This window comes from Ruegeria sp. CK3 (assembly GCF_056536565.1).
In genome coordinates this window covers 1-57671 of record NZ_JBQFPV010000016.1, presented here as the reverse complement: position 1 = coordinate 57671, position 57671 = coordinate 1, and the positions used below count along the sequence as shown (strand labels likewise).

General features: G+C 55.2%; 39 protein-coding genes (1 of these 39 running past the window's edge). 22 read left to right on the top strand and 17 right to left on the bottom strand.

Going from position 1 to position 57671, the window contains the following annotated elements; all coding sequences use genetic code 11:
• The 11 genes from ACR0C3_RS21395 to ACR0C3_RS21345 all read left to right on the top strand — a co-directional run.
• Positions 1–619 carry the 3' portion of a glycosyltransferase family 2 protein gene (locus tag ACR0C3_RS21395; RefSeq protein ID WP_480760434.1) on the top strand. The gene continues 224 nt to the left of window position 1, outside the view, so 619 of the gene's 843 nt are visible here — the last part of the coding sequence; its start codon lies off the left edge, out of view; it ends in the stop codon at positions 617–619.
• Between the two features lie 515 nt (positions 620–1134).
• Entirely contained in the window at positions 1135–1704 is a 570-nt protein-coding gene (gene rfbC / locus ACR0C3_RS21390) for a dTDP-4-dehydrorhamnose 3,5-epimerase (RefSeq protein ID WP_170380754.1), read from the top strand.
• Complete coding sequence (gene rfbB, locus ACR0C3_RS21385; protein WP_480760433.1) at positions 1701–2741, top strand: dTDP-glucose 4,6-dehydratase; 1041 nt, start codon at positions 1701–1703, stop codon at positions 2739–2741. The genes rfbC and rfbB overlap by 4 nt, the downstream gene beginning before the upstream one ends.
• Positions 2738–3607 carry a dTDP-4-dehydrorhamnose reductase gene (gene rfbD / locus ACR0C3_RS21380; RefSeq protein WP_480760432.1) on the top strand — a complete coding sequence of 290 codons (870 nt, stop codon included), beginning with the start codon at positions 2738–2740 and terminating at the stop codon, positions 3605–3607. Before rfbB ends, rfbD begins: the two co-directional genes overlap by 4 nt.
• An 11-nt stretch (positions 3608–3618) precedes the next feature.
• The gene (rfbA, locus tag ACR0C3_RS21375) at positions 3619–4488 is read left to right on the top strand and encodes a glucose-1-phosphate thymidylyltransferase RfbA (protein WP_480760430.1); all 870 of its coding nucleotides are present in this window, start codon (positions 3619–3621) and stop codon (positions 4486–4488) included.
• A 469-nt stretch (positions 4489–4957) separates the two neighbouring features.
• On the top strand, positions 4958–5650 hold the full coding sequence (locus ACR0C3_RS21370; protein WP_480760429.1) for a sugar transferase: 693 nt from the start codon (positions 4958–4960) through the stop codon (positions 5648–5650).
• Between the two features lie 295 nt (positions 5651–5945).
• Complete coding sequence (locus tag ACR0C3_RS21365) at positions 5946–12389, top strand: type I polyketide synthase (protein WP_480760428.1); 6444 nt, start codon at positions 5946–5948, stop codon at positions 12387–12389.
• A gap of 2 nt (positions 12390–12391) precedes the next feature.
• Positions 12392–13402, top strand: coding sequence for a glycosyltransferase family 2 protein (locus tag ACR0C3_RS21360; protein ID WP_480760427.1), 1011 nt, complete (start codon positions 12392–12394; stop codon positions 13400–13402).
• A gap of 2 nt (positions 13403–13404) precedes the next feature.
• On the top strand, positions 13405–18051 hold the full coding sequence (locus ACR0C3_RS21355; RefSeq protein ID WP_480760426.1) for a MupA/Atu3671 family FMN-dependent luciferase-like monooxygenase: 4647 nt from the start codon (positions 13405–13407) through the stop codon (positions 18049–18051).
• Positions 18052–18132: 81 nt separating this feature from the next.
• The gene (locus ACR0C3_RS21350) at positions 18133–19065 is read left to right on the top strand and encodes a hypothetical protein (protein ID WP_480760424.1); all 933 of its coding nucleotides are present in this window, start codon (positions 18133–18135) and stop codon (positions 19063–19065) included.
• Positions 19066–19209: 144 nt separating this feature from the next.
• Positions 19210–20679 (top strand): O-antigen ligase family protein, encoded by a 1470-nt coding sequence (locus tag ACR0C3_RS21345; RefSeq protein ID WP_480760423.1) that lies wholly within the window; start codon positions 19210–19212, stop codon positions 20677–20679.
• On the opposite strand, the gene ACR0C3_RS21340 is transcribed toward ACR0C3_RS21345, so the two are convergent.
• Both ACR0C3_RS21340 and ACR0C3_RS21335 read right to left on the bottom strand, forming a co-directional pair.
• Positions 20676–21194: an LbetaH domain-containing protein gene (locus tag ACR0C3_RS21340; RefSeq protein ID WP_170692496.1), complete on the bottom strand. Its 519-nt coding sequence runs from the start codon at positions 21192–21194 to the stop codon at positions 20676–20678. The genes ACR0C3_RS21345 and ACR0C3_RS21340 overlap by 4 nt on opposite strands.
• 61 nt (positions 21195–21255) lie before the next feature.
• On the bottom strand, positions 21256–22095 hold the full coding sequence (locus ACR0C3_RS21335; protein WP_170380734.1) for a 2OG-Fe(II) oxygenase: 840 nt from the start codon (positions 22093–22095) through the stop codon (positions 21256–21258).
• A gap of 393 nt (positions 22096–22488) precedes the next feature.
• Between ACR0C3_RS21335 and ACR0C3_RS21330 the strand changes: the two genes are divergently transcribed.
• From ACR0C3_RS21330 to ACR0C3_RS21310, 5 genes are read left to right on the top strand one after another with little or no spacing between them, the layout of a single operon-like run.
• On the top strand, positions 22489–23625 hold the full coding sequence (locus tag ACR0C3_RS21330) for a Gfo/Idh/MocA family protein (protein WP_425084694.1): 1137 nt from the start codon (positions 22489–22491) through the stop codon (positions 23623–23625).
• Positions 23626–23628: 3 nt separating this feature from the next.
• Positions 23629–24453 (top strand): glycosyltransferase family 2 protein, encoded by an 825-nt coding sequence (locus tag ACR0C3_RS21325; protein WP_425084695.1) that lies wholly within the window; start codon positions 23629–23631, stop codon positions 24451–24453.
• Positions 24450–26045 carry a GMC oxidoreductase gene (locus tag ACR0C3_RS21320; RefSeq protein ID WP_480760421.1) on the top strand — a complete coding sequence of 532 codons (1596 nt, stop codon included), beginning with the start codon at positions 24450–24452 and terminating at the stop codon, positions 26043–26045. The genes ACR0C3_RS21325 and ACR0C3_RS21320 overlap by 4 nt, the downstream gene beginning before the upstream one ends.
• The gene (locus ACR0C3_RS21315) at positions 26042–26815 is read left to right on the top strand and encodes an SDR family oxidoreductase (RefSeq protein WP_480760420.1); all 774 of its coding nucleotides are present in this window, start codon (positions 26042–26044) and stop codon (positions 26813–26815) included. Before ACR0C3_RS21320 ends, ACR0C3_RS21315 begins: the two co-directional genes overlap by 4 nt.
• A gap of 47 nt (positions 26816–26862) precedes the next feature.
• A complete protein-coding gene (locus ACR0C3_RS21310) occupies positions 26863–28053 on the top strand; it encodes a glycosyltransferase family 4 protein (RefSeq protein ID WP_480760419.1) in 1191 nt (396 codons plus the stop codon).
• Positions 28054–28060: 7 nt separating this feature from the next.
• Here ACR0C3_RS21310 and ACR0C3_RS21305 read toward each other — a convergent pair whose 3' ends face one another.
• From ACR0C3_RS21305 to ACR0C3_RS21285, 5 genes are read right to left on the bottom strand one after another with little or no spacing between them, the layout of a single operon-like run.
• Positions 28061–29461: an oligosaccharide flippase family protein gene (locus tag ACR0C3_RS21305; RefSeq protein WP_480760417.1), complete on the bottom strand. Its 1401-nt coding sequence runs from the start codon at positions 29459–29461 to the stop codon at positions 28061–28063.
• A gap of 18 nt (positions 29462–29479) precedes the next feature.
• On the bottom strand, positions 29480–31588 hold the full coding sequence (locus tag ACR0C3_RS21300) for an NAD-dependent epimerase/dehydratase family protein (protein ID WP_480760415.1): 2109 nt from the start codon (positions 31586–31588) through the stop codon (positions 29480–29482).
• Positions 31589–31609: 21 nt separating this feature from the next.
• The gene (locus ACR0C3_RS21295) at positions 31610–32593 is read right to left on the bottom strand and encodes a glycosyltransferase family 2 protein (protein WP_480760413.1); all 984 of its coding nucleotides are present in this window, start codon (positions 32591–32593) and stop codon (positions 31610–31612) included.
• Positions 32583–33824: a glycosyltransferase family 4 protein gene (locus tag ACR0C3_RS21290; RefSeq protein WP_480760412.1), complete on the bottom strand. Its 1242-nt coding sequence runs from the start codon at positions 33822–33824 to the stop codon at positions 32583–32585. The genes ACR0C3_RS21295 and ACR0C3_RS21290 overlap by 11 nt, the downstream gene beginning before the upstream one ends.
• Positions 33821–34825 carry an NAD-dependent epimerase/dehydratase family protein gene (locus tag ACR0C3_RS21285; RefSeq protein WP_480760410.1) on the bottom strand — a complete coding sequence of 335 codons (1005 nt, stop codon included), beginning with the start codon at positions 34823–34825 and terminating at the stop codon, positions 33821–33823. The genes ACR0C3_RS21290 and ACR0C3_RS21285 overlap by 4 nt, the downstream gene beginning before the upstream one ends.
• Before the next feature lie 1012 nt (positions 34826–35837).
• Between ACR0C3_RS21285 and ACR0C3_RS21280 the strand changes: the two genes are divergently transcribed.
• The 3 genes from ACR0C3_RS21280 (at position 35838) to ACR0C3_RS21270 (ending at position 38249) form a co-directional block, all read left to right on the top strand.
• Entirely contained in the window at positions 35838–36002 is a 165-nt protein-coding gene (locus ACR0C3_RS21280; RefSeq protein WP_480760409.1) for a hypothetical protein, read from the top strand.
• A 215-nt stretch (positions 36003–36217) separates the two neighbouring features.
• Complete coding sequence (locus tag ACR0C3_RS21275; RefSeq protein ID WP_480760408.1) at positions 36218–36817, top strand: polysaccharide biosynthesis/export family protein; 600 nt, start codon at positions 36218–36220, stop codon at positions 36815–36817.
• 112 nt (positions 36818–36929) lie between these two features.
• On the top strand, positions 36930–38249 hold the full coding sequence (locus ACR0C3_RS21270) for a hypothetical protein (RefSeq protein ID WP_480760407.1): 1320 nt from the start codon (positions 36930–36932) through the stop codon (positions 38247–38249).
• 426 nt (positions 38250–38675) lie between these two features.
• On the opposite strand, the gene ACR0C3_RS21265 is transcribed toward ACR0C3_RS21270, so the two are convergent.
• Complete coding sequence (locus ACR0C3_RS21265; RefSeq protein ID WP_480760405.1) at positions 38676–38831, bottom strand: ATP-binding protein; 156 nt, start codon at positions 38829–38831, stop codon at positions 38676–38678.
• Between the two features lie 637 nt (positions 38832–39468).
• Here ACR0C3_RS21265 and ACR0C3_RS21260 point away from each other — a divergent pair.
• Positions 39469–41328: an amidohydrolase family protein gene (locus tag ACR0C3_RS21260; protein ID WP_480760404.1), complete on the top strand. Its 1860-nt coding sequence runs from the start codon at positions 39469–39471 to the stop codon at positions 41326–41328.
• A gap of 232 nt (positions 41329–41560) precedes the next feature.
• Entirely contained in the window at positions 41561–43258 is a 1698-nt protein-coding gene (locus ACR0C3_RS21255) for a di-heme-cytochrome C peroxidase (RefSeq protein WP_480760402.1), read from the top strand.
• A 7-nt stretch (positions 43259–43265) separates the two neighbouring features.
• Here ACR0C3_RS21255 and ACR0C3_RS21250 read toward each other — a convergent pair whose 3' ends face one another.
• From ACR0C3_RS21250 to ACR0C3_RS21210, 9 genes are all read right to left on the bottom strand, one after another.
• On the bottom strand, positions 43266–44429 hold the full coding sequence (locus ACR0C3_RS21250) for a trypsin-like serine peptidase (RefSeq protein WP_480760400.1): 1164 nt from the start codon (positions 44427–44429) through the stop codon (positions 43266–43268).
• Positions 44426–46582, bottom strand: coding sequence for a S8 family peptidase (locus tag ACR0C3_RS21245; protein WP_480760398.1), 2157 nt, complete (start codon positions 46580–46582; stop codon positions 44426–44428). The genes ACR0C3_RS21250 and ACR0C3_RS21245 overlap by 4 nt, the downstream gene beginning before the upstream one ends.
• Positions 46583–46593: 11 nt before the next feature.
• Positions 46594–47823, bottom strand: coding sequence for a matrixin family metalloprotease (locus ACR0C3_RS21240; protein WP_480760397.1), 1230 nt, complete (start codon positions 47821–47823; stop codon positions 46594–46596).
• A 163-nt stretch (positions 47824–47986) separates the two neighbouring features.
• Positions 47987–48397, bottom strand: coding sequence for a hypothetical protein (locus ACR0C3_RS21235; protein ID WP_480760395.1), 411 nt, complete (start codon positions 48395–48397; stop codon positions 47987–47989).
• Between the two features lie 6 nt (positions 48398–48403).
• On the bottom strand, positions 48404–49873 hold the full coding sequence (locus ACR0C3_RS21230) for a tyrosinase family protein (protein WP_480760394.1): 1470 nt from the start codon (positions 49871–49873) through the stop codon (positions 48404–48406).
• A 560-nt stretch (positions 49874–50433) separates the two neighbouring features.
• Complete coding sequence (locus ACR0C3_RS21225) at positions 50434–50568, bottom strand: hypothetical protein (protein WP_480760392.1); 135 nt, start codon at positions 50566–50568, stop codon at positions 50434–50436.
• A gap of 136 nt (positions 50569–50704) precedes the next feature.
• Positions 50705–51775 carry a UDP-glucose 4-epimerase GalE gene (gene galE / locus ACR0C3_RS21220; protein WP_480760390.1) on the bottom strand — a complete coding sequence of 357 codons (1071 nt, stop codon included), beginning with the start codon at positions 51773–51775 and terminating at the stop codon, positions 50705–50707.
• A 754-nt stretch (positions 51776–52529) separates the two neighbouring features.
• Positions 52530–53597 carry a ParB/RepB/Spo0J family partition protein gene (locus ACR0C3_RS21215; protein WP_480760389.1) on the bottom strand — a complete coding sequence of 356 codons (1068 nt, stop codon included), beginning with the start codon at positions 53595–53597 and terminating at the stop codon, positions 52530–52532.
• On the bottom strand, positions 53590–54975 hold the full coding sequence (locus tag ACR0C3_RS21210) for an AAA family ATPase (RefSeq protein WP_170380699.1): 1386 nt from the start codon (positions 54973–54975) through the stop codon (positions 53590–53592). The genes ACR0C3_RS21215 and ACR0C3_RS21210 overlap by 8 nt, the downstream gene beginning before the upstream one ends.
• Before the next feature lie 582 nt (positions 54976–55557).
• Between ACR0C3_RS21210 and ACR0C3_RS21205 the strand changes: the two genes are divergently transcribed.
• A complete protein-coding gene (locus tag ACR0C3_RS21205) occupies positions 55558–56820 on the top strand; it encodes a replication initiation protein (RefSeq protein ID WP_480760463.1) in 1263 nt (420 codons plus the stop codon).
• Positions 56821–57671: the final 851 nt, after the last annotated feature.

Sequence of the window (57671 nt, the reverse complement as noted above, 5' to 3'; positions counted from 1 at the left end):
AGGCTCGACCGATGGCTCTTTAGAAGCCGATTTTCTAAGAGAGGTCGGCGTTCGTGCGCGTCTGACGAAAACAGGACCCGGAAAGCTCAGCGCGCAACTTCGAATGGCTTACGCCTGGGCATTGCGGCAAGGGTATGAAGGCATAGTCACTGTTGATGGCAACGGGAAGGATGGGATGGAGGCCATACCTCTGTTTTTGGAAAAATTGTCCAACGGTTACGACTACGTACAGGGCTCACGCTATCACACGGATGGTGCTCACGAAAACACACCGCTTGAGCGCACTATGGCCAACCGGATGATTCACGCGCCAGTTCTCAGCCTCGCGTCGGGCACAAAGCTGACTGATACTACAAACGGCTATCGCGGCTATTCCGCTCGATTTCTGATGAACCCTGCCGTGCAGCCTTTCCGAAACGTGTTCGACGCGTACGAACTCCTGTTCTACCTGAGTGTGCGAGCGGGCCAACTTGGCCTACGCGTCACAGAAGTGCCGGTATCGCGCAGCTATCCTCGGAGCGGTAAAACCCCGACCAAGATCGCGGGATTTTCCGGCAAGTTGAAGATCCTCAAACAAACACTTGCCGCTGCGCTGGGTTCGTTTTCACCTAAAGACTGACCAAACGATGCCTGAAACAAGACTGTATTGAATGGAAATGTCATAAGGTCCATCGTCGTCGCCCGTTACATACATCTCAACAATTCCTGTCTGTGGTCAAACGAATGTAAAATCTCGCCATATGTTTAGGCGGTGAGTATCGCCTAAAGATATTTCTTGGGCTCCGCTAGGTGTTCAGCCCAAGCGTCCGGTGAGCTGGGTTTAAGACGAAACGATCGTTCAATGATGTCCAGAATTTGCAGATATATTCAAAATGTGTGAGTCCGCTCGGCGTGTCCAATTTGCGAGCACAATCATAAGCATCCAGGCAGCCATCAAACGACCGAAGGCCAAATCTCGGATCGATGAAATCAATTGGGATTTTCTGCCGGAGCAAACTCTTAGTCTCTCGTCCTAGCTGACATCTGAACAGTCGGTTCATTTTTCGGTTCATTGACAAAGGCTTATGTGATACAAACAACTGTCTGAGCGCTGCCGAGTGATGAGCCGGCGCGCAAAAGGAGAGATTAAAATCCATGGACATAAAGCCTCTTGGTATTCCTGATATAAAGATGATCACACCTCGGCGATTTGGCGATGATCGCGGTTTTTTCGAAGAAACTTATAACTTGGAGAGCTTTGTCAGCCATGGGATCGAAACAGTTTTCGTACAGGACAACCATTCCCTGTCAGGAACTGTTGGAACTGTACGCGGACTACATTTTCAGGCGCCGCCAATGGCTCAGGCGAAACTTGTGCGCTGCGGGCGGGGCCGGTTGTTCGACGTGGCCGTAGATATCCGCAAAGGTTCCCCCACTTTTGGCAGATGGGTCGGCGCAGAACTCAGCTTTGACAATGGACAGATGCTATTGGTTCCCGAGGGCTTTGCCCATGGTTTCATGACATTGGAGCCTGACACCGAGATCGTATACAAGTGCTCAAATACCTACGCTCCGGAAACAGAGGGCGCCATACGGTGGGATGATCCTGATATTGGAATTAATTGGCCCCTCGACGTGGCGGAAATCAAAATATCCGATAAAGATATCAGAGCCCTGCTTTTGAGAGATTTTGATTCCCCGTTCAGGTTCGAGGATGTTTTATGAAGATTTTAGTCACGGGCGGCGCAGGCTTTATCGGCTCTGCTGTGATACGGCGTGCAATTGCTGACGGCCATTCCGTAGTGAATGTCGACGCTCTGACCTATGCGTCCTGCCTCGATAATGTGGCTGAAGTGGCTGACTCAGCAGACTACACTTTTGAACATGCTGATATTCGCGATTCAGAAGCTATGTCTGGCGTTTTGCGCAAGCATAATCCATGTGCGATAATGCACCTTGCGGCCGAAAGTCATGTGGACCGTTCTATCGACGGACCCGCCGCCTTTATCGAAACCAATGTGACTGGGACCTACGTGCTGCTTGAGGCGGCACGCGATTTTTGGGTGACTTCAGGCCGTCCCGAGAACTTCCGTTTTCACCACATCTCTACCGATGAGGTTTTTGGTTCCTTGGGTGAGACAGGTTTTTTCACCGAAGACAGCCCTTATCGGCCTAACTCACCTTATTCAGCTTCAAAGGCGAGCTCTGATCATCTTGTCCGAGCCTGGCACGAAACCTTTGGATTGCCCGTCGTGCTGACCAATTGCTCTAACAACTACGGCCCCTATCAGTTTCCGGAAAAACTGGTCCCCGTGGTAATCCTGAGCGCGCTGTCGGGAAAGCCCATTCCCATTTATGGCGCTGGCGATAACATTCGCGACTGGCTGCATGTCGAAGACCACGCCGAAGCGCTGTTATTGGTTCTGGAAAAAGGTGCGATTGGGCGCAGCTACAACATTGGCGGAGAGAATGAGATGACCAATCTCGACTTGGTAAAAATGCTCTGCGCTATTCTCGACCGATTGAAACCACACACAACTCCTTACGCTGACCAGATCAAATTTGTCGCAGACCGGCCGGGGCATGACCGTCGGTATGCCATTGATCCCACACGCATGCGAGAAGAGCTAAAATGGAGCCCGTCCTACACACCCGAAAAGGGCCTTGAACAAACCGTACGCTGGTACTTGGACAATAGCGCTTGGCTAAATGCATTGCAGGCCCGCGGCGGCGTGGGTGAACGGCTCGGTATTGCGCAATGAAAGCATTGGTCTTTGGCCATGGAGGTCAAGTAGCGACTGAACTCCGAAGGCACGCGCGCCGACAGGGCATTATCCTTGAAGCCTTGGATCGATCTCAGGTTGATTTGTACAATCCTGCAGCGTGCGCGGAAGCAGTCCGAGGCACAAATGCTGAGGTGATCATCAATGCTGCCGCTTATACTGCGGTGGATCAAGCCGAAGACGAACCGGAGCTGGCTCAGTTGGCCAATGGAGACGCGCCGGGTGCTATGGCGCAGGCGTCAGCCGAGTGCGGTCTGCCGTTTCTCCACCTCTCCACCGATTATGTTTTTGACGGATCCGGCGAGGCACCCAAGTCTGTGTCCGACCCCACCGGGCCACTTGGGGTGTATGGCCGCACCAAACTCGACGGAGAACGCCAAATTGCCGAAACCGGAGGTTGGTACGCTGTTCTGCGGACCAGTTGGGTGTTTTCGTCGCACGGAAAGAACTTCGTTAAAACTATCCTTCGGTTGGCCGAGACTCATGACAGCCTTACTGTCGTTGCGGACCAGATCGGAGGACCAACACCTGCCGCGGATATTGCCGAGGCTCTTCTTTTGATCGCCGCGAAAGCGCGCACGACCGAAGGCGGCATCTTACACTATTCCGGCGCCCCAAGCGTCAGCTGGGCAGATTTTGCGCGCGAAGTGGTTTCGCAGGCGGGATTGACCGCTCAGATCGAAGATATCCCGACCGTGGACTACCCCACCCCGGCCAAAAGACCATTGAATTCGCGCCTCGATTGTTCGCTGATCAAGGATATCTACGGCATTTCGCAGCCCAATTGGAAAACCGGCCTGGCCCAAGTTTTGGCCGACTTGGAAGTGGCAGGCGATAGGTTTTGAAAGGACGAACTATGCAACGCAAAGGCATTATCCTTGCCGGTGGATCGGGCACTCGGCTTTATCCAACCACCATTGCCGTTTCAAAGCAGCTTTTACCCATTTATGACAAGCCGATGATCTTCTATCCGCTCAGTGTTCTGATGTTGTCGAATATCCGAGAGATCGCGATCATCACGACTCCGCATGATCAAGAACAGTTTAAACGCCTTTTGGGCGATGGCAGCCAATACGGTCTTTCGCTGACATGGCTGACGCAGCCTTCGCCGGATGGCTTGGCGCAAGCCTACATCCTTGCCGAAGAGTTTCTGGCAGGTGCACCATCGGCAATGATCCTGGGAGATAACATTTTCTTTGGTCATGGTTTGCCCGACCTTTTGCGATCTGCTGACGCGCTAGAAGCAGGTGGCACCGTTTTCGCATATCGGGTGACCGACCCCGAGCGCTATGGCGTAGTCGATTTCGACGACAACAACAAAGCACGCGCCATCATCGAGAAGCCCAGCGTGCCGCCTTCGCATTATGCAGTTACCGGGCTTTATTTCCTCGATTCAGAAGCTCCTGCCCGCGCCCGCAAAGTGCAACCATCTGCTCGCGGCGAACTTGAAATTACGTCGCTGCTCGAAACTTACCTGGTCGAAGGGCGTTTGGATGTCCAAACGATGGGTCGCGGCTTTGCATGGTTGGACACTGGCACCCATGGGTCACTTTTGGATGCAGGTAATTTCGTACGCACCTTAACCGACCGGCAAGGTATGCAAACCGGGAGTCTGGACGAAATCGCTTGGGCGAATGGCTGGATCAGTGATGACGCTTTAGCCGATCGCGCGAAGCTCTTCGCAAAATCTACCTATGGCGCATATCTCGAACTGCTTTTGAGTTAGGAACGAAAGCAAAGACGACGGCGTCGTCGTTTCGGCTGGCATCAGCTCACTTCAGTTTTGCCAAAAAAGCATATGGTGTTCGCGTGCTTTCGATACACGACTAAAAAATGGGCGATTCGACCTCGAAATACGATCTCGTTTTTACATGGAAAACTGGAACACATTGGTCCGCCACGTATAGGCTCAGCGAAGACTTGAAGTTCAACTCAGAATTGATCCCGTTTCCGATAGAGAGAACAATGCCCGAGAATGTGCTTAATTGTGCGGCGAATGCGGCGAAAAAATGTCGAACAGGCCCGATTCACTCTTTGAGAAGTTATTTGTAGCTGTATAAACTAGTTCACGTACTAGAGGCACAGTTTCGTGTTAGGTCTTGTCTAGGGTAGCTCGTGTGTTGGGGAATTTTTTGGTCCCCTTGGGTTACCTCGTAAATGGTGAAGCCAGATTTGGCTTAAGGTTAAAGGTTGAAATGTCTATTCAGGATACGAACTTTCGCGCCGACACCGGTACATGCGGTTCAGTTGTTGAGGCCGGCAGAGCCTCGGTAAACGCCGCTCAACCCTACCGTAACACATTCAAACGCCTGATAGATTTGGCCCTTGTGTTGGTGGCTCTACCAATCGTGGCGTCGGTTGTACTGGTTCTCGCGCTTTTAGTTGCGCGAGACGGGTCAAACCCGTTCTACGCTCAATATCGTGTTGGTCGGGGTGGAAAAGTCTTCAAGATGTGGAAGCTGCGCTCAATGGTTCCTAACGCGCAGTCATTGCTAGAGGACTATTTGGCGGAGAACCCGGCTGCGCGGCGGGAATGGGACGAAACCCAAAAGCTGCAGAATGACCCCCGAATCACGCCGTTCGGCCATGCGCTTCGCAAAACTTCTCTGGATGAACTGCCACAGTTGTGGAACGTACTGATGGGTGAAATGAGCCTGGTCGGACCGCGCCCGATGCTTCCTGAACAGCAAGAGCTGTATCCGGGCGTAGCATATTTCTCCCTGCGTCCCGGCATGACCGGATCTTGGCAGGTGTCCAAGCGCAATTCCAGCTCCTTCGCAAGCCGCGCCGAGTTCGACACCTCATACGCCGACAATCTAAACTTCAAAACCGATCTGGGTATTCTGTATTCGACGGTTGGTGTAGTCGTCCGCGCCACGGGCATCTGAGCGAATACTCTCAACTGCAGCGGAGTTGAATCGCGTCAGTAAATGGCTTGCCGTGGCTGGCGCAATAATTCTTCTGGCTTCAGATTGTAGAGAATTCGGAAACCATCGAAGAGCGCTTTTCATTCACGGAAATCCACGGTCCAAAGCTCGCGTGTGGTGTTTTTTTTGGCATTATGAGGCCCCTACACCATAATGCTGGGGATTGCGGGCAGCACAGGCCGTAAAATTCAGCGCACACGCATCACTTTCGTTTGGCAATCCCTACAGCGGGACTTAAACTCAAATCGGTTTATTTATGGATGGTTCTACTGTGAGTATTTCTGCCAGGGACGGCGACATCGCAATCGTTGGCATGGCCGCGCATTTGCCCGGTGCGTCTTCGATTGCGGCATATTGGTCTAACCTGCGCGAGGGGGTGGAATCTATCCACCAGCTCAGCAGGGAACAGCTCATTGCGAACGGTGAGACTCCACATTTGCTTGAGCGGCCTGACTATGTGCCGTTTGCCGCGCCGCTGGATCGGTTCGAGGAATTTGACGCCGAGTTCTTTGGCCTGTCTCCCAAAGAAGCCGCCATCATGGACCCACAGCACCGTCAGTTCCTTGAGGTGGCCTGGGAAGCGCTGGAAAACGCTGGCCATCCGCCTGAAAGCTTTCCCGGCCCAATCGGCGTGTTCGCAGGCTGTGGCATGGGTAGTTACTTTTATTTCAATGTCTGCTCGAACCGGGATCTGGTAGACGACGTGGGAATGTTCTTGTTGCGCCATACCGGAAATGACAAGGATTTCCTGTCGACCCGGCTGAGCCATATCCTCGACCTCAAGGGGCCGAGTGTGAACGTACAGACGGCATGCTCGACCTCGCTGGTCGCAACGCATTATGCAACGCAAGCTTTGTTGACCGGTGAGTGCGATATGGCGATTGCTGGGGGGGTTACGATCGAACTCCCTCATAACAGAGGTTATGTTTACAAAGAGGGTGAGGTTCTCTCACCCGATGGCCATTGCCACGCCTTCGATCACCGCGCGCAAGGCACTGTTTTTGGCTCGGGCGCTGGCGCTGTCATTTTGCGGCGTCTGTCTGATGCGATTGAGGATGGCGACCATATCTGGGGCGTGATCCGCGGTACGGCGATCAACAATGATGGTGCGGCCAAAGCCGGGTACTTGGCGCCATCTGTGGATGGTCAGGCCGCCGCGATTTCCGAGGCCCATGTGATGGCCGATGTTCAGGCCGACACGGTGGATTACATTGAATGCCACGGCACCGGCACCTATCTGGGTGACCCGATCGAAGTGGCCGCGCTGACACAGGCGTTTTCGGAAACCACGCAGGAAACGGGCTTCTGCCGGCTGGGCTCGGTCAAAACCAATATCGGCCATCTGGATACAGCCGCCGGGGTGGCCAGCCTGATCAAAACCTCGCTGGCGCTGCATCACAAGCAAATCCCGCCTAGCTTGGGCTATGAAAAACCCAACCCGGCCATCGACTTCGAGAATAGTCCGTTCCGGGTGAATGACACTCTGACCGATTGGGTCTCGCACAAGGGTCCGCGCCGCGCCGGGGTGAATTCTCTGGGTGTTGGCGGCACGAATGCGCATGCCATTCTGGAAGAAGCGCCTGAGCGGTCCGCATCCGAGCCGTCGGATTGGCCGTTTCAAATCCTCACGGTTTCGGCGCGGGGCAAGAAAGCGCTGGATGCCAACAGCGCAGCACTGGCCGCGCATCTGCGGGCCAATCCGGAACAGGATCTGGCCGATATCGCCTGGACCCTGAAAAACGGAAGACGCGGGTTCGAAAAGCGGCGCGTCATCGTCGCTGAAACCCATGAAGAAGCCGCCACGATCCTTGAGGAAAATGATCCACGTCGGGTGTTCACCCATACGGTGATCTCGGACGCGCCGGAGCATGTCTTCATGTTCCCCGGAGGAGGCGCTCAATACGCCGGTATGGCGCGCGACCTCTATGAGACTGAGCCGGTCTTTGCCGACTGGATGGATCGGGGTCTGGATATCCTGCAAGCCAAGCTCGACTATGATATCCGCGCGATCTGGCTGCCTGAACTGGGCGAGGAAGAGGCTGCGGATGAACGGTTGAAGACGCCCTCGGTACAACTGCCGCTGATCATGATCACCGAATATGCGCTGGCGCAGCTTTGGATGGAATGGGGTGTTCAGCCCACCGCGCTGGTCGGCCATTCGATGGGCGAAAACACCGCCGCTTGCGTGGCCGGTGTGATGTCGTTTGAGGATTGCATCGGTCTGGTGCATCTGCGCGGGCGGCTGTTCGATACGGTCCCCGCTGGTGGTATGCTGAGCGTCCCCCTGCCCGCCGATGATCTGCGGCCACTTTTGGGCGATGACCTTGATCTGGGTGCCGTGAACGCCCCCAGCCTGAGCGTAGCGACCGGACCACAGGCGGCGCTGGACGATCTGGAGGACCGTCTGCGCAATCAGGGTGTCGACTGCCAACGCATCCCGATCGATATCGCGGCACATTCGCGGATGCTGGAGCCGATCCTAAAGGAATTCGGCGACTACCTGCGCTCGATCGAGTTGAAGGCCCCACAGATCCCGTTCCCCTCGAACCGCAGTGGCAACTGGATCACCGAGGCCGAGGCTACGGACCCCGAATACTGGGTCGGCCATCTGCGCAACACCGTTCATTTTGCTGATTGCATAACCACGCTGTCCGAGAACCCAGAGCGTATCTTCATTGAGGTCGGCCCAGGCAAGGCGCTGGCCTCACTGACCGGGCAGCACGATAAGGTCGACGCCAATCAGGTCATAAGCAGCCTGCGCCATCCGAATGATGACGTGGCTGACGATGCTTATTTCATGGCAATGCTGGGCCGGATCTGGGCCTTGGGCGGCGCGTTTGACTGGGAACAGATCTGGGGCGAGGCGCGGCGCAACCGGGTGCCTCTGCCCACCTATGCCTTCCAGCGCTCACCTTACTTCATCGAACCCGACACGACACAGATCGAGACAGCCAGCCAATGGCTGATGCGCACCGAAGATCCCGCCGATTGGGGCTATCGCGTGGCCTGGACTCCGAAATACGCGGCCTGCGATGTGGATGTCACCGGCGATCTGTCGGAGGCGGCACAGGAAAGCTGGCTGATCTTTGCGGATGAGGCTGGGCTGTGTACCAACCTGGCCGAGCGCCTGAAGCAAGCCGGTCACAAGGTGGTCACGGTCACGCCCGGCGATGCCTTTGCGCGCATCAGTGACAATCACTATCAGCTGGCCCCCGAACGCGGGCGCGAAAGTTATGACGCGCTGATCCGTGATCTCGTCGCGCAGGAACACATCCCAGCCCGGATTGTGCATGGCTGGCTGCTGACACAGGCCGAGACCTTCCGCCCCGGCGGTAGTTTCTTCCACCGCAATCTGGAACAGGGCTTTTACAGCTTGTTCTTCCTGGCGCAGGCCGTCGGGGACGAAGACCTGCCGATGCCCCTGCACCTCCATGTCCTCAGCTCGGGCGCGCTGCAGGTTCGGGATGAGGCCCTGCCCTACCCGGAAAAAGCAACCGTCACCGGCCCGACCCGCGTGATCCCGCGCGAATTCCCCGGCCTGACCTGTGCGCTGCTGGATATCGATCTGCCACAAAGCGCTGGCAAACGCCGCGCGCCTGTCCTGCCCGAGGGGCTGACGGATCAGGTGATAGAAGACCTGTTGGCTCCGCCCGCCTCGTTCACGGCGGCGATCCGCGCAGGCAAGCGGTTTGAACAAGGCTATCGCCCGCAGACTCTGACAGAACCGTCTCTGGACGATCTGCCGTTGCGCGATGGCGGCACCTATCTGATCACCGGCGGTTTCGGCGGCATTGGCCTGACACTGGCCGAGGCGCTGATTGCCAAGGTGAATGCCAATATCGTCCTGCTCGCGCGTGGAGACCTACCACCGCGAGATCAATGGGAAACCGTGCTGAACAACTCGGCCCCGCAGGACAAAACGGCCCGCCGTATCCGCGCCATCGAAAAGCTGGAAGCCGCAGGCGGCAAAGTGCTGCCGATGTCTGTCGACGTCAGCAATGTAGAAGAGATGCGCCGTTGCGTCGAAAGCGCCACGCAGGAATTCGGCCAGATCAACGGCGTGATCCATGCGGCTGGCCTGATCGACGATGCGCCGATCATGACCAAGACCATGATGGAGATCGAGGATGTCTTTACACCCAAGATCCACGGCACGCAGGTCATCGACCAGGTCTTCCCGGATGGATCGCTAGATTGGCTGGTTCTGTTCTCATCCAGTTCGACCGCAACGGCACCTGTAGGTCAGGTCGACTATGTGGCCGCCAATGACTACCTGAACGCCTATGCGCGCGCGCGTTCGGGCGACAAAACGCAGGTTGTGTCGGTCAACTGGGGTATTTGGGCCGATGTGGGCATGGCCGCCGATGCGATGGAGGCTCGGACCGGCACTACCGCGCCCGCGCCGGTGACATCCGCAGACGTTCCGATGCTGGATCAGGCAAGCTTTGATGACGCAGGCAACCGCCTGCTGAGTGCGACTTACAACGCCCATGACCGCTGGTTCCTGAACGATCACCGGACCAAGGCCGGTCATGCTCTGGTCCCTGGCACCGGCTATCTGGAACTGGCGTCCGAGGCTCTGCGAGTACAAGGCGAAACCGGTCCGTTTGAAATTCGCGATCTGTATTTTCTCCGCCCCCTTGCAGTCTCGGACAGTGAAGATCAGCAGGTCCGTCTGCGCCTGCCACGCAGCGATGTCGGCTATGACCTAACGGTCGAGAGCGGGTCGGACGATGCATTTGAATTGAACGCACAAGCGAGCTTGTCTCTGCTGCCGTTAATCGCGCCCGCACCGCTGGATGTAGAGTCAATCTCGGCCCGTTGCGGTTCGACCCATCAGGCCGAAGGTGCAGGTCGTCTGCGATCCCCGCAGGAGGCGCATCTGAATTTCGGCCCACGCTGGCGGGTTCTGACCTCGACTGCGCTGGGGCAGGATGAAGGTCTGGCGCATTTGGCGCTGCCGGAAGCCCTGCAAACGGATATCGAGGCAGGCTACCACCTGCATCCGGCCCTGATGGATCTGGCTACGGGCTGGGCGATGGCGCTGATCGCGGGATATCAGGCCTCGCACCTGTGGGTGCCGGTCTCGTACCGCTCGGTCCGCGTTTATGCACCACTGCCCGCGCAGATCGTCAGTTGGGTCCGCAACGCGGGCGACAACCGCGCCGAAGGCGAGGCCGCCAGTTTCGATGTCACCATCGCCGCTCCGGACGGCACAATCTGTATCGAGGTCGAGGGCTTCTCGATCCGCCGGATGGAAGATGCGGTGGATTTTGCCTTCACCGAAAGCGCCCCAGCGATCACCTCTGAGGTCGACGCCCCGGCGCCCCTATCCCCGGCCGAGGAACGGCTGCGTCACAACCTGTCTCAGGGTATTCCGGCGACAGAAGGGGCCGATCTGTTCTTCAAGGCACTGGCCAGCGGGCAATCGCAGATCATCCTTTCCTCGCTGGATCTGGATGGGCTGATCGCGCAGGCCGCCGACAGCGGCGCATCCACCGAAAGCTCGGATCAGAAATTCCAACGTCCCGAGTTGGATTCGGATTACGTCGCCCCGGAAAATGACATCGAACGCCGCCTCGCCGGGTTCTGGCAGGAACTACTGGGTGTTGATGAGATCGGTGTCGAGGACAGTTTCTTCGATCTGGGTGGACATTCCCTGATCGCGGTGCGCTTGTTCGCGCAAATCCGCAAGGCCTATAACGTGGATTTCCCGATTTCGGTCCTGTTCGAGGCCCCAACCATCCGCAAATGCGCCGACCTGATCGCTGCCCGCGGCGTACCGACAGAGGGCGGCGAGCGCGATGCGCCAGCAGCAGCCCCGGCGACACCGGAACGTCGCTTTACCCATCTGGTGCCGATGCATTCCGGCGAGGGTGGACCAAAGACTCCGTTCTTCCTGGTGGCGGGCATGTTCGGGAATGTGCTGAACCTGCGCCATCTGGCGCATTTGGTGGGCACCGACCGGCCCTTCTACGGCCTGCAGGCGCGCGGTCTGTATGGTGATGAGGAACCGCACCGCGATCTGCGCGAAGCCGCCAAGGATTACATCGCCGAGATGCGGCAGGTGCAGCCCTCGGGGCCGTACATGCTGGGCGGTTTCTCGGGTGGCGGTATCACGGCTTATGAGATTGCGCGCCAGTTGACTGAAGCGGGCGAAGAGATCGCAGCGCTGGTCATGCTGGATACGCCTCTACCGGTACGGCACCCGCTTAGCAAAGCGGATCGGTTGAAGATTCAGCTGCAGGAGATGCGGAACAAGGGCGCAAGCTACCCCATTCAATGGGCCAAGAACCGGATCGCCTGGGAAATCCAAAAACGCCAACCCAAGGAAGAAACAGCCGAGACCGGCCAGCAGTTCCACGACACCGAGATCGAGGCCGCATTTTTGGAAAGCGTCAACAGCTATCCCTTGCACCCATGGGATGGCCCCCTGACCCTGTTCCGCCCGCCTTTGGTCGGGAAATGGGAACTGGGGCCGGGCAAATTGGTGCATCACGAGCGTTATTACCTGACCCACGACAACGATTGGACGCCCTGGGCCCCAAGTATCGAGGTGTTCGAGGTGCCCGGAGATCATGACTCGATGGTGCTGGAACCGAATGTGCGGGTGCTGGCAGCTCAGATGAAAACCTGCCTTGAAAACGCAGAACGCCAAATATTGCACTACAGACGCACTCTGCAAGAGGCAGCGGAATAGCCATGTCTGATCCTGTACTCCTTACCATTATTCTTAACTACAAAACCGCGGACATGACGTTGCGCTCGGTAGAGGCTGCTCGGAAGGCTATGGAGGGGATCGCAGGAGAAATCATCGTTGTAGACAACGACTCACAGGACGGATCCTTCGAGGCCATCTCGAAGCGCGTTCAAGAACAAGGTTGGGATCAGGACAGTCGCGTTCGGACCATCCAGTCTGGGCACAATGGTGGCTTCGGTGCCGGCAATAATGTAGGCATTCGAGCGGGCCTTTCGGACGGAACACGGCCGGACTTCGTCTACGTCCTGAATTCCGACGCCTTCCCTGCTCCGGACGCCGTCCGCATATTGATGGAGCATCTGGAAACCACGCCCGAAGCTGGTTTTGCAGGCAGCTATATCTTCGGCGATGACGACGAGCCGCACCTGACAAGCTTCCGCTTTCCTTCTGTCGCAAGCGAATTTGAAAGCAGCATCAACTTTGGCCCTGTCACTCGGTTGTTCAAGAACCGCATTGTGCCCATTCCTATCCCGACCGAGACCCGGCCCGTTGACTGGTTGGCTGGGGCCAGCCTGATGATGCGGCAGGACGTGTTGGATGAGATCGGCCTCTTTGATGAAACGTTTTTCCTGTATTTCGAGGAAACCGATCTCTGCCTACGGGCCGCGCGTGCCGGGTATCGCACCGATTACGTGCGTACCAGCGCTGTGATGCACATCGGTTCGGTGACCACGGGTATGAAAAGCTGGAACCGGGTGCCAACCTATTGGTTTGACTCCCGTCTTCATTACTTCGTCAAAAACCATGGCGCAATTTATGCCGCCTGCGCCACCTGTGTGCATTTGACAGGTGGCTTTCTGCACTGGCTACGATGCTTAATAACACGCAGGCAAAGCGGTGTGCCGCCCCATTTTTTGCGTACTCTTGCTTGGCATGACTTGTCCGCATTCATGCGCGCGCCTTGGCGCAAACGCAGTTCGGACCAACAAACCAGGCCTGTTATTGGAGAATAAAGATGCCTTTCAGCACTTTTCTTGTTGGCCATGAATCCCTTGTCATACAGTGCGGGGAATTACTGCTAGAGGCGGGGCACGAAATTCAGGGTCTGGCCACACGCAATCCGGATGTGGAGGCCTGGGCCAAGTCTCACGACCTGCCTCTATTTGCACCCGGTCCCGATTTGTCGGATCGGCTGGAAGGGGTATCGTTTGATTGGCTGCTCAGCATCGCAAATCTCGATCTGCTGCCGCAGTCGCTGCTGAACAACGCCCGTAAAGGGGCCGTCAATTTCCACGATGGCCCCCTCCCACGATATGCAGGGTTAAACGCGCCGGTATGGGCCATTCTCAATGGGGAAACGCAACACGGGATCACCTGGCACATGATCTCCGGCGGTGTGGACGAAGGCGGAATCGTTGCTCAAAACCTATTTGACATCAGTGACAACGAAACTGCTCTGACCCTGAACACCAAATGCTACGGCGCAGCCATCGATAGCTTCAGCGATGTCATCCGGGCGCTTGAAACGGATCAGCCCACGACCCCGCAAGACCTGTCGCAGCGCAGCTATTTTGCAAAGAAAGACCGCCCCGAGGCAGCCGCTCGGCTGGATTTTACAAAACCGGCGCGTGAAATGGCCGCTTTGGTGCGCGCATTGGATCACGGTGACTATTGGAACCCTTTGTGCCGCCCCAAGATTCAGCGGGATGACCAACTCTGGCTGGTCGGCGCGGCTAAGGTGAGTGATCAGCCATCCGATGCCGAGCCGGGCACCATTCTGTCGAGCAACGCCGATAGTTTGACCGTTGCAACGAGTGACGGCGCTATTGAGATCAGCGATCTGCGAAATGGTATGGGCGCGTCTGTGGCGACTGATGGCGTTTTGAACGGCGGCAGCGCTTTGCCACCGTTGACCGGAGAACAGGCGACAGCGATCAGTCAGTCAATTGCTGACACGCTGAAATCGGAACCACAATGGCGCACACGTCTTGAAGCGCTGCAAGAGAGTGACATTCCGCTGATAAATTCAGCTATGCCATCTGGCGCGCCTCGGTCACAAACACTGCACATGCCAGATGGGCTTGCTGATGCGACGGCCAAGGCTGCGTTTGCCGCCTTGATGGCGCGCCTTGGGGACGCATTCACCCTTGATCTGGCCTTCCGCCTGAACAACGTGTCGTCCCCGTATCTCAACGACTGGGTTCCGGTCCGCTTTTCTTCGGATCAGACATTCTCAGCGGCGCATAAGGAGTTTGAACAAACCATTGCACAGGCCCAGGCGATTGGTCCGTTCGCCTATGATCTGCCGGCGCGTCTGCCAGGTGCGACGGCCCTGAAAACGCCTGTGATTGGTTTGTCTGATGACGTATCGGAAGGTCTTGTTGCAGGCACCAGCCTGACGCTGGCCACTTCTGGTCGAGAGGCGACGCTGTTTGCCGACAGCGGACATGTCTCTGAAGCTTCACTCCGCTTGTTTGCTGCACGGGTCGAGAGCCTGTTTGTGTCGCTGACAGATCAAGCCAACGCGGATCTACCGATCGCTGAACTTCCCATTCTCCCCGATACGGAACGCGCACAAGTCCTGCAGGACTGGAACAAGACTTCCGTCGCCTATGATGAGGTCAGCTGCGTTCATGAGCAGTTCGAAGCCCAGGTCGCACGCACGCCAGATGCCCCGGCGCTGGTCTTTGCGAACCTTAGCTTCTCATATACCGAACTGAACGTTCTGGCCAACCAGGTTGCGCATGTTCTGCGTGAGATGGGAGTTGGGCCGGATACGCTGGTTGGTCTGCATGTTAAACGATCCCCGCTGTTGTTGATCGGAGCGCTGGGGATCCTGAAGGCGGGCGGAGCTTATGTGCCGATGGATCCGGCCTACCCCGCGGATCGAACGGCGCTGTATCTTGAGGATAGCGGCGCAAAGGTGGTGCTGACGGAATCCGCACTGGCCGCAAGCCTGCCCGATCATGGCGCGCAAGCCTTGCTGCTGGACACGGACCCACGGCTGGGAACGGCTGCGACGGACAATGTTGACAGCGGCGTGCGTTCGGAGAACCTCGCCTACATGATCTACACCTCCGGCTCGACCGGACGCCCCAAGGGGGTCATGGTCGAACATCGCAACGTGTCGAATTTTTTCACCGGCATGGACGATCGCATCAGCCACGATCCGGCCGGGGTCTGGCTAGCGGTTACCAGCCTGTCCTTCGATATTTCGGTGCTAGAGCTGTTCTGGACGCTGGCGCGCGGCTTCAAGATCGTTCTCAGCGACGACGAAAACCGCGCGTTGGTCGCAGGTGATGCGACCGCCGGAAAATCCATCACCGGCAAGGGGATGGAGTTCAGCCTGTTCTACTGGGGCAACGACGATGGCGTCGGGCGCGATAAATACAAGCTGTTGCTTGAGGGCGCAAAGTTCGGAGATCAGAACGGCTTCTGCGCCGTCTGGACACCCGAGCGTCATTTCCATGCCTTCGGTGGCCCCTACCCCAACCCGTCCGTTACAGGCGCAGCCGTTGCCGCCGTAACCGAGAATATCGGAGTCCGCGCAGGCAGCTGCGTCGCACCTCTGCATCATACCGCGCGCATTGCCGAAGAATGGGCTGTGATCGACAACCTGACCAACGGGCGCGCGGGACTTGCCATCGCCTCTGGCTGGCAGCCCGATGATTTCGTCCTGCGGCCCGAGAACACGCCGCCGGAAAACAAACCCGCGATGCTCGAAGCGATCAGCACTCTGCGACAGCTCTGGGCTGGTGAAACGGTGGAATTCCCTACCAAGTCCGGAGATATGCACGGGGTGGTCACCCAGCCGCGCCCGGTTTCCAAAAAATTGCCCGTCTGGGTCACCACTGCGGGCAATCCGGACACCTGGCGCGAAGCAGGGGCCATCGGCGCCAACGTGCTGACTCACCTTCTGGGCCAGAGCGTGCAAGAGGTGGCCGACAAGATTGGTATCTACCATGCTGCGTTGCGCGAAGCGGGACATGATCCCGATGATCACACAGTCACTCTGATGCTGCACACCTATGTCGGGCAGGACCGTGAAGAAGTGCGCGAGGTCGCGCGCGAGCCGATGAAAGATTACCTGCGTTCTGCCGCTGGCCTGATCAAGCAATATGCCTGGGCCTTCCCAGCCTTCAAGAAACCCAAAGGTGTGGCGAACCCATTCCAGCTAGATCTGGAAAGCTTGTCTGACGAGGAAATGGAAGGCATTCTCGACTTCGCCTTCCTGCGCTATTTCGAGGATTCCGGCCTGTTTGGCACCGTCGAAGACTGCCTGAACCGGGTCGAAGAACTGAAACGCATCGGTGTCGATGAGATCGCATGCCTGATCGACTACGGCATCTCAGTCGACGAGGTGATGGAGGGTCTGAAGCCTCTGGCCGAGGTGCTGCGTCTGTCCAATCAGGATACAGAGCTGGCAGAGGATGACTATTCCATTGCCGCCCAGATCATTCGCCACAACGTCAGCCACCTGCAATGCACCCCCAGCATGGCGCAGATGATCCTGATGAGCGACGAAGCGCGGTTTGCTTTGTCCAAGGTCAAACACATGATGATCGGTGGCGAGGCCCTGCCCGGTTCGCTGGTCAAACAGATCAACAAGCTGTCGCCTGCGCATATCGAAAACATGTACGGGCCGACGGAGACAACGATCTGGTCAACGACCGAAACCGCCGCGTCTGCCGAAGGCGTGATCAATGTCGGCACGCCCATCGCCAACACGCAGGTCTACGTACTGGACGAACATAGAAACCCCGTTCCCGTCGGCGTGGCTGGAGAGCTATACATCGGCGGCGCTGGCGTCACCCGAGGTTACTGGCAACGCGAGGACCTGACCGCCGAGCGGTTCGTGCCTGACCCGTTCTCAGATGTCCCGGGTGCACGGCTCTATCGCACCGGAGATCTGGTGCGTTGGCAAACGGATGGTAAGCTCGATTTCCTGGGCCGGGCCGATCATCAGATCAAACTGCGCGGCTACCGGATCGAACTGGGTGAGATTGAAAGCCTGCTCGACGCACAAGCCGGCGTGCGCCAGTCGGTTGTCATCGCACGCGAGGATACACCCGGTCTAGTGCAGCTGGCCGCCTACATGACCACCGACCAGCCGGTGGATGATAAAGCACTGCGTCAGGCACTGACAGCGCAACTGCCGGACTACATGGTGCCGACGCATTTCGTGACGCTGGACAGTTTCCCGCTAACACCGAACCGCAAGGTGGATCGAAAGGCCCTGCCTGCCCCGTCAGTGCAGAAGCCCCGCGTTGCGCCTCCGGTCACAGCCAAATCCGAGGCTACCGTCAGCGACTCGGGCAGCACAGGCGGGTCGGCGTCACAACAGATTGCGGCGATTTGGTCCCGTATTCTAGGAGTTGCCGAGATCAGCGGGCGGGATAATTTCTTTGAATTGGGCGGTCACTCACTTCTGGCCGTGCAAGCCCATCGCGACATACGCAAGGAATTAAATGTCCCTGGCCTGAGCATCACGGACATATTCCGGTTTCCAACCCTCGCAGCTTTAGCCGAAACAGTGGACAAGAAAACTGGCGGAACCAAACCAGAAGCAGAACCTGCACCGCATGCCTCGGAAAGAGCCAGTACCCGCAGCGACGCCATGGCACGGCGGCGCGAGATGCGGGCGCGCAGACGCTCGGCGTGACGCTCAACTAAGATGGCTATATGGCGCAGCAAAGCATAGGGTCGCGACCGTGATAGCGACACATAGCATCAGAGATGAATCGTGCTGAAACGCTTTGTTCCCGGGAGTGTGCTGGTGGCAGTGGCGGCCATCGCTGGTTTGCTGCGGCTGAGGGGCACGCAGCCAATCGACGACGCAACGTTCAACGGCTTGTATGATCAGTCAGGACCGGCACCTGAAATACCGCAAATAGTGTTCCATCTGGGGCACAGTCTGGTCGGGCCGGACATGCCCGAGATATTGAAACAACTGGCGAGTGACGCGCACGATTACAGCAGTCAAATTGGCTGGGGAACCCCGCTTAGGGCGCATTGGGACCCGAACGAGACCATCAATGGTTTCGAACTTCACAACATCCCGCACGAGTTCAAAGACGCAAAAGAGGCTTTGTCGTCCGGCAGATACAATACGCTGGTCCTGACCGAGATGGTCGAAATTCGCGCCGCCATCAAGTATTTCGAAAGCGCAAGGTACCTGCACAAGTGGATTCAGCTTGGGCGGCGCGCAAACCCTGAGATAAAGATCTTTTTGTATGAGACCTGGCATCAGCTGGACGATCCGGAAGGCTGGCTAAACCGGATCGACACGGACCTGGATCGCTATTGGGAACGAGGCATTCTGCGTCGCGCCCTGTCTTTCGAAGACACTCCCAGCCCGGTCTACATCATCCCGGCTGGGCAGGTCATGGCCCGTTTTGTCCGCGAGATTGAACGCCGTGGTGGCGTTGGACCGATTGCAGCCAGAGGCGATCTGTTTACTGATGAAATCCACTTGAATGACTATGGCACCTATCTCGTAGCTCTGACCCACTACGCGGTACTGTACCAGACTTCTCCTGTGGGACTACGCCATGCGTTGACTAAGTCGGATGGCAGTTTCGCAGCGGACCCGGGACCCGAGTCTGCGCTGCTGATGCAGGAAACAGTTTGGGATGTCGTGAAAAACTACCGCCCTTCAGGGCTGGGTCTGTCCTGAGTCCATTTGTTGCGCAACATTCGCGCCACAAAAGCTCGATTGCGCTTCGTAATCGTGAGGACAAAGATATCGGCGCCATGATATGACTGGCTGAACCCTGTAAACTCCACGGCCGGATCGATGCCTAACACGTTCGCTTATTTGATGCTTGCGCTCTGGCCGGTTGTCATGATCGTGCTTTTCAAAAAGCTGCCGCCTGCGCGGGCGTTTTGTATCTCGATTTTGGCGGCTTACACGATTTTACCAACGGCAACATATTTTGACTTGCCGCTTGTCCCAACGCTGGACAAATACACCATTCCCAGCATTGTCGCGCTATTACTTTGCCTGACGGTGGTCGACCAGAAAATTAAGCTCTTTCCGGACTCGCCTATCGTTTCGGTCTTAATGATTGGCTACATCTTAAGTCCCTTTGTAACTTTTTCGAGCAATCTGGAACCAATCTTCGCGGGCACCTTGTACTTCCCCGGATTGACGCTCCGAGATGCAATCTCAGAATCCCTCAAACACGTGATAACCCTGATCCCGTTTGTCTTGGGATTTAATTTGTTATCGACGCCGGATAACAAGCGAGAGTTCCTTGCACTCTATATGATGACGGGCCTGATCTATTCGATTCCGATTTTAATCGAAATCCGAATGAGCCCACAGTTCAACAACTGGTTCTACGGCTTTTTCCCACAACTTTTCGCGCAACAAGTCAGGTTTGGCGGGTTCAGGCCCGTTGTGTTTCTTGGTCACGGTTTGGGGGTCGCCTTTCTGATCCTTATGTCGGTGCTCGCTACGGCTGCTCTTTTGCGCGGATCACTAGGACAGGACAGGGGAAATAAGTTCGCAATTCTAGCCTATCTGTCTCTTATCTTAGTACTGTGCAAAACCGTAGGAGCGGTTTTGTTCGCTGTTTTGTTTGCTCCCATCATCCTGTTCGCGCGCCCTAAGGTGCAGCGATGGGTCATGATGGTATGCGCGGTATTCGTGCTGACATACCCAGTCCTGCGCGCCGCAGATGCAATACCGGTTGAACGTTTGCTCAGCTATGCGAGCATGATCCAAGCCGAGCGGGCGCAATCCTTGGGCTTCAGGTTTGAGAACGAAGAACAACTGCTAGAACGCGCCTCGGAAAAACCTCTGACAGGCTGGGGTTATTGGAACCGGAACCGGAACTATGACCCCGAAACCGGGCGAATTCTGACAGTTCCTGATGGCTACTGGGTCCTCATCATCGGTGTTCTAGGGTGGTTCGGTTACATCTGTATTTTCGGGCTTTTGACCTTTCCCCTGCTTCGGTTGTGGGCGCGACGAAAGGAGTGCACCGGTTCAGCGGATGAGTTTGTGACGCATGGCGTCGCAATCATGCTGAGCATCAACTTGCTAGAACTGATCCCCAACGCCACTATCAACAACCTCACCTGGCTTATGGCCGGACTTTTAATGGCAAAAATCACCGAAACCGTTCAGGAAAAAAATACCCAGCCCACGGAGACCCGCCCAGAATTGGCCACCGGTCAACACCCTAAACATGTGCGCAAGCCCCGTGGTGAGCAAAAGAACAGCACAGCCGAATATCCTGAGTTTCATCGCAGGAAAAGACATCCACGAACTTCGCAGAGTTAACGATTCAGCACCTTTGCCGGAACACCAGCAACTGTTGAACCTGACGCGACATCCCGGGTCACAACACTGTTCGCCCCTACCGTTACATCATCGCCGATTTTAAGTGGACCGATGATTTTCGCGCCTGCCCCCAGATCCACATGTCCGCCAAGCTCAACCGTTGAAACCAGCGTGACTTGGTGAAAAATCATACAGTTTGGCCCAATGCGGGCAGTTGGGTGGATAATAATACCGGTCGGGTGCGGCAAGCGCAGGCCACCTTCGATATGGGTGTTCAGGTGGATTTCGGACTGTGTGATCACCGACCAGAACCTGTGAACCACAGTCCAATATTTGCTAAAAAGCGAGCCAAGAATCCCGCCACGCGCTTTGGCGGCCTGATACCGCCGTATCGCGCGCAACAGTTTATAGCCTGGGTCCCAGAACTGTCGAACCTCTTCACGCGACCAGTCCGGCACCGTGGCTGAGACGACTTGCGGCTGTTCTGTTGACTCTACCTGGAGGTTGCCTTGCATGAGCCTGACCTTTTGAACTGATGCGCATCCGTCCGGTGACACGAGGCGCGCATATCGCTGTTCAGAAGCCTAGTCGCGCAAGACGCGGATAGACCCGGCGGTACACAACTGGCGGCAACCAGTTTTCCAATATTTCCTGCCGGCGCGATTGACGGTCGAACTGATCCTCGGTTCCCGGGCGAGGTTTGAAGATCGTCGAGTGTGCCTTGCGGCTAGGGTCCCAGGTCGCCGTGTAATAATAAAGTGCGATCGACTGGCGGGGTTCACCTTTGGGATGGTTCACTTTCTCAGGATTGCCGTGAAATGTGTTGGACCCGGTTGAAAAGCAGCACATGCGGTTGAACGTGGGCACGAAGCTTTTGATCTTCGTGCTCATATCATTGCTCCAGATCTCGAAGGAACCACCCCATTCTTCGCGCCAGTCATCGTTGAGATAGATCAACACGTTCAGCCGACGTTCAACCGACATTTGCTTGTGCAGATTGAAATCTGCGTGAATATCCAGATGGCCCCCGTTGCTAACGCGGTGGATACCTGCGCCTATGTAATAGGGATCTGGGATCAGACCCTTGATCCCGGTCATTCCCTCGAGAAACTGGATGAAGGGGCGCGAGTTGAAGGCATGAAACAACTCACGCGAATAGGTCGGTAAACGTTCGGGATTGTACTGGGTTTTCAGGTTCTCCTGCGCGCGCTGAAATGTGTCACTGTCTTCGTTTTCCTCAAGCGACATCAAATCCTTCTGAACTTTGCGCAAAACCTCTTCAGGCAGAAAATTGTCGATGCAAATGTGATTGTAGGGCTGACCGCTCTGATATTCTTCTGCAAAGGGCGCAGCAGCCGCGCGGGCACTTTCAGTGCTGATACTCAAACGTTCGGGATCAATTTGATAGATCGCCATCTTCTTTTCCTATTTTAACAATAACGAAACTCTAATTACCGGCCAGCCGCTGCTGTTACAGAGCAAGGTAGGGATCGAAGTCTTCTACCAGAAATATGAGGGGATGCCCCCCTATTCCGCAATGTGACATATCCATCCGACGCTGACAAATACATGATTTGGATCAATGACCCAGTCTCCGACCAAAAGTTTCGCATTGCGCGACAATTGAATTTACCTCTCTAGATCGCTGAAATCCCTGATTCCGCGCTGAGGAACATGGAGATAACGAACCATCTTGGACCCAATTGCGATCTGTTACCTAATTTACAGTGGTGCAACCCTATTTCTGCCAATATTACTGGGTTAATCGTTTGTGAGTTCTTGTCCGTCGACTAAGAGTTATTCCTGTTTATGCCCAGTTTGTTCATTGTTGGTACTGGTTACGTCGCGGATTTGTATCTGCGCTCACTCAGGCTCTACCCTGAAATCGAAATTGCAGGATGTTATGACCGTGACCCCAGTCGTCTGGCCGCGTTTTGTGAACATTGGTCTTTGCCGGCAATCGACAGCCTGTCTGCTTTGATGGAGCAGGGCGAACAGGGTGATGTGTTGCTGAACCTGACCAACCCGTCCTCGCATTACGAGGTTTCCTCCGCAGCGCTGAAGGCCGGTTTTCACGTCTATTCTGAAAAACCATTGGCGATGCAAATGGAGCAGGCGCATGCACTGACCGAATTGGCAGAAAGCCTAAATCTGCGCCTGGCATCGGCACCCTGCAGTTTTTTGGGGGAAGCTCCGCAAACAATCTGGGCCGGGCTGCGCGCTGATTTGCTTGGACCCGTCCGGTTGATTTATGCTGAGATGGATGACGATTTCATTTCGCAGGCTCCCTACGGGAAGTGGATGTCTGAAAGTGGAGCTCCCTGGCCCGCGAAGGACGAGTTTGAGACCGGATGCACGTTGGAACATGCCGGTTACTACCTTGCCTGGCTGCTACCGATGTTCGGGCCTGTCAGAACCGTTGTGGCGGCCTCGGCCGGGTTGGCTGATGTTTCGGATGTCACGACAAATGCGGCACCGGACTTTTCCGTGGGAACGTTGTTTTTCGAGAGTGGAGTGGTCGCGCGACTGACATGCTCGATCTTGGCCGTGCACAACCACGAACTCAGGATCATAGGCGACAAGGGCGTGATCGAGATGGACGAATGCTGGAACAACTCCGCCCCTGTCCGCTTAAGGAAACGGTTCAATTTGCGTCGGCGGCTAGTAAATGCGCCGGTGGCGCGGCGGCTCAAGCTCAAGGGCCCAACTCATGCCAAATTGGGTCGCAAGGGAGCCGCAACGATGAATTTCGCCCTGGGTGTTGTTGAACTGTTTGATGCCATCCTCGAAAATCGCCCCTGCCGGCTTTCCTCCGATCTATCGCTGCATATGAATGAGGTTACTCTGGCCCTACAAAACGCGGGAGAGCACGCCGGGTCGGTCACAATGAAAACCCGCTTCGATCCAGTGGCCCCGATGCCCTGGGCCGAAAGTCTGGCAAGCTAAACTATGTACGATATCTCGGTCATTATTCCTGCCAATAACGAGGAGGCCTACATCAGTAACTGTCTTGAGGCCGTTTTGGCACAAGTGACTGAACAGGCAGCTGAAGTGATCGTATCGGCAAACGCCTGCACCGACGCAACGACCGAAATCGCCATCAGCTATAGCCAACGTTTCGCTGACCGGGGCTGGCATCTAACTGTACTGGACTCGGAAATCGGTGGAAAGCCGGGGGCGCTGAATAGAGCAGATGAAGTCGCGACCGGGGACATCAAGGTCTATCTTGATGCTGATGTCGTCATGTCTCCGCAGCTTCTGGACGAATTGGCGAAAGTGCTCAATCGTCCCGATCCCGCCTATGCCAGCGGAGCGCTGACCGTGACACGAGCCAAAAGCTGGATTACCCGCGCCTATGGGCGTATTTGGACCCGCCTTCCGTTCATGACAAACGGCGTGCCAGGGGCCGGTCTGTTTGCCGTCAACGCTGCGGGCCGCAAGCGTTGGGACCAGTTTCCTCAGATAATCTCCGACGACACCTTTGTGCGATTGCAGTTCACACCGAAAGAACGCTTGCCAGCGGAGGCGCCTTATTACTGGCCCCTAGTTGAAGGATTCACCGCGCTGGTGCGTGTGCGAAGGCGACAGGATGCGGGTGTGTCCGAACTTGCTCGGCTTTATCCCGGCATTTTGGACCGTGAGGGCAAGGACCGGTTGACAGCGGGTTATCTTGCGCGTCTCGCCCTGACTGACCCGGTCGGCTTCGGGGTCTATGTTGCAGTCAGCCTTGCGGTGCGCCGTCGGAACAGTGGCGAATGGAGCCGGGGCCGATGAAACCAAAACAAGCCCTTTCGCAAGCTTGGGATGTAATCATCATCGGCGCTGGCATGGGCGGCGGGCTGGCAGGGCGTCGCCTGACCGAGCGCGGCCTGTCGGTTCTGTTTCTGGAAAAAGGCGTGGCCGGCTATCGCAATGAACGCCAATCCTATTCTGATGGTGGCGATCCACTGGCCCGGCGGTTGCGCGGTTACTGGCCCAAACCGGTGGAGGCGCATGACGGTTCTAAAGTCTCACACTACTTCGCTCCGCTAGGCAGTGGAGTTGGTGGATCTTCTGTCTTTTACGCTGCGGCGCTCGAGCGACCGGAACCGCATGATCTGGACGCAATGCCCGGCTTGGACCACCCCACCGGAGGATGGCCTGTCGGGTTCCAGTCCTTTCTACCTTACTTCGATCAGGCTGAAGACATCCTTTATGTGCGCGGTGGCGTTGATCCCTTGTCGTCTGTCCCATCTGTCAAACTGCATCCAGCACCCGAATTCACCCCCGAAGAACAGGCGATGATCGAAGATTTTTGTAGTCGTGGGATGCACCCCTATTATTCGCACATTGCCCGGAAGGCCCTTGCGGGGTGCACCAATTGTCTTGCGGGCAAATGTCCGCGCGCCTGCAAGATGGACGGCCGCTCGGCCGGAGTCGAACCCGCTCTTGCCAGCGGCCACGCCGCCTTGATCACGGAATGCGATGTCGAGGAGTTGTGCGAAGATCAACCCGGTCAGATCACCAGTTTACGCGTCCGCCATGAAGGTGAAAACTATATGCTGAGGGCTCGCACTTATGTTCTAGCCGCCGGTTCCTTTGGCTCGCCCACGCTCTTGTTGCGCTCGACCGGACGCGATGCGGCGGGATGCGCCAATTCAAGTGATTGGGTCGGACGCGGCCTGATGTTCCACATCGATAACTTCTTTGCCGTCTGGCCCCGGCGCGGCGCAAAACCCATCGGCAACAGCCGGGCTGTGTCCACCCGAGATTTCTATGTAGTGAATGGCGAGCGTAACGGTCTGGTTCAATCGATGGGCTATGAAGCAAATTACGGTACTATCCTGCGGTTTTTGCTGATGCAATATGAACGCTCCCGCTTTGCCAAATACAAGAAATTGCGCCGTCTTTTGAACTTCCCCGCCTTGCTGGCGGAAAAACTGTTCGGAAATGCGGATGTCTTTGTCGCCCAGATGGAGGATTTTCCGGTTCGCGAAAATCGCGTGATACTGAACGCCAAAGACCCCGAGGTCTTCACCTTCGAATACAAGGTCGCGCGGGATGTGTTTACGCGACAGGTCGGTTTACGCCGTGCCATCCGTCGGGCGGTCGGCTGGTGGCGGATGATGTTTCTGTCTATCAAGCCCATTGTCAATGTTGGTCATCCGCTTGGCACGTTACGCTTTGGAAATGATCCCGCAACATCGGTGCTAGACCCCGATTGCAAGGCCCATGACCTGCAAAATCTGTATGTAGCGGACGGGTCGTTCATGCCGACATCCATGGGGGTGAATCCCAGCCTGACAATTGCCGCGAATGCCTTGAGAGTTGCGGACATAATCGCGGACCGGGCCGAGCAGGCAAAACACAAAACGGAGGCTACATGACAGATACAAGCGACCGTATTCGCGAAGGAATTGCCGTTGTCACTGGCGCAGGTGCGGGTTTGGGCCGTGAGCTGAGCCGAAGGTTTGTTGCCGAAGGCGTCCGCGTTGCTGGGATCGGGCGCAACCCTGACCCCTTGTCCGATCTTGCGGCCGAATTGGGCGAAGCGTTCATGCCGGTCACCGCAGATGTCGCGGACCCAGAAGCCGTTGCGCACGCATTCAAGGACATTGAGGCCGCTGCAGGGGTTCCTACAATACTGATCAACAATGCCGCCGTCTATCCCCGCCGGGACCTTCTGGACGAAACACCAGAAAGCTTCATGCAATCGGTGAACATTAATCTCGGCGGTGTATTCTACTGCTGCCATGCAGTCCTGCCTGGAATGGTCGAGCGCGGATACGGGCGTATCGTCAACCTCAGCACCTTTGCACATATCGCACCTGCCCCAACAGCGGCGGCTTATTCTGTGACCAAAGGGGCAGCACAGACTTTGACCAAGTCACTCGTGGCCGATCTTTCGGATCGCTTCCCCGATATCGTCATCAACGACTGGATTCCCGGAGCACTTAAAACGCGAATGGGCATTCCCGACGGGATCGAACCGGCAGACGCGGCCAAATGGGGTGTTAGGCTCGCCCTGTGGCACGATCCCATGCTCACCGGACGACTGTTTGATCGGGATATCGAATTCCTCGAACCGATTTCATTGAAACGAAAATTTTTGAACAAGGTTACAGGCAAAAAGCGCGTCCCCTTGCGCTTGTCATGACCTCTAATTGAACGGCTGCATTCGCGGACCGTTGGAAAGGGATTAGAATGCGCATCGGACTAGTCACGCCCTCTTGGCCTGCCAGCGTTGCTGCAAATGGCATCGCCACCGCCGTTGCGCATATTGCTGATGGCCTGAAACATCACGGCCATCAGATCACGGTGATCCCCCACGCGGGTGCGGTCCATGATGACCCGGATGTGGTCAATCTGCCCGAGCCGCGCGCGTGGACATGGTCCGAGAAACTGATTGGCCGATTTGGCCGCAATACCGCCTCGATCCCCATTCGGGCCGAACAGATCGCGCAGGCCGTGAATCAGGCCATCAAGACACGCGGAATCGAAGCCCTGATCATGGAAGAAACCAACGGCATCGCCGGCATGGTACAAAAACATGTGCCGATCCCTGTGATCGTTACTCTGCATGGACCCATTGAGCTATACACCGACTTTCTGCCGGAAAAACCAGACGGATACGTCATAGGAACCCGGGTCAAACGTGAGGCTGAGACGTTTCGAACCTGTAGAGGAATTACCTCGCCCTCCCAAGCCGTGCTGGACCAGATGATCGCGCGCTATGGTGAGCCTGCCTGTCCCACCGCAATTGTCCCCAACCCAATGCCAATGGCCGCCCCAATCCCAGAAAAGGCGATCCGCGAGACGATCCGCAATATCCTGTTCATCGGCCGCTATGACTCGATCAAGGGCGGGGATACAGTGCTTGAGGCATTTCAACAGATCGCCGAACAGGACCCAAACGTGCGGCTGACCTTCGTTGGATCAGACCCCGGTGTCCCCCTGCCCGGGCAGGTGCTGCAGCACATGGATCAGGCCTTGTTGGCCTATCCCGAGGCCATTCGAAACCGTATCGACTATCGAGGGCAGTTGGACCGGGACGCGATCGACACCCTGCGGATGCAACACGGCATCACGCTCATTGCCTCTCGGTATGAGAACTTCCCCTATGCTGCACTTGAGGCATTGTCCTGCGGTGCACCAACGGTGGCGACGGCTGTCGGCGGCGTTCCCGAGATCGTTGAGGACGAGATATCTGGCCTGTTGGTGCCTTCCGGTGATCCCGAGGCTATGGCAAAAGCCTGTCTTCGCCTGATCTCAGACCCGGATCTAGCCGTTCGGCTAGGCGCCAAGGGCCGAACCGAAGTTGTGGACCGGTTCCAGCCTGAAACAATCGCGAAACACGTCGAGGCCCTTGTCCAAAAAGTTTTGAACAAAGCGTAACCCGCGTTCAGGTCAAAGCCTGCACAGCCCAGGCCATACCCCAACCCACCAACGCGCCCGCTGGAACCAATGGGATCAACCTGATCTCATGCAGGAGTGACACCCAGTTTTCGCGTCCACCCTTGATGAGCAACAGGGTGATCTCGGGGATGCGGTGCAAGGCAACCACGAACAGCGCTGCGGTGATCGAGTTAAAGCCCCAAATCGCAACCGACAGACCGATCCAAACGGTCGCGGCGCTGACAAGGCTCAGCATCGTCATTTCCCGGAACCGGCGCTGCGCGCTATATGCCTCGCGCAACAGGCCCGGTCCGATCAAAATTAAACCAATGGCGAGGATCTGAATCATACCGGCCACATCGGCGTATCGGTCATCGTAGAGAATACGCACAAGTGTCGGCGAAAACGTCATTAACGCACCGGCACCGAACATCGCCAGACCGTCAAAAAGAATGCGATAGCGGTAATACCGACGACGCAACGCCTCAGCCGCGTTGTCCTTCTGCAAGGCGGTGAAAACCTGCAGCCCCATCTGCGCGTGGATGGAATTCAAAAAGGTCTGAACCATATCCACGATCTGACGGGCAATGTAGTAAAATCCGAAAGAACTGGCGGACATGGCAAAGCCAAGAACAAAACGATCCGCCATAGTCATCACTGCCGTCAGGGCGGAATGGCCGATAATCCACTTGCCGCGGTCAATTATCACGCGAAAGTCTTTCCTGTTCCAGCGCATCCGCATCGCCGGCCCTTTGAACATTATGTAGCTGAGCGAAACCGTGATCAGGGCATTCGCGAAGTTGCCAAGCACCAAGGCCCAAATGTTTTTTAGCCAAAAGGCAAAGGCAATGGTCAGGACGGTTGTGCAAACCACAGTAATCAGCATCGCAATGCTGACCTCGCGGAATTTCATCTCGCGCTCATAGACAAACTTGGCGGGCGAAGCGAACCCGTTGATAATCGAAAACCCGCCAATCGCGGCTATCGCGTATGGCAGCGTCGGGTCGCCATAGCTGGATTGGATGTCAAACAACTGTGCATCTTGGCCCCACGCGACACAAAAACCCAGAAGGACGCACACCAGAAGGATTAGAACCCCACGCAAAATTTGTGCAGTCCAGCATGAACGCAGGAACCCATCATCCAACTCGCCTTCGCGAGTCAGGATAAGCGACCTAACCCCAAGATCGGAAAACATCTCAAGCACAAAGATAAAGGTCATCACGACCGCGAAGACCCCAAAAATCTCAGGCGTCAATATGCGCGTCAGAATAACGGTCGAAATGATCCGCGCCAGCACCTGCATAGCGAACACCATGGTTGACAGCGCTGCTGAGGCCAGAATCTTGTGCCTCAGACTTTCGCGGTCGGGCAACAGCCCGGATATGCGCTGGCCAATGAACTTCATTCCGAAACCCGCAGCACGCTAGAACCCGAACAGGTTGGCATCAGTGATGCCTTTGCGGACAAAGGCATCTTGGTCCGTCTCGGGAGCCCAGCCCAACACCTCTTTGGTGTGCTCATTGCTGAAAGGTGACAGATGTCCCCGCGATTTCCAGTCGCTGTAAGACTGATTTTTCAGATCGCGCAGACCCACCACATATCGTTTGAGAAGGTATTTGACGCTGCCGGACAGATAAAAGGTCCAGAACGCCCCTTTCTTGACCTCGATCCGCGCGCCCAAGGCCTGATGGATCGCGTCAAAATAGTCTCGCGCGCTCATCATTGGTTCGCCGATGAGGTTGAACGACTGACCCACGGCCTCGTCCTTGTCGATCATCGCGATCAACGCGTCTGAGATGTCGTCGATCAACACGAAAGGTAGGATGTTGTGCCCATCACCCCAGATCCGCACAGCACCGGCCCCGTGCCAGCGCCCAATACCCCAATGTTGCAGCGGCCCGCCTTCGCCGATCACAATTCCGGGGCGCGCGATCACCAGCGGCAACCCTTGCGTTCTGTGCATCTCCAAAAGCCGCTTTTCGCACTCAGCTTTTGACCGGGCATAGAGGTTGCGGTCGCTCATATCGTCACCAAAGCTGGTCTGTTCGGTGATTGTTTTTGCCGGATCGGACATGTCATAGGACGCAATGGTCCCGGTATAAATCAGCCTTTTGACACCGGCCTCCTGCGCCGCTTCGGCCACACGAACGGCCACACCGACATCGTTTTCCAGACAGCCCTCCCATGTGCTATCCAGCGACTTGGCAAGGTTGTAGACAACTTCGATCCCATCCATCGCGGCGATCAAGCCATCTTTGTTGCGCAACGAAACCGCAACGGTTTCAACCTGATCCGCAATGTCTTCAAAAGGTCCGTGGCGACCCCGGCTAAGCACCCGCACCTGACGGCCGGTTTTTACCAAGGCACGTGTCAGATGCCGTCCGATGAAACCGGTGCCGCCTATTACCATGACAGTGGGTTTCAAAGGAACGGACGGAACAACCGGGTCTGGGAGAGCGGTATATTCATCAGGGATCAATGCCGCAGTTTGCTCGATGGCCCCGATGACGGCACCGGCGGCCTCGGCCGAAAACCGGGCGTCCACCGGTGTATTGGACCGGATCGCTTCGTAGAACCGATCGAACGCTCCTATAAAGCTCAGCGCGTATGGGGATTTTCGGTTCAGCGAACTCAGTTGCCTGGCACCATTGACCACACCCTCGCGCAGATGCTGTCCTGCTAGACCCATTTGCTGACGAAATGGATTGATGACAATGTCCGATGTGTTCTCGCGTCGAATGGTCAATGTGTCGCTAGCATAGTCAAGCCGCGCCATGGCCGAAGACCCATGCACCACAACCGACCGGTCGTCCATAGTCTCGACCAATTCCAGATTGATCGTTAGATCGACATGCCCGGCCCGCGCTTGGATTTGCAGACTTTGCGGCCGCACCTGACCACCTTGCAAAGCCACTGGCTTTCCGACCTGCAACCGAAAATCCTGAAGCTCACCAAATAGATCAACCGCAAAAGCATAGAGGTGCGGGCCTAGTTCGAACAACAAATTTCGTGTTTCTTGCAGCATCCAAAGGCCATAAGGGCCGGATCGCAAAGGGGCCAAGGGAAAACGCCAGTTGAACTCGGCACTGTTGATGCGGCCCAGCGCGCCCGATCTACAGGTTTGTTTTAACCTCTCATACGAAGGCACGCCCAGGAAGTTATGACAGACGGCGGCCACACGCCCGGCTTCCTCGGCTGCCGACGCAACCACCTGGCAATCGGCTTGTGACAACGCAAAGGGTTTTTCGACCATAACGTGAAACCCTAGCTCAAGGCAGCGCTGCGCCAAATCAGCGTGGATATGCGGTGGGGTCAGGATATGGACCGCGTCACAAACATCGGCAGCGGCCATCTCCTCAATCGAAGTGAACGACTGCAAACCATAGGTGCCTGCGAAATCTGATGCCGCGCTAGGTGAGACATCACAGATCGCTGTGAGGGCAATACCTTTGCAGGCCCGCAATGCATTTGCGTGCCAGGTTGCGATATATCCGGCCCCGATCAAGCCGACACGAATTTGGTTCAGAGACATATTCTTTTTCAACATAAATAACTATTTATACTCGATTATTTTCATGGGCGCCGCCCGTTTTCGGCGCCACAGATAGGTCAGCATTCCAATAACATTGGGCAGTTTGGACAAGGTAAGTAGAACGGACTGACGCAACGCGGACTGGCGCGTTAGCCCGTCGCGCATGAGCCCCTTAGAGGTTCGCAGGTACGAAAGGATATAGACGACCAACACCGCTAGCGTGATCCAGACGGAGAGGGCAAGCCCGAGCAAGGCAACGATTGGAAGGAACGCACCAAAGAACCAGACGCGCTTGCGTTCGCGCGTAAAATACTCACGATGCAGATCGCCGACCTGCGCGAACCCGTGCCCGGTGCGCACCGCGCGCTTCCACCATTGCGAAAACCGGGTCATCTCGGCGTCGTGGCGGGTCATATTCAGCGGCAGGCGCTCGATCTTCCAGCCTGCCTTACGAATGCGCAAACAGAATTCATCATCCTCGGCCGCAATAACTGTATCATCAAATCCACCCACGCCGTCAAAGGCCTGAATCCGCACCATCATGTCGCCGCCGCAGGTCTGAATCGAACCCGCAGGGCGGTGCCATTCGAAATCACACAGCGCATTATAGACGCTCGCGTCAGGATGGATTTCCGCCCGCCAACCGGTGACAATCCCTAAGTCAGGGTTGGCGGCTAAAGCATCGGATGCCGCCTGGACCCACCCGGTTACAATTGCGCAGTCTCCGTCGATGAACTGAACAAAATCCAGCGGCTTGCTCAGCTCCTTCAACGCCGCACAGCCCGCGTTGCGGGCCCGTGCCGCGGTGAATGGGCGGGACAGGTCAAGCTCGACCACTTGTGCGCCTGCTTTGGTCGCCTGGTACACGCTGTCATCCGAAGAATTCGAGTCCACATAGACAACGGCGGCTACACCTTCAGGCACCGACGCTAGACAGCGAACTAGCCGTTCGCCCTCATTCCGACCAATCAGTACCAGACCAATTGAAGGTTTTTCACCGTTCATCTGGAAGCTCCTGATCTGTCGTGTTTATAAGCTTAGCCAATCGGCTGGCTTCGGTCTTCTGATTGAACTCTGCAGTTACCTTGGACCGGCCATCTTTTCCCATTCGAGCACGCAAATCAGAATCGCTCAAAAGGTCTCGCAGCCGTGCAGTAAGAGCATCGACATTACCAGGCGGAACAAGGTAGCCGCTGACCCCATCCTCGACCAGTTCAGAAATGCCGCCAACGCGGGTGGCAAGCACAGGCAGACCGCTGGCCATCGCCTCCATCAGCGTCACCGGAACACCTTCGGCGAAACTAGGCAGAACCAGCAAGTCGGCCTCGGACAACATATCGGCCACCTTGCTTTGCGAAAGGTATCCCGCAAACTTCACAACCGAACTGAGCCCGAGCGCATGTGTCCGCGCCTCAAGATCGCCGCGTTCTGGCCCATCACCAATCAACGTGACGCGCAGGTCCGGGACGTCCGGCGCCAAACGCGACAGCGCTTCCAGAAGAACCGGAACGCCTTTTACGCCCGCCAGCCGGCCAATAAAGAGAAGATGCGGGCGCGAGCGTTCAGTCGTGCCTTGGCTTAAGTATTTCTCAGGGGTTATGCCGCAGTGAACAATTTTCAACTTATCCCAATGCTGCGGATCTGAAAAAACCATGCACTGACTGCGGCAGAAATCGCTAATGCAGGCAACAAACTTAGCCTCTCCGATTTTTGCGTCGATCCGCCAGTGTTTTGGCTCGAAAAATACGTCCGGCCCATGGATTGTGAAGCTGAACGGTATGCCACTGATGCGACTGGTCAGCATGGCCACCGTACAAGTCGCCGTAGCGATGTGGTTGTGAAGGTGACGCACGTTCCGGCGATCCAAATGGTCCGCCAGCACAGCGGCTTCGGCAAAATAGAAGAGCTGATACAAAAGACCTTTCAAACCGGCGGGACGCGTCCTAAGGGCCAGCCCTAGTGAAGCAAAATACCGTCCCGGGGCCTTAACAAGCGCCTTTAGATGGCACCCGATCAGGCGCAGCGGTGATTTCGCAGCAGCAATGACATAAAACGTTTTCTCGAACTCTGCTTGTTGTTCAAGGCCTACATGATGCTCGACGCCCGTTTTGCGGATCGAGCAGGTTTCAACCTCGATCCCTTGATCCCGCAACGCAAAAATCTCTCGCTGAATGAACGTGTCGGTGGCACGCGGATACTCTCCAGTCAAATAGGCGATGGGTTGAGACGTGCTCATTGCTTCGACCCTTCGGGCAGCGATTGTGTCATCAGCTCAGCAAACGGTTTTTGTTTTGCGATATCAAAATGCTCATGCAGGCGGGTCGTCTCAAACCGCAGCGGTTTCATGCGCGCATGCAATGTGGGTGAGCGCAGTAGCCCGGGCAATTTTGTACCAACGACGGGTACCTTCTCCAACACTCTGCCAAAGGCGTCCAACAGACGCCAACTGACCGGAACCACGAAGCGCGGCCATCCTCCTTTGCGCAGCGCAGCAATATATCCGGCTCGATCAGGTCGGTCATCATCGATCACATTAATCACCTCGACACCGTCGGCAGGGGTTGCCGCGGCTTGCACCAAAACTTGCGCAGTATGACTGACGTAGCTAACCGGAACCTCCCCGCGGCGTTCCATTTCCAGCAGCACAGGCCCGACCGGATACCCAAGATGCCCGTTCCAAAGATGCCCCGGTCCAAACACCGCCCCGGGGCGTAAGACCCACAAGTCAAATCCTGCGGCCTTAGCAGCTGTACGTACCTGCTGTTCCTGTTGCAATTTCAGCCAGCAATAGGCATCACGCGACTGTGGCGCGGATTCAAGCGGGCTTTCTTCGTTCAGCACAGCCCCCGGAGGCAACTGTTTACCATCATAGACTGATAGCGAACTGACCAATACCAAACGCGGCGCAGGCGTGCATGCCGCCATCGCAGAGAGTACCGATCCGGTAATGGCCTTGGTTTCCACGACCTGGCGATCAGCCGGCCCACTCATTTTCGCCGCCGCGTGAATAATCGCGACACAACCCGACAACTGTTTCGCCAAAACGTCAGCCGCGTCTGGTCCGGCAAGATTCACCTCGACGACCTCAATGCCATGATCACTATCCCAGAATTGAGGAGCAGTTGCTGTATTGCGGACTACGGCGATCACTTCATAACCCGCTGCGCGGGCCGACTCGACGGTTTGACGACCGATGAAACCCCCTGCACCGGTTATACAAATCTTAAGACTTTTCATGACGCTATCACCAGACGTATGCCCTTGTGGCGTCTTTGCCTCAATTCAATTCCAATATCCACGTCACCAATCAACCTGACAAAATCAAAACAACTCAACCCTCTGCCTAAACGGGGAATTTGTCTATTTCGAGGGTTTTATAGAGTGAATCTACATTTATTCGAATGGCCGCGACCAGATTTTTCCCTCGCCTCTGAAAATTGCGCTTCAATGCCAAAAAGTTGTGCTATTGCAGTCGCAAGCGACTCTTTTGCATAGAGACATTGAGCGCGGACCGAGTTGAAACGTTGATCCAGACTAATCCCATGCTGCCGCAGCGGTACTTGATGTGGAGTTGTTTCACCTAGGTGTCGGTAGTGGAAGAGGCGATGCTAAGACGCCTTATCAGGATGCCGCGTTGATTGCCCTATGCTACGCTGAATGTCTAACGGCGTGAGACTTCGAAAATTGGCCTGATCGCTACCATCAATCCGCGCTACAGTTGTTTGAGAACTTTGCCGCAATCCGCGTTTATTCTGAGTTGCGCGATGACGCAGAACAGGACTGTCCGCCCAAGGGCGCACATCAACGTGTGTCCAGAAATCTCGCTGATCCAAATACGGATTCCGAGGCTTGCAATTAGATGCTTCACCTTACTGAGCAAAACCCGAACGACGTCAAACTCGGCTCTGCCCAATAGGATTTTCTCTCAATCAGAACACTTGAGAGGATTTCCGGCGTCACTAGGGTGGGTACAGCAACTCTAGCATCAAGGAAACGACGACGGTACTTCCGTCGCGGATAGATCAAACCTTGCGAAGTATGCTGATGAACCGGTTTCTGCCCACACTCTTGCCGGCTTGGTGGCCACCTTTCTCAGCGGCACAGATGAGCTACCAAGCCTCTTTTCAGATGCGAGCTTGGTTCATGTCTCTGCCAAAACGATATGTCGGGGATCAATTTGGCTGGATAGCGTTTCGGCGGAATCATTCGTCATATGCACAATCCGCAGAAGCTCCCGGCGGCCGCGTAGGTGGCAACGGCAGCTCCCAATGAAGCGCGGGAAAAAAACGCAACAACACTCAATGCGCCTCCTGTCATCAAACCAACCAGTATTGATCAGACGATTGTCACTCTTTCAGCCTCTTTAAACGCCAGAAGCCGCGTAGAAAAATCCCGCAGGATGAGAAAAAAATGAAATGTGGTACGAAAGTTTCCCTCCGCCGGGTACGTTAAAACCAGCGCCCCTGACGGAACGTGGAGTCGCCCTGAAAAAACGGGGTAACTTCGACACAGTCGGCAAGAAATCATGGTGGTCGTAAAGAAATTTCAGCAATGTGCCGCCAAAAGAGGGTACTCGTTTGTACAGCTATGACATTCAGTATCCTTCAGCAGGGATGAAAGAGTTTGGATATGAAATCAATCTACACGTTGCTTGCTTCGGTCTTGATTAGCCTTCTGGCCATACCAGCAATTGCACAGGAATACCGGTTTCAACCGGGGGACACTTTGCGAATTGAAGTGTTGGAAGACGAGACTCTGAACCGTGACATCCTTGTAGCTCCAGATGGACAGATTAACCTGCCACTGGCTGGTAACTTGCGGGCCGGTGGCCGGACGGCCGAACAAGTGCGCTCTGAATTGGCGGGCCGGCTGGCACCAAACTTCGCTTCACCCCCAAATGTCTTTGTTTCACTAGCCACGCTTAACGTTCCGGTTCCACCACTGCCTGACGAGACTATCAACGTTTATGTCATTGGCGAAGCGGGCTCACCCGGCCGTCATTCACCTGTTCGAGGTACGACCCTTTTGCAATTTTTTGGTGAAATGGGCGGCTTCTCTCGCTTTGCTGCGACCAAGAGGGTTATGCTGCGTCGGACGGACAATTCGGGACAGGAAAGGGTGTATCAGTTCAACTATGATGCGATGCTGGACGGAACAGGTACCGGCGGGGCCACAAGACTGGTGGATGGCGATGTCATCGTGATCCCGCAACGTCGTCTGTTCGAATAAACCGGAAAGTACCTGACTCTTGAACTGCAATCATGTCCAACATGCCCTGCTAGTCGGTGCCACATGTGTCGTGGTACTTTCAAGCAATAGAGCTATTGCACAATCTGTTGAATTGGACCCGGGCGGCACGCAGTACGAGTTTGGCATCGGCCAACGGGTCGAATCCGGTCGAAACCTTGGCCTGGATGTACCCGAAGAAGGACAGGGTACAATCCTATCGACCCTTTTGTCCTTTGGCATATCCAGCGAAACTCCGGTTCAAAGTTTCAGTTTAGATGCGGTTACCGCTCTACGTTGGTCCGACCTTCCGGACCAGGGCAGCGAATTCGACATCGGGGATTCAATATTTGATCTCGACTACGGCCGCGAAAGCGCCAATGCTGGCCTAGATCTTGGTCTGGATTTCTCAAGCTATGACATTGGGTTTCTGAGATCTTTACGAGATTTTGTCGATGAGGATGGTGTCATTGACCTCCCCCCGGATTTCGACGACCTGACAGGTGATGGGACACGGAGAGAATACGCGCTTGCCTTCCAAATGGACTTTGGACGTCAGGATTTGGTGAACTATTTTTTTCGATTTGATACGCTGAATATCGATTACATCGATCAGACCAATCCCGATCTTTTCGATGAATCCACCATCAGTGCTACCGCTGGAATAGGATTTCTCATTTCCCCCCGCACCACTGCTAGCATAGACTTTTTCGCTGAGCAGTTTGACCAAGACGATCCCGATGAAACCGATCGGCGGACTTGGGAAGTAGTTTTTGGACTGTCGCAGGAAATCAACGAAGCAAATCGGTTCGACGTTACACTGGGCTACACGGATATTAACGAACAGCGCGAAATCTCGGGCGACATTCTGGAAAGCGGCATTATCGGCAGCATCAATGCAGAGAGAGATCTGCCCAATGGCAACGTATTTTTCACGGCTGAATCCGAACTCGGCACCGCTGGACGACTGAACCGCGTGCGTGTCGGGCGCAGTCGCGACGTGGCAAATGGAAGTTTTAGCGCCAATTTGGGCGTCGCCGTTACCGGCGATGGAAAAACCGAGCCGATTGGTAGCATCTCTTACGTGCAGGAATTTGGTGAGGATGAGGTGCGCGTGTTCTTTGATCGCAACGTCGTCAACACAACCGATGACGTTTTTCGTGACGAATACATCTTGGACGTCGGCTACATCTTCGGACTTGGGCCGTCTTCACGCCTCGGGCTCGGAGCGACGCATATCCTGGGCGACGACACGGCGGTTGACCCGCGCACCCAGCGAACAGACTTAAATGCTGTGTACAGTTATGAGTTGGAGTCCCAATGGGTTATCAATACCGGCCTAAACTATCGAGTTCGTGACGAAGACGGGCTTGGGCGAGCCGAAAGCCCTCTTGCCTTTTTCTCGATCGGACGCAACTTTGCATGGCGCCCATAAGTGCGGCAAATTTCCTTCTGAGTTTCGCTTAACAAGCTGTCGCTGGACCTGGGCCCAGAATTTGCAACTGATGTGGCGCACACCATCGGTAGACTCAAAGCGAGACATCGTAACAATTTGGGAATTGCGGTGTTCAGACCAATTTGGCGACCTTAACACCATACACAATAAGTACGGCAGATCTGAGCGATTTGACTCCACCAATGTACCGGATGCGACGTTTAAAGAAGCGGTAGTTACCAATCCCGGAACAAAAATGGGGCCACATGCCAGTTTAAAATGGGGTTATTGGGGTTGAGCCGTGCCGCGCCTTGGCCGCGACCCTCACAAAGCTTCCGCTTACCAAGTGGCACTCGCCGCAGGCCAGTTCTGATCAGTTCGTTGTTTTGGATTTGCGGCTTTCGCGTAGGCGGAAACCTTCGTCGTTCATCTCAATAGTATGGCATGGTGAGCGAGCCTATGGCAGATGGCCCCTGTTTGGCTGTCAGTGCCCAAAGATCCCGTCCATTCGTCGAATTGCAGGTTTGATGTGATGATGATCGAACCACATTCATAGCGTTGGCTGATAACCTCGAACAGCAATTCGGCCTCGCGTGTTGCACAAATCGTTGCCTATGCGTGACTGGTCCTTCGAATTGGCTGCGGGATGCTGGGGTGGCTTTTAAATTCAACGCGTCGCGGCGGGACAGGTTTGCGATAGCAAAGTCCCGTGTGACGAACCGGGCGGAATACAACGAGGCGCTCCGCCTTCGTGGCGATGTGCGGTCTCGTTTGCCGAGGGCGCGATGTCTGGATGGTACGCCGCACGCAACGCCCATATCGACATGATCGCCGAGAAAGGTCGTAGAACTGGAAGAAGGCCGCCGGCTATGGCCAACGGCCACGCGGCGAGGCCCAGACCGGGCGCTAAAAACAAGTTAACGAATCAGAGCTGCGCAGCCGCAATTTGGAGACAAAGACAACCGAAACCGAGATCGCTGTCAAAATTCTCAACCGCATGGCTCATCTCGGTCATGCCACCTATAAACGTGTCGCACAACGCACCGGAGAAAGGAACAAATGCAGCCCAAACGCTATTCGGTCAACGCGGTTCTGTCCCGCCTAAATTTTTGCGTCAGAATTTCTCAGAGGATAGCGGTTGATATGATAGTATCTAGGCTAGGCTTTGTTCATTGATTTGACTTAAATATTTTCGCCACAGGTCTAAGGAGGCGCAATTGTGACGACACGACGCAATGTGCTTGCAGGTAGTCTGGCAACGGTCGCGTTGTCCGGATGCGGCTGGCGCGGACCCGATCGTGATGTCAGCGCCGAGGGCTTACCCGCTGTTCCGGTGGATATCCACAATCACATTTTCAATGCTACCGACGTACCTATCCCTGGATTTCTGGAACAGGTGTTGCTCCGTGACCCTGAAACCCCAGTCCCGGGGGGACCCTCAGTGGTGCGATCGCTGGTTGGTTTGATTGTCGACATCGTGTTGGCCGCGCAGCGTACACCAACTGCGTCGCAGGAGCTTGAGGACATCGAAGGGCTGGAGCGCCTAGTGATGCGCGATGGCGGCGATCTGTTGATAGAAGACCGAAGCGCCGTCGAAACCGGCTTACGCATACTCGAGGACAAAGTGGATGCGGCCGGGCGCAGGCGACTGGGTGCGTTTACTACCACGGGTACAATGCCAGACGAAACCGGTGATGAAGAGTTGTTTTCACTGTTGGCGGCGGAAACGAATGTCGCCGTGAACCCGGTTGGACTGGCTGGCAACATTCGCGAGGCTGGGCGCGAAGGAGAACAGGCACGCCAGATGGCCGATGCGATCTATCGCGACGAGACCATCCGCGAAGCACCCACTTTCAAAACGCTTTCAAAACGCACCAATCCGGATCAAAGTTTGGCGCAGACACTGCTTTGGGCGGGGCTGCTGACGCGCAGTCGCGTGGATATACTTGGCGAATTAATCCGCCTCTACGCACATCAAAGCGTCAATGCTGATCCCAACGATCCCACTGGGTCAAACGGGATCAAACTGTTCTCTCCATCGCTTGTTGATTTCACATATTGGTTGCGTTCGGGGCAAGACCGCGATGCCGATCTCACTGGGCGCGACATTACTGACCAGATCACGCTTTTGTCGAAAATGTCGAAACTGGAACGCGGTGCCCTTTTGCTGCCGTTTGCTCCTTTTTGCCCACTGCGGGCCGCTTATTACAAGAGAAACGGCAACCCGAACTGGTTGGGGACCATACAGAACGCCGTCGAGAGTCAGGGTTTCTCGGGCGTCAAGCTTTATCCACCCATGGGGTTTCTTCCACTGGGGAACAACGAATTTGACAAGCCCGGCGCACGAAGGCCTCGAGCCATGACAGACCTAGGTATCAAGGGTGCGGAGATCGATACCGAATTGCGTGCTCTTTACGATTGGTGCGCCGCCGAAGATGTTCCGATCAAGACGCATGGCAACAACTCGTTGGGGGCGGATGCTTGCACCGGGCAGAATGCCTCTGCTGCAAACTGGCGCCCAGTATTGGAGACCCGGGCTTGGCGCAATCTTCGCATCAACATTGCCCATTTCGGCGGGTTTGACGAGGAACGGTTTGAGGGTGATGACGGTTGCCCGACCGAAACAGAGGCTTACGAACGGCAGGCTGCCGCACTGATCGCGAAACATGAAAATCTCTATGTTGATCTGGGCTATTGGACCGACGTGACTGGTAGTAACCGGGACAGATCCACGGCGGTCACAAGATTACTGGATGCACTTCTGCGGAAGGAAGGTAAGCTGAAGCACCGGCTGATGTATGGCTCTGACTGGACGATGCTGGGCCGCGAGGACCAACATGCAAGCTATTACGACGATGTGCGAATTGCATTGAGCAAAACCATTCTGAGTGAAGATGAACAGGTCGCAATTCTGGGGTCCAACGCATTGAGGTATCTGGGGCTGGACCGCCGGGGCAAACAGTATGATCGGCTGACGCAATTCTTCAAGAATGCCCCACAATACGCGACGGTCATCTCGCTGATACGACCATCTTCGAACCTGGCGGCACTGGCCCGCGACGCATTCGGGCAGCGCTGACCGGTCGGTTGGTGTTGACGGATAAGGCACCTTTTTTAGGAATTTTCCAGATCAGCAGAAGACTGTGCTAGGATAGGGCAATCTTTCGGTGTCTGCACTTCCTGCCTGGATCCGGGCCGCACGCTTAGCGCCGAACGCTACAGTGTGGCCCGTGTGCAGTCTCAGGTCAGGTTGACGTTTCCCGAGCTAAGACATTTTCGCCTTTTAACGGAATTAAATTGGAATAATTGAAATGAAACTTAGTCTTCTCAAACAATTTCTCTGCACCGCACTGCCCTGTCTCGCTTTGTCGGTACCTGTCAATGCGCAAACAGTTTTTTTGGACCAGGGAGCTGACTGGACACCGGAAAGCCGTGAGACATTCTATACTCAAGATCAAGGATCGCGCCTAATTCCACTGGCCTGGATCGACGCGCTTGCTATACCGAGCGGAGAGCCCTTCTTGTACGACAGCTTGGCGCGCTATGGTTATCTTACCAATCCCAACGGGATCGATCCGCGCATTCCCGTGGGCTTTACAGTCGCCGGATCGCCAGATCATCTTGGCATGACATGCTCAGCCTGCCACACGCGTCAAATCGAGGTCAACGGGACCCCCTACCGTGTCGATGGCGGGCCGGGGATCGTCGACTTCCAGAGTTTTCTTGCCGACCTCAATGCAGCGATGGCCGCCGCGCTTGCAAATGACAGCTCGTTCACCGCCTTTGCAGATGCAGTTCTTGGCGCAGGCGCGACAGACACTGCCAAGGCCGAACTGCGTGTCGCTGCCGAACTGTGGCACCTGAGGTTTGACACGATCATAGGCCGGTCGCTACCGGACCCGGCCTGGGGTCCATCGCGGCTGGACGCGGTGTCGATGATTTTCAACCGCGTTGCCGGTTTGGATATGGGCGAGCCGCCAGATTATATCATCGCCGATAATATAGCTGTCGCGGATGCGCCCACTCGCTATCCGTTTCTGTGGAACGCGGCGCGGCAGGATCGGACTCAATGGCCTGGTTTTGCCGAGAATGGAACCGACCTGCTGGGGTTGGCGCGTAATCTTGGTGAAGTTTACGGCGTGTTTGGAATTTTTCACCCCGAAGTTCAATCTGGAGCATTTCGACTTAATCGGAACTACGTGAAGGTTAATTCTGCCAATTTCGACGGCCTGCGCCGGCTTGAAGATCTTATCTGGAAAATTGGCCCGCCCAAATGGCCTTGGGAGTTGAACCGTGGTCTTGCAGAACAAGGCAAAGAGGTTTTCGACCGCGACCCCGAAAACGGAGGGTGCAAGGAATGTCACGGGATTAAACGCGGCGACCGGCTGTGGACATGGGCGACGCCGGTTCAAGATGTGGGCACCGATACGGCCGAGTGTCGCATTCTGGAGCGTACCGTGGATACTGGTGCAATGAACGGCGCCAGAATTCCGGTACTCGGCGTGGACCTTGGCGCGCGCGCAAGCGCTTTCGATCTACTGAGCGCTTCGGTAATCGGCGCGATCATTCAAGATATCCTTAGCGTCGGAGATCAGTCGACGGTAGCGCTGACGGCGGAACCTGAGTTGCCATCAGGCGTCGTGGATGAGCTAAAGGGCGCGTTCCGTCTGGACAATCCTAACGCTTTGACCGCCGGAGGCTGCGCCTATGAGGCCCGCGTTCTCGAAGGTATCTGGGCTGCCGCGCCTTACCTTCACAATGGCTCTGTCGCCACGCTGGATGATCTTCTGAAACCGGCTGACCAACGGCGGGCGTCGTTCAAGATTGGCCCCAATTACGATATTGAGGCAGTGGGTCTGTCGGTCGAGCAGGATCGTTTCGACTATGAGCTTCAAACCACCGATTGCAACGATCTTGGCAGCGGCAACAGCAATTGCGGCCATGAATACGGTACCGATCTGACTGATGATGATCGCCGCGCACTGCTGGAATACTTGAAGTCGCTGTAGCGTGTACCTAATCGCCAGGTGTTGAGTTTGTCCCTTCCGATGTCGCGCCATCGGAAGGTGATTGGACTATGCCCTGTTGCTGCAGCCAATCGGTTATACCGCTCATCCGCACGGCGCGGTTTTCGGTCCATTCCTCAATCTGACCATCGTTGAACCCATAGTGATGCAGGCCGACCAATACTCCGTTCGCATTGAACACCGGCGAGCCGGATGAACCGCCTGCGGTATCGCATGTATGGCTGAAATCCGTTTCGTTTGCCCGACCATCAACCGGTAGCGCCATCACAGTGCAATTGATGAAGGAAATCTGCTTTTCGTTGCCGCCGGGATGCTGGATGATCGCCAGTTCCTCAGATATCGCCGCATCTGTGGCCACTGGATCGATGCTGTAAAAGCCGAATGTGTCGCCAGGAGTTCCATCCAGCCGGATCAGGCTGGCGTCGAGCTCAAAATTCACCAGCACTTCCTTCACTTCGGCACAGTCGAATTGCTGACCCAGTCGAAGACGGTTATCAGCGGTTCGTTCGTATCCGAAGACCGCAATTGCGCTGCGGCAGGTAGCGGCGTCCGCCACGCAGTGCTGGTTTGTCAGAAGGTGGTCCCGGTTGATAAGGGTCCCAGTACAGCTGCGTGGTTTACCACCCAGGAAAAAGGAAAGTTTGGCCACCGGCGCGCCCAAGTCGCGAATATATTGCGGCACGGCCGCGTCATTAATATGCGCGGTTTCATCCTCACCGCCCCAGATCGAATAAAGCGTGCCTGTTTCTGTCTCGATCGCCATTTCCTCAATCATCAATGACAGACCGTCAGGCCGTGTGTCCGAAAGCAACGAGATGACGACCCGCCCGCCGGGGAACATGCCGGTCCAACGCCCATCGGTTCCGATATCGGCAATGTCGTAAGACCGTCCTACGCCGTCCTCGCCTTCCAATTCGATTACCGCCGGCAACTCTGTGCCTTCGACCACGCGAAGAAACAACCGTATCGATTTCGCACCGACTTTGGAAAAGTCACTGCGCCACCAAATCGGACCATTGTCCCGAAAATCGTCACCGGTGATGTTTACAGACAGATCAAGTACGCGGCCATCCACATGTGGCTCAATTGCCTGCTCCTGCGCCGCAGCAGAGCTGCACATTAGCGCCAGACTGATAGCCGCCAGTCGTCTCACTCTAACAGTGCCGAAGTGTAGTCCACGACGTCTCCTAAGCGGAATTCGATCTCATCTCCACCACGCGGCTTGATCTTCCCCTGATGACTCAGAGTGTTCAGGTTGCAGCCGTCGACCCGCCGGAGTGGCTGATACCTGTTGTCCAAAGTGTCGCCCACATAATTGTCGTTCACGTACAGGATATATCTGTCGCGATTGGGCACATAGATCATTCGCCGGATCGAACCCCAGGCGTATTTCGTGACATCGCCGCTGGCTTGTAAGCATTGGATATGATCAACCGGAATCGCCTTGAGGCTGCCCTTGTAGGAAACTGGCCCGTTTTCTTGCTCGACAACGATCTGAGTGTCCACAACGTTGATGGCCCGACTTACGTTCAGGCGACCGGATTTCAGCTTGCTCTGCAGGCCAAGGAAATGATCGGCGGTGTATATCAACCGATCCTTGACGATTTTGGGGGCAAGCTTTTGCTCGATCAGATCAGGGTAAAGGAATTCAGCCGCCGAAAAAATAAGAGATGCGGCTGCCGTTACCTGAGGAGCAGCCTGGGAGGTTCCGGACATGCGGCCCAATCTGTCGCCGGGAATGGTGCTGAGTACGTTGTCGGCGATTGCACCAATGTGAAACTCGCTGTTGTAATTTGAGCCTTTGGTCTGATCCCGCTGCCAAAGCGAAGGGTTGCTTGGATCGCGGTCAAGCCCAACAACTGTAAGAACGTTGTCGAGCTGATGCATGCAAGCCGGAAAAATCCGGCAATCTTCGCTGACATCTTTGTTTTCATTCCCGGCCGCTGCCACCACAAGCATAGTACTGTCCAACGTGGCGATTTGGTCGCGCAGAAAGTCACTGCTGCCGACTTCTCGATCAAAACCCCAGCTCATATTGGCGATGCGCACGCCCTGGAATGCGTTGCTCTGTAGTTGTTGGATTACATTCAGGATGTCCGCGGGCGACGTGAACTCGCGGTTAATCGACCCAAAAATAACATTGGCTTCCGGATTGAGACCGACGATCCCACGCTGGTTCATAGGCGCGGAAATCAGGCCTACCACATGCAAACTGTGATCTCGGATTGGATGTGGGGCAGCCTCGATCTCGCCGCAAGTGTTAGCCCCCTCTGGCAGAGCGTCCAATGTCAGATCGCAGTGAGTCCCCGCGCCGTCGGCATCCAGCACCAGAATACCGACATTGCCGCGATACTCTTCTGGTAGTTCCTCCTGTTCGGCGAATGGATGCTGGATAAGACGGAACAGTTCAACCTGCTGATCAAACAGCGGCTCATCTCGCACACCAAAATCGCTGGCTCCGCCGATGCTGACGATGTTGCGTTCTAGCGATTGGATAGCCAAATCCGTGCGTGAAATGTCGGGCGCATGGCTTTCAAGTGTCAACCCGGACTGTTTTGCGCTGGGACCAGCGAATTCCGTTTCATTCTTGGGTTGCTCATCTCCCATTTTGCTGAGCAGATCATAATATTGCGACTGCTCTTCTGGGCGCAACGGAACTTGAACTGAAAGCCCTGCCACCGGCAAGACCACTGTCTGTGAGGTTGATCGGGTTTTTTTACCATAGAGTTGAGGATTCAATCGCTCGACTAGTGATTGGCAATCCGTCTCCCAGGCCGAGCAATCCACCATGTGACTTGGCGTATATTGCTTGGGCACCCAGTCCGAGGGCACTTGGGTTTTGGTCAGTAAGGTGTAGGATGAGAAGTCATAGTCCGGAATACGCACTTTCAAATCCGGATGCCCCCTGAACCGCCATCTTGATGGCGAGCTTTCCAAACCGCCTACATGGGCTGACAAGTCGAGTAGCTGTTTTTCACTGACCGGATAGCGTTCGCGGCTGCAAATATGTGTATTGAGATCGCACAACACGTTATCCAGATTTTGCGGGAAGTATGCACCAAAAAACACGCCTTCCTGCCGCATCAAACGTTCTAAAAACAACCCTTCAGGGTTTGGAACCTCGCGTGTGGCCAGGTTGCCCGTGTTGTAAAGTGTCTGATAAAGAAGCGAAATTTCGGCTGCTATTTTTACTTCGTCCCCCGGCGACGAACGCCAGTCAAGTTCCGCCAAAGGACGAGCCGTGACGATTTCTGCTAGTGCCGGCGTTCCCGCACTGGCCAAAGCAATCATCAGAACACGTAACATTTTCTACCTCCTCAAGGAGCAACAAAACTCAGGTCCAGCGAAAAACGGGCATCGGCAAAGCCATGCACCATGACGGATGCGACGCTGGCATTCATCGGAACATCCACGTCACAAACTTCTTCGGGTCCGTCGGCAAACGGTCGGCAGTCAAAGACGCTGAGCGCCGCAAGCGCATCGAATTTCAGATAAAGATCGGGGTCGCCTTCGCCCGATTGGTGCACGACAAAGCGGGTCCCCCCGACAACGTCAAATGGGCCGAAATTGACAGTTTCGCCTTGCGCAAGTGTTACCGGCCTCTCGGTGAGCGTTGTGGGCTGCCCCGACCCGCCCAGCACGACAGGTGTGCAGACTGCGGTGTCGATGACAAATCCGGGTGCCGGTCCGTAGAGGCAGGCAATCCCGTTCATGTCAGAATGTGTGAGCGTCAGCGAGAAATCCCCCTGACCGTTGCAATGCGGGTAATGCATAACCGACAACGCGTCGTAGTCTGTAACTTCGCGCCAGTCCTGATCTTCGAAACAGGTTCCGGCATCAGGGCGTGTATGTTCGTGCCGGAAGCCCAACACATGACCAAGCTCGTGTCGCAGAATGCCTCGTAGTGTCAGTGCTCCGTTGGGATCGAGCGTAAACGAGCTTGGATCCATTGCGACCGTGCGCCCCGACCTCACCTCGTTCGGGAAGAAGGCGACGGCCAAAAACTGACCGCCGAAATCGAACGGGCTCACGTCGAACAGGACATTGTTGTTCGAGGACGTACAGGCACTATCTTCGGTAGCCACGTGAATGAAGTCGATATCCGCCGCTGCTTCCCAAGCAGCTGTAGCACCTCCCATTTCCGCGACCATCGCGGAATAGTTGGGGCCGAAACCTGTATCAACACAGTAGGTCAGCGCCCGTTTCTGCGCATTACTCCACAGCAGATCGAGCCCGCCTTCTTGCGCCACGATAAGCTCTGGCACTTGGTCCCCCGTTGGTGGCACGACCAGAACATTTGCTTCGAAAAATTCACGCAGACGCTTTTCCCCTCGGATCGGGACATCGCCGTTAACGACCCACAAGTTGAGATTCTCGAAATGCGGGATCTGGGCCTTGAACTCTTCAAAACTCATTCCTGCAAATTGCTGGCGCGCTTCTTCGGCCAACTCACCCGAGGTGGCCCTACCCTCTTCGGGTGAAACCGCTTGCGCATAGGCAGGTCCAACAATCAGGCAGGATAAAACAGAATATAAAAATACACGCATACTTAACCTCCGCAAATAGTAGAGGATGACTTGCCTGGATGAATAATAATAGTGCAGGCCTCTTTCTACAGTATATCACAAACCTTGGGTTGAGTCGTCCTTTGCCATGAATCCTCAACCCCACTACTGGCTGCCTACGCTTTGCGATGCGTTGAAATGGACGTTAATTGCTCAATGCTCCGGAGGTTTCCACGGAAATCAATACGGTCCCGTCTTCCGCATCAAACCGGATTTCATAGCAATACTGATCCTCAACCGGAGCCTGACGGGGCAGAAAAAACCTACGCGGCGCATCTCCTGCCTGGCTGTTGAACGGTGTAGCAGGAAAGAACCCTATTCGATTGCGCACTTGGTTCTCTAGCGCGACGACCGAGAGATTTGCGTTTTGAGACCCTTGCGGATCAAACATGTCGACAACTAAAACTGCCCGCGCTGATGGATCGGGCGGGGCTTGGACACAGATCTCGGTCGTGTCACCCGGCCCCAACCGCAGTTTCTCGGCTTTATCGCCTTGCGCGAGCCAAAGCGCGGTTCCTGCAAGCAACAATCCAATCGCAGTAATCATCAGGCGCATTCAGGGTCAGACAATCGCAAGCTCCACTTCTTGCACCGCGACAGCCGACGCCTCGGCCGAGCCTTGCAGGGGCACTGGGACAAGTTGCACCGAAATGCTGTCACCAGACAATGCTCCTTCGGCGTCAAGTCGGCGTAGTGCGCTGGTCAGGTCAACGGCAACCGACCTGTTCATGTCCATGCCATCATGGGTCTTGGTCGGCCCGAAGAACCCAACGGATGTCACGAAGTTGGGGTTGCCCACGGCCTGCGTATCGGCTCCGGCCTCTGGCAGATTCACGAAGACCCGCAATTGTGTGCCATCGTTAGTCGGCTGGAGCCCGCGCAGGAACGCGTAGACCCGCTTTTCTTGGGCTCCTGCCGCAGTCAGAGCGTTGCTTGCATTCGGGTCGATCGCGGCGTTGAGCCGTTGCGCATTAGCACTAAGCTGAACATTGGCAGATTGGCCGGGGTCAATTGTGGCTTCAACCTCCTGCACCTCGCGCTGTACCAGTCCGGTCGCCGATCCCGGTGCACCATAGAGGTTGGCAAGATAGAGGTACCGCCCCGGATCGATGGGATCGACAACAGGTGGCGGCTCTAACCCGTAGGTATAGCCCAGTGGAACCACCTCAAGCAGTTCATTGACCGTATCGGTATAGCTGTTGCCGTCAGGATCAAAGAAATTGTCTGTAAACGGCATGTCCAGCCAAAGTTGATCGCTGCTGTTGGCATTGCCGTTTGCGTTCCATTGATCCCAGATTCGGTCAATGTTGCAGTGATGCATTTGGAATATAGGGTCCTGGGGTGAAGCGCCAGAACACATGAACGGCCCCAACACGATGCAATGCACGTTGTTGTGTGGGTTACTTTCCAACTCGCCCTGCGTTCCATTCATCATGATCCACATTGGCGAGGTATCGACCTGGCCGGCCGGACGAGATGAGCCGAATTCCTCGAAGGTCTGGCTTCCATAGATTGTGTCCATGACGTCTTGTCCGGTGATATCCTCACCCAGTTCATCTCCGGTACCAAGATTCCGCCCTTCCACGAACAATGGGTTAGGCTGACCATCAAATTCGGCGTCACCAAAGGCAGCCGGGAATCCGGGGTTCGCAGTCCAGTCCCAATAGGGCATCGCGAAATCGGTGTTTCCGGTCAATGCCCGAGCGGCCTGTTCGTACATGCGGATGTAACTGCGATGCCATGGAAGGAAATACCAGTTCCCGTGCGGACACAGGTTGAACCCCACTGTGAAATCTCCGTGGATATTGGCAAAACCTTCCCAACTCACATTTTGACCGTCCCGCGTTGGGTCCTTCATCATGGTTACGAAACTGCGCAGGGTAACTAGGTCGGGATCATCAAGATCCATATCGGCTAGGCTGCGCCGTAAAGGTGTCCCGGTCTGCGCCGCTGCCCGCAAGCCGGGCAAAGTACCCGAGAAAACTACCGCGCCATAGGCGGCGGTGCGTGCTAGAAAAACTCTGCGCTTCATGGTCAATCTCCTCGTTGAAAATTCTCTATTCTTCCCTCGCGTCTTATCCGGCCGCATCGGCTCTGAAATTGCATTTGGTAGATCGCCGACTGAGGCGGTGCCTGACGAGATAGAATTTGAACAATTCAACTGTCTGGACGGAACGGGTCAGCCCCGATCTTACTTGTGAAAACCGCGTAAATTACGCGGCCACTAGTTTCTTGCCGCCGACAAACTCAAAGATTTATCAATCTCAATCGGCTGCAACCGGCAGTTACTGTTCGATATAATACCACACGCAACAGTTACCTGGCTAAGGTTTTCTCGTTGCAGGTTTGTCGGGTTAGTTGGGCAGTGGCCCGAGTCAGCTTACGTCATTGTGTGAAAGGGAAGGCCGATACGCAGTTATTCATTGAATGGGAGGGCGACTTTGCGAGCGCGCTGCCAAGGCTACGTGCTCAAGCCCAGGCAGGCGATTTTTGACCGAAGGTGAGGTACGGGAGAAAGGCGCCGTTGTGCAATACGAGGTTGTTGGCGACGAAACTGCCCTGTTGTTTTCGATAAATTTCGCTGAATTCGATCTAGGGTCCAACTGCTACATTCAGATAAGCGGGACCGAGAATGACGCACCATCCAAACACCGCGTCCTCGTCAAAACAGACCGCTACATCGCCACGCAGGCGGAGCGCCTCGTTGTATTCCGCCCAGTTCGTCATACGAGATTTTGCTTTTGCAAACCTATCCCGCCGCGACGCATTGAAATTGAAACGCACCCCAGCGCCCCGCAGTCCAATCGAAGGACCAGCCGCGCGCCGGAAACGATCTGTGCGACACGCTCGACCGGATCATCGCTCAATAACCTGATGGGTTCTTCGTTTGCCAGTTCCAAGCTGTTCTACAAACGTCGACTAGATCTTTCTCAGCCCTCCATCCCAGCAATTTTTGTGCTTTGGATACTTTGGCAAAACTGCGCGCCACGTCACCTTCGCGTTTTCCTTTGATTTGGAAGGGGATTTCTCTGTTTGATGCTTCTTCGAACGCTTTCACCATTTCAAGAACCGTAACGCCTTTTCCGGTCCCGACGTTGATTGCTTCACATCCTCGGTTATCGAGAGCAAACTTAACTGCCTGAATATGGGCTGCCGCCAGATCATCGATATGGATGTAATCACGTTCGCCCGTGCCATCCCGCGTTTCATAGTCGTTGCCAAAAATGCTGAGTTCCTTGAGGCGGCCAACGGCAACCTGAGAAATGTAGGGCAGGAGATTATTGGGAATGGTGCGCGGATCTTCCCCGATTTCGCCGGATTCATCCGCTCCAACTGGATTAAAGTAACGCAACAGAACAGCGCTCGCGTCTGATTGTGAAGCAACCCAGTCGCGTATGATTTCCTCAATAAAGTACTTTGTACGACCATATGGGTTGGTAGGGTTTAGTGGATGATCTTCGTCATAGGGAAGGTACTGTGCCTCGCCGTAAACGGTAGCTGAGGATGAGAAGACAATTTTTTTGCAACCGAAACGCTGCATGCAATCAAGAAGGCCGATGCTGCCGGAAACATTCTGGTCGTAGTAAAGGAGTGGTTTTTCGTTGGATTCTCCAACTGCCTTCAATCCTGCAAAGTGAATGACCGCATCGGGTCGAAACGAGTCAAAGACCGAGTCAAGCACGTTGGGCTCGCGATAGTCGCCGACATGGGTCTCAAAGTTCGAATTGCTAAGTTTTTGAACCCGGCGCAACGCTTCAGGAGAGCTGTTGGAGAAGTTATCTAATGCCATTACGGCATTTCTGCCATCTTGCAGCAGCTTTAACAGAGTATGGCTTCCGATATACCCAGCGCCGCCGGTCAAAAGTACACGCATTCTAACTGCTTCCTTGTCGCTTTGTCTTGCCAGAGCGGTTCCTGAGCCCCAAACGTCCATACACTAACGTTTTTGCATCCGCCACAAATTGGTTTGAGCTGGGAGCGGGCGACTTGTCCATTGTCATCGCACTAGAGGTTTTTTGTCTGACGTCTGGGCCACTGAGACTGTTTAGGTCGATTTGGTAAGAAAGGGTTTCTGGCACATCGTGACCGCCCAAGTTGCTATTAATCAAACTGGCCAGCTCATCCCGCGCGGTGGCATCCTGCGCGTGGATATCCGCCCCGTCCAGCATGTACAGAAAAAACGCCGCTTAGCATGATGGTCTGGTTTTTGGAGGGAACTGCTAAAACCACTTAACCGCTCGCCTCAGTAATCTCAAGCGCGTCGGCACCTATCCAGACGATGAAAATCGGGGCGCTGGTTGGGTCGAAATCATTGATGACAATGTTGCTGCCCGAAGCCCATGTCACCACGATATCGGCGTTTTCCTTGGAAAGGACCGGATTGTTGAACTCACCTCAAGACCCGTGCGCGGGGGGGGCGTCGGATCACGCCCTTTCTGGGGTTCGAACCGTTCGATTCAGTTGTTTCTCCAGTTGGCGGGACAATAGCCTGAGCAATTTCATTCACACATTTCTGAAAGAAATTTGCGGCAGAACCGTCAACAGGCAAAGGTTTGCAAGAGTGCCTGGCTGCCCAACGCAAAAAAGCCATCCCAAATGCAGTGCTCATTATTTTGATATTTTGCACACTTCTATAAATTTGCTTCTCTGCCCTCCTCTCTACCAGCCTCCTGCACCTCAACTATTGCCTATTCAAATTGCTCACAAAGTTGGTTCACCAAGGCTTCCGCATCCGCCAGCGCCAGTTCACGCCCCTTGATTTTTAGCCGCAATTCACCGGATGCGACTTCTGCCAAAACCTCTCCTCCACCTTTCAATGGTCTCTTTGGGAGGCGTAGAACTTCTGTCGGGCGACCACCTCGGCTTTTGCTCTGAGACGCATCCGACGAGTCACTCATTGCTTTTTCAAGGATACCCCATTCGGCCTTAGCATCCAGTGGACCTATTCCTGCCAAAGCGTCGCGAAGTACCGCTTGCGCCCCGCTTCGAATGGCCGATGCCAGCTTTAGGCCCGCCTTCTCTGACAAGGCGACCGGGTGCTGGAGAAGATCGCCTAGGCTTTCATGGACCATTGCAAAGCTTCGGACCTTTGAACGCTTTGCTTTTGACGCAGCGGCGAACAGCACATCAACAGCCGCTTCAGTCGACGGGAAAACCCCCTGCCCTGCCGCCAGAACGGCTATGCGTCCTCTCTCATATGGTGTGAGATTGGCGCGAAGCTCGTTCTCTTCGACCATGGAGACATAGGCGCCCTGCCCCGTCCCCGCGTTGCGAACAAAAGCTGGGATTTCGGCGAAACGAGGATCCGTGCCGGCTAACCTTCGGAACGCTTCAAGTCGCCGAAATCCGGAAATCAGACCGAAACCATCCCCTTCGGGCGTAACCTCAATCGGCGTTCTCAGCCCATTGACGCGAAGAGATTCCAGAAGCTCTGCCATGGCTTCTTCATCTTCGACCATGCGGTCACGTCGGATGAAATCGGCGTCGATCTGGTCAAGTGGCAGCATCTGGGCCACCAACCCGGCCTCTTGTGCATCTCGCCACCGTGCAGCATCGCCCTGGTCCTGAGCCAGCGCAACACGGTCTGTAACAGCTGCCATTCCCCCAAGCGATGCTGCTTCGGCCGCGACTTGGGCGATGGGTGGCGGAGCGGATTTGGTCTCAAAGGGGCTGACCGAGGGTTTCGCCGCGAAACCGGCCTCTAGTTGTTCAAGCGCCTCTGTATCTGGTGCAATCAGTCTTCTGCGTTTAGCCATCTGCCTGTCCTCCCATCTGCGCATCGCGCCACCAGCATCCGATCAGAACTTCTTTGAATTCAGCATAGGTTCTGTCGAAGGTCTCACGTCCGCGCACATATGTCTCGCGGTTGAAATCGCGATAATCCGCTTCGTATATGCCGTTCACTTGTTCGCCCGCCTGCCCGACCAGCGCCGTATAGTCCTGCCTGTAGGCATTCATGAAATCCCCGAAATACGCCTGAATGACATTGGCCATATCGGTCTGCTGGCTTGCGTCAAACCGCGTGATGATCGCGCGTACTACATCCCATTCGAACTTCAGTTCGGGTAAACCCGCCGCACGTTGCGCTGCGTTCTCACCATCTTCGATACTGGCGAATGTCGTATAGAGCATATCGAAGAAACGACCGGTGGAATCGAATTCCAGGAACGAAGCCCCCAGCGGCACCAACAAAATGTCAGCCGCAGCCAACGCATTTATAGTTAGGTACCCAAGAGCAGGAGGCGTATCCAGGAAGACAACGTCATAGTCATTCAAAACGCCTTCATCCTGGAGGAAATTCGTCAAACCGTCCCACAAGGGCCAGCTTCTCAGGCCCATACGCCAGACGGGGATCTGGAACTCGGCCCAATATAGGTTCAGCTGCGCGCCGATCAGGTCGATATTGGGCCAGTGCGTTTTTTGAATCACGTCCTGGGGCGTGGTTTTCAAAGCCTCCTGCAGAGTTTCATCCAGAGGAATTTCGGGTTGCGCCGCAGCCGATCGGACGCGATTTTCCTCCTGCACCGCGCGCGCATAGTCTTTAGCGACTAAGGGAAAGACGGTTTGCCACTCATCAGCAACCTGGCCTCCGAGTATGGATGTCATCGAACCTTGGCTATCCAGGTCGATAACCAAGACCTTATACCCATCCAGGGCTGCGGACATGGCCAGATGCGCGGCAGTGGATGTCTTGCCGACACCTCCTTTGAAATTGGCTACTGCCACGACCTTGGCTGGCAGGCCTTCGGGTCGGTAGGGCAGGTATTCCTTGGTGCTTACACCTTCCGCCGCAAAGTGCTTGCGCAGCGTTAGTACATCTTCAAGGGTGAACCACTTAGAGCCCGCCTCACCTTCGCCTTGTGGCAAATCTGGGTTCGCTTTTAAAACACGCCGCAGATGAGCCGGAGCAACCGGAATCAGATATTTTGTGATTTCCCAAATTGAAAATCGGCGCAGTCGCTTTTCACCATCCGGCGCATAGCCTCTACGGGCAAGGTCTTCGCGTCCTTTTGCACAGAAAGCCGCTGCTTTTGCGAATCGAGATGTCCCGATAGGATTAGGCAACTTCGTCGCTGCGATTTCCGGATCGAGGTTCAAATATGGGGGCAGGGGAGGTTGGTTGGTTTTACTCACTGTCGATGCCTCAGAAAATGTTCGTCTTTGCGACGTATATCGGGAAATGTAGCGAACATTATTGGAGATGACTATCCTCTTCCGATGTTTTTTCCACAGTTGATTACAGCAAGAGGCGGTTTCGTGGCGAAACTAAACATAATGAAAGGAAATCAGCACAAAAAAACGTTTTATTTTTTTAGATGTTTTAGAATCTTTATCTTGGAATAACATAATAAAAACAATGTAATAGATATACTTGAGTATCCAAATACGGTTCCAAAAGAACCATTTTACGGGATCATGGGTATCCGTTTACAGGACACCAGGCGCCCAAGATCAGGAAGTAGGGGACTGATTCTCGGGATACTGAAAATCCTCGGAAAACAGACACTATTTCGATGGGTTTTCTCGCTGAGGGCCGGGAACGAAGTCGGGATCGGACTCGGATTGATTCAATTTCTGTGGATAACTTGCGTGCGTGATTCTTAAGGTACCTGAATACGGGATTGCCTTCATCCCGTGTTTGGGTACCCAAAAACTATTGAAGCAAAGGTACCTTTTGTGTCAGGGTTTTTGCAAAATGAGCAGCCGGGCAGAATCATGCCGGATACACAATTGAACATGGATCAGCTTTCGGGCGCATTGCGTCGAGAGACTGTTAAGAAGAATGTCGCAGCGATACATATCAGCGGCAAACTTTCTCTGCTGCAGAGAAAGCTTTCGAATGTTTTGTTGATGAACGCCTATGATGCACTGACGACCGCGCAGACCCACACGATTGATGCGCGGACGCTTGCTATGATGGTCGGGTACAATTCAAACGACTTTGACACTCTGCGTGCCAGCCTGCGGGCATTGGCGGAAACAGTCGCGGAATGGGACATGCTGGATGAGCAGGGGCGCCAGGAATGGGGCGTCTCATCCCTGCTGAGTTTTGCCAAACTGAAGGGGGGAGTTTGCGAGTATTCATACTCACCCGCGCTGGCGCAAAAACTGTACGATCCGAAGATCTATGCGCTGATCAACGTGCAGATTCAGCGAAATTTCAGTTCCGGGCATGGGCTTGCTTTGTATGAAAACTGCTACCGATTTGTGCGGACAGGGTCGACTGGTTGGTGGCCCTTGGACGTGTTCCGTAAGCTCATGGGTGTTGATGGCAGTGATTATTACGCCAGTTTCAAACACCTCAACGCAAAGATCATCAAACCAGCAGTCACGGAGGTGAACAAAAGCTCGGATATTTTGATCGAGCCCGAGTTTCAAAAGAAGGGTAGAACCGTCACTGACATTCGTTTTCTAATCAAAGGTAATCCGCAAAAAGCGATGTTCGAGATCGACGATAGTGATGGGGTGCGCAATCTCGCCGTGTACAAAACTCTGAGGAAGCAGGGTGTGGCAGATCGCTTAGCGCGGCAATGGATCGCGGAGCACGGCGAAGACTATGTCCAGAAGAAGCTCGATTACGTAAAAGGGCAGGGCGGTGTAAAATCGACTGTCGGATACTTGTCGGCTGCTCTGCGGGATGACTACGAAGATCCGAAGGACATTCCAACACCCGAGCCTAGTCCAGAAGCCATCGAGGCAGCGCGTAAACGGGTTGCGGAAAAAGCCTCAGAAGAAAAGGCATATGCTGCCCGAACAGCCGAAAGGCAGGCAAGGGCACGCAAGCTTGCCATCGTAGAAGACCTGGTTTCGCGGCGAAACCCTACACAGCGAGATGCAGACAAGCGGTTGTTCTTAGCGGGTTTGGACAATGATCTCGACCGAGAGCATTTTCGATCTCATGGCTGGCGCTCGGGCTTGAACGCCACGGCGATCTTCGAGTTTTGGGAAGACCTGGAGCCAGAAGCGTTCGCTGTTTGACGCGCTGTCGTGATGTTCCTGACTGAAAGAAAAGCTGCCACCGAACTCGCGGCTCATACCTTCCGTACTGCAAATTAACGGAAGTGAAAGTATCTGGGCGTGAATTCAACTTTGCAGATCACGAGTGCCACCTTGCTTTCGTCTGGTGTTGTTGTCACTAAAGTGAATGTCTCGAACCTTAATTCTGTCGTGTGTGTCTTTTGTTGGAGCCATGGTTCTTTCCCACGACCTCACTAAGATGTTTCCCCGTGACCCCCTTCTTTGGGGTTGGGCCGCCTAAGCCAATCAGCATGTTTTCTTTGGCTATGATGCCTGCTGTGTTCGCTCCGCTCTTATCGACACAAACTGTCGCGCAAGATCACTGCGTTCAATCAATTGAGCGACGAGTTCTTGAGCGGTAGGTTTGTTTCGACGCTCTGAATGCATGAAACCCAGCGTATCGTCGTGTTTGTCCATAGCTCTGTAGAGAGTGACCCGCGCACCTTCGAAGGAGGTCATGAGTTGGCTTTCGACCGGTTGGGACTGAAGGTTCACCACATACTAAAACCAAACGGGGCAAAGCACAAAAAATGGCAATATCAGGGACTCTGATGCAATGCGCAAAAAGAGTAAAAAAGTACCATAAAGTTGCTTTCCATTTTATTTTTGGGCATTTGAAGGTTCTGTTGCATAGTTTTTGTTGAGTGCAATTGGGTTCTGTTGAATCTTTCGCAAACTCTTGGCTGTTTACGACGTCAGACGCTGCGGGTGAGTGGCGTTCGGTAAAACCCGTCGACAGTCAGTTCATGGTTTCCTTCGAAGGCACGCAATATCCGAAGGCTGTGATCCTGTTCGCGGTGTTTATCTATGAC

Bases quoted from the DNA above. Each gene is read 5' to 3' on its own strand.
- rfbC (WP_170380754.1), top strand. From the start codon at position 1,135: ATGGACATAAAGCCTCTTGGTATTCCTGATATAAAGATGATCACACCT.
- rfbB (WP_480760433.1), top strand. From the start codon at position 1,701: ATGAAGATTTTAGTCACGGGCGGCGCAGGCTTTATCGGCTCTGCTGTG.
- rfbD (WP_480760432.1), top strand. From the start codon at position 2,738: ATGAAAGCATTGGTCTTTGGCCATGGAGGTCAAGTAGCGACTGAACTC.
- rfbA (WP_480760430.1), top strand. From the start codon at position 3,619: ATGCAACGCAAAGGCATTATCCTTGCCGGTGGATCGGGCACTCGGCTT.
- ACR0C3_RS21370 (WP_480760429.1), top strand. From the start codon at position 4,958: ATGTCTATTCAGGATACGAACTTTCGCGCCGACACCGGTACATGCGGT.
- ACR0C3_RS21365 (WP_480760428.1), top strand. From the start codon at position 5,946: ATGGATGGTTCTACTGTGAGTATTTCTGCCAGGGACGGCGACATCGCA.
- ACR0C3_RS21360 (WP_480760427.1), top strand. From the start codon at position 12,392: ATGTCTGATCCTGTACTCCTTACCATTATTCTTAACTACAAAACCGCG.
- ACR0C3_RS21355 (WP_480760426.1), top strand. From the start codon at position 13,405: ATGCCTTTCAGCACTTTTCTTGTTGGCCATGAATCCCTTGTCATACAG.
- ACR0C3_RS21345 (WP_480760423.1), top strand. From the start codon at position 19,210: ATGCTTGCGCTCTGGCCGGTTGTCATGATCGTGCTTTTCAAAAAGCTG.
- ACR0C3_RS21340 (WP_170692496.1), bottom strand. From the start codon at position 21,194: ATGCAAGGCAACCTCCAGGTAGAGTCAACAGAACAGCCGCAAGTCGTC.
- ACR0C3_RS21335 (WP_170380734.1), bottom strand. From the start codon at position 22,095: ATGGCGATCTATCAAATTGATCCCGAACGTTTGAGTATCAGCACTGAA.
- ACR0C3_RS21330 (WP_425084694.1), top strand. From the start codon at position 22,489: ATGCCCAGTTTGTTCATTGTTGGTACTGGTTACGTCGCGGATTTGTAT.
- ACR0C3_RS21325 (WP_425084695.1), top strand. From the start codon at position 23,629: ATGTACGATATCTCGGTCATTATTCCTGCCAATAACGAGGAGGCCTAC.
- ACR0C3_RS21320 (WP_480760421.1), top strand. From the start codon at position 24,450: ATGAAACCAAAACAAGCCCTTTCGCAAGCTTGGGATGTAATCATCATC.
- ACR0C3_RS21315 (WP_480760420.1), top strand. From the start codon at position 26,042: ATGACAGATACAAGCGACCGTATTCGCGAAGGAATTGCCGTTGTCACT.
- ACR0C3_RS21310 (WP_480760419.1), top strand. From the start codon at position 26,863: ATGCGCATCGGACTAGTCACGCCCTCTTGGCCTGCCAGCGTTGCTGCA.
- ACR0C3_RS21305 (WP_480760417.1), bottom strand. From the start codon at position 29,461: ATGAAGTTCATTGGCCAGCGCATATCCGGGCTGTTGCCCGACCGCGAA.
- ACR0C3_RS21300 (WP_480760415.1), bottom strand. From the start codon at position 31,588: ATGTCTCTGAACCAAATTCGTGTCGGCTTGATCGGGGCCGGATATATC.
- ACR0C3_RS21295 (WP_480760413.1), bottom strand. From the start codon at position 32,593: ATGAACGGTGAAAAACCTTCAATTGGTCTGGTACTGATTGGTCGGAAT.
- ACR0C3_RS21290 (WP_480760412.1), bottom strand. From the start codon at position 33,824: ATGAGCACGTCTCAACCCATCGCCTATTTGACTGGAGAGTATCCGCGT.
- ACR0C3_RS21285 (WP_480760410.1), bottom strand. From the start codon at position 34,825: ATGAAAAGTCTTAAGATTTGTATAACCGGTGCAGGGGGTTTCATCGGT.
- ACR0C3_RS21275 (WP_480760408.1), top strand. From the start codon at position 36,218: ATGAAATCAATCTACACGTTGCTTGCTTCGGTCTTGATTAGCCTTCTG.
- ACR0C3_RS21255 (WP_480760402.1), top strand. From the start codon at position 41,561: ATGAAACTTAGTCTTCTCAAACAATTTCTCTGCACCGCACTGCCCTGT.
- ACR0C3_RS21245 (WP_480760398.1), bottom strand. From the start codon at position 46,582: ATGTTACGTGTTCTGATGATTGCTTTGGCCAGTGCGGGAACGCCGGCA.
- ACR0C3_RS21240 (WP_480760397.1), bottom strand. From the start codon at position 47,823: ATGCGTGTATTTTTATATTCTGTTTTATCCTGCCTGATTGTTGGACCT.
- ACR0C3_RS21235 (WP_480760395.1), bottom strand. From the start codon at position 48,397: ATGCGCCTGATGATTACTGCGATTGGATTGTTGCTTGCAGGAACCGCG.
- ACR0C3_RS21230 (WP_480760394.1), bottom strand. From the start codon at position 49,873: ATGAAGCGCAGAGTTTTTCTAGCACGCACCGCCGCCTATGGCGCGGTA.
- ACR0C3_RS21225 (WP_480760392.1), bottom strand. From the start codon at position 50,568: ATGACGAACTGGGCGGAATACAACGAGGCGCTCCGCCTGCGTGGCGAT.
- galE (WP_480760390.1), bottom strand. From the start codon at position 51,775: ATGGACGTTTGGGGCTCAGGAACCGCTCTGGCAAGACAAAGCGACAAG.
- ACR0C3_RS21215 (WP_480760389.1), bottom strand. From the start codon at position 53,597: ATGGCTAAACGCAGAAGACTGATTGCACCAGATACAGAGGCGCTTGAA.
- ACR0C3_RS21205 (WP_480760463.1), top strand. From the start codon at position 55,558: ATGCCGGATACACAATTGAACATGGATCAGCTTTCGGGCGCATTGCGT.